The sequence below is a fragment of the Eikenella sp. HMSC071B05 genome, assembly GCF_001811325.1.
GTDB lineage: Bacteria > Pseudomonadota > Gammaproteobacteria > Burkholderiales > Neisseriaceae > Eikenella > Eikenella corrodens.
Genome location: NZ_KV804551.1, coordinates 736,660 through 794,330 on the forward strand (window position 1 = coordinate 736,660; position 57,671 = coordinate 794,330).

The following is a 57,671-nucleotide window of genomic DNA, read 5'->3' on the forward strand; positions in this document are numbered from 1 at the left end:
GACAGCTTTTGTTTTTGCTTGAATGATTCTTAGGCAGCTATCCGTCATCATCAAGAACAGAGCGAGTTTCCCGTGTCTATCGACATTCTTGACAATGCCGGATAGCTGCTCAAACGGGTCTTCAAGCAAAAGCCGAAAGTGTAAACAACGCTGTTGATTTCCACAGATGCGGCTACCTGAAAGCTCAGCGGGTTTCTGCCAAGCTCAAATCTGTTTTGCTGAAATTCAGCGTGTAGTTGCGCTCGTTGCCGAATTGTTGCACGGGAGTGAAGCCGTATTGCTCGAGCAATTGGATAAGCTCGGTGCGGCTGAGTTTATCCGCATCGCCGGCGGCTTCGGAAATGGACAGCAGCCCGTCTGGAGCGAGCAGGCGGTGGAATTCGGTGAGATAGGCCGCTTGGTCGGCCACTTCGCCTAAAACGGTTACCAGCACGATGCGGTGAAACGAGCCGCTGGCAAAGGGAAAGCTGCTGCCGCTGCACAGGTGGTATTCGGCATTGGTAATATGGCGTTTTTCCAGCCGCTGCCGCGCTTTGGCCAGCATTTCGGGCTGAATATCGGCCAACACCAAGCTGCCCTGCGGCACGGCGCGGGCGAGTGCGGGGCTGAAATAGCCCGGCCCGCAGCCCACTTCGAGGATGCGCTGCTGCGGCTGCAACTCGAGCCGGCGCACCAGATCGGCGGGGGAAAGCGCCCAGTTGCGCAGGGGGATGAGCAGGGTGAAGGCGAGCTGGTGGGGAAAGAGTGCGCCTTTAGCAGTGAGGCCGTGCCAGATGGTTTTGAGGGTGCGGAGCATGGTGGAATTTTTCAGATAGCCTTGATGGGGGTTGGGGCTACCTGAAAATAGGGGCAGACAATTTGTTTTCAGGTAACCGTTTGCGTATTCGGGCAGGCGGATTGTAGCAAACCCTTTGCGCGGCGGTTGGCTCAACAAGGGAAAAGTTCTGCCGCGAATACTGCCGTGCCCCTAGGTAATGGCACGGCTTCGGCGATGTAAGGCTTGTTTTTTTATGCCGAACTGGCAATAATGCCGCTCTGCCTGATACATCGGCAAACTGTCCACTTCCCAATTTTCGGCCAATCCGTTGCCATGTGTGATACGGGTTGGCTTCAAAAGTAAAGAGAGTATTCAAGCAAATGGCTTTATTGGTACAGAAATATGGCGGGACTTCAGTAGGAAGCCCCGAGCGCATTAAGAATGTGGCCAAACGCATTGCCCGCGCCCGTGCAGAAGGGCACGACGTGGTGGTAGTGGTGTCCGCCATGAGCGGCGAAACCAACCGCCTGGTGGCGTTGGCGCACGAAATCCAGGAGTTTCCCGACCCACGCGAAATGGATGTGGTGTTGGCCACCGGCGAGCAGGTAACCATCGGCCTTTTGGCCATGGCGCTGATGGATATCGGCATTCCGGCCAAGAGCTACACCGGCTGGCAGGTGTTGGTGCAAACCGATAATTCCCACACCAAAGCCCGCATCGAATACATCGACGACAGCAAAATGCGTGCCGATTTGGCGGCGGGCAAAGTGGTGATTGTGGCCGGTTTCCAAGGTGTGGACGCCGAGGGCAACATCACCACGCTGGGGCGCGGCGGCTCCGATACTTCCGCCGTGGCGCTGGCCGCCGCACTCAAAGCGGACGAATGCCAAATCTACACCGATGTGGACGGCGTTTACACCACCGACCCGCGAGTGGTGCCCGAAGCGCGTCGCATGAACACCGTATCATTTGAAGAAATGCTCGAACTGGCGAGCCTGGGCAGCAAAGTGCTGCAAATCCGCTCGGTAGAATTTGCCGGCAAATACAAAGTGCGCCTGCGCGTATTGAGCAGCCTCACCGATGGCGGCGAAGGCACCCTGATTACTTACGAGGAAGACCCCAACATGGAAAAAGCCATTGTATCCGGTATCGCATTCGACAAAAACCAAGCCCGTATCAACGTGCGTGGCGTGCCCGATAAACCCGGCATCGCCTACCAGATTTTGGGCGCGGTGGCCGATGCCAATATCGATGTGGACATGATTATCCAAAACGCCGGAGAAGAAGGCACCACCGATTTCTCCTTCACCGTATCACGTGGCGACTACCGCCACACAATCGATTTGCTGCAAAGCGTGCAGGAAAGCATCGGTGCGGCCGATATCCACGGCGACGACACCGTATGCAAAGTATCTATCGTCGGCATCGGCATGCGTTCGCACATCGACGTGGCCTCCACCATGTTCCGCACCCTGGCTGAGGAAAACATCAACATTCAGCTGATTTCCACTTCCGAAATCAAAATTTCCGTGCTGATCGATGAAAAATACCTCGAACTCGCCACCCGCGTGTTGCACAAAGCCTTCGGCCTCGACCGTCAATAGTAAGCACCCTGCCCCGCAGCCTCCCCGGCGCGGGGCATTTTTTACCCTGCACATTTTCAGGTAGCCTCAGCCCGCACAGGAACACCACACATGATGAAAAACCGCAACTTCGGCAACATCACCGACCTGCTCGACGAGAAAAACATCAGCCCGGCCAAACGCCGCCGCATCCTCGCCACAGCCGCCGCACTGGATTTAATCGACACAGCCCTCAACAACTCCGGCAGCCAGCATAAGCTCGAAGAGGAAATGGCACGCCTGCCGCAATACACCGCCGCCATCGAAGCCCTGTTGAAGATTGATTAAAAAGTTTTCACTGCCCATACCATTTTCAGGTAGCCTCCCAGAAAGGCTACCTGAAAACACAATTTGAATATGCCAAGAGTTAAGCCAACGTTGCTATAGCAGCCTTTTATTGGGCTGCCCTAGCCCGCATTCCGAGTAAAAAACTTTATCTTTTTGTAAACCAACCATATTCACAAACCACTCTATCCCTGCCGCCCCAAAGGCTACCTGAAAGCTCTTCCACTGTTCCCGTACACTACCTAGTGGTCTACTCAAGTCCAACAAAACCTAAAACAAATCAACAGAAAACAACAAACTTCAAACCAAACCGCAGCCCGACACACCTAGGCTGCCTCTGTCATTTCGCCACAGCCACCCACTACTGTGCATACAAACAAACAGAGTGTCGGCAAATCTCCCCTACCTCAGCCCAAGCCGCCGCCGCATTGCCTAAACCTGCCAATGCGGTAAAATGGCACTTTCCCAACCGTTCCCAAAGCAGGAAAGACTTGCCATGAACATCGAAAAAGACACCGTAGTAACCCTGCATTATGAAATGTTTGATGCCAACAACCAGCTGATCGACAAAACAGAAGAGCCCATCGCTTATCTGCACGGCGGCTACGACGGCATTTTCCCGCGGGTGGAAGAAGCGCTGCACGGCAAAGCCGTGGGCGAAGAAGTGGACGTAACCCTTTCTCCCGACGACGCATTCGGCGAGCAAGACCCGGAATTGGTGCGCATCGAGCCGCTCAATGTATTCCCCGTGGAAGTGGAAGTGGGCATGATGTTCGAAGCCGACGACCCCGAAACCGGCGACACCCTGGTTTACCGCGTAACCGACATCGCCGACGGCAAAGCCGTGGTAGACGGCAACCACCCGCTGGCCGGCATGAAGCTGCGTTTTAAAGGCAAAGTGGCCGAAATCCGCCCTGCCACCGCTGAAGAAATCGCCCACGGTCATGCCCACGGCGAACACGGCCATCACCACTAATTATCATATTCGCCCAAATCAGGCGGGTTGCCATAAAGGCAGCCTGCCTGTTTTCTTTTCGCAGAAACTTCGTTTTCTGTAAGTTCAATAGATGCGGTGCGATAGGTTTTAACTGTCCTCAAGCGAATATGCTTTTGATAGAAAAGGATATTTGCTATGGTAATTTTAACTGTAGTCTCTACCAAAGGTGGCATTGGTAAGACAACTGTAACCGCCAATTTGTCGGCTGTGCTGGCCGATATGGGGTTCAGAGTGTTGATGATCGACACTGATACCCAAGCATCGCTCAGCAAATTCTACCCAATACACTACCGTGCACCAAACGGTGTAGTAGAACTCTTGTTGGGTAAAAACGACGAATCCGTCATTCAATCGACCATCTCCAATACGGTTTATCCCAATCTGGACATTGTCCTGTCCAACAATATCCGTGACGACGTGCAAAACAAGGTGCAGAACCGCCCCGACCGAGCCTTCCTGCTGCGCAGCAAGCTGGTGCACCCCTGCATTGCCGAGAATTACGACGCAGTGTTAATTGACACCAAAGGCTCGGTCGGCGTGATTCAGGATGCAGCCTGCTTTGCTGCCAACCTGCTGCTCTCGCCGATCATGCCGGAAACACTGAGTGCGCGGGAATTCGTTTCAGGCACACAAGAAGCTTTAGATCGGCTGGCGCATGGCGCGGTGATGAACTTGCCGATTCCACCGCTGCGGGCGTTGATTTATGCCCGCGACCGCACTAAAGATGCGCGCATCATTACCGAGGGCATCAAGGCCTATTTCAACCAGAGCTTGGACGGTAAAAAACAGCTACTACCTTTAGAAATCCCCTATGCCAAAGCCTACAAGGAAGCAGCCACGCTGCGAATTCCAGTGCATTGCCACGAATGGAAGCATTCGGGCAAATCGGAATCTGCCCGCCAACAGATGATTCGGTTGGTATACGAACTGTTCCCGCCGATTCAAGAACAGCAGGTGGAATGTCATCTGTTCGGCGAACATCTGGAAAATCTGTTGCCTGAAGAAACAGCAGCCGATACCGGTACGGATAATATGTCAGCAGAGGTGCGATCATGAGTAGCAGCAACCGTTCTGGCACAATAAAACGTACTGGGCCGAAATTGCAGCTGAATGCCGAAACTGCATTCGCCAGCCTGCTAGTCGCTCCTCCAGCGCAAACTGGAATGGACATTGCGCCCAAGGACGATGTGTTTCCTGGGCTGTTTATGAATGTATCAATACACGAAATCGATTTCTTCGATAAAAACCCGCGTATCCACCATGACCCGGAGCAATACGGCCACATCAAACAGTCCATCCGCGAAACCGGTGTGCAGCAGCCGGTACATATTACCCGCCGCCCCGGCGACAGCCGCTTCGTGCTGGCTCAGGGCGGCAACACCCGTCTTAAAATCGTACAGGAACTATTTGCCGAAACCGGCGACGAGCGTTTCGCCGTCATCCCGGCAATCTTTGCCGAATACACCTCGGAAGCTGATATTCAGATTGCCCATCTGATCGAGAACGAACAACGTGCGGAGATGTGCTTTTGGGACAAGGCGCAGGCCTATGTCGCGATACGGGGAATGTTTCAGGCTGAAAGTGAGAAACGGCTCAGTCTGCGTGAGTTGGAACAGCTCTTTCTAACACATGGATTGTCATTATCTTACAAAACATTAGGATTGATGTTCTTTGCTGCTGATCATCTCAATGACCTAGGAATACTGGCGCAGCATCTGTCCAATCCCAAGACCTTTGATATCCGCAAACTTTACAATCAATTCCAAGATGCCCTTAAAACTATTGGCTCACTTCCACAGTTAGATGGTTTCTGGAGCAGCAACCTGAGCGCATGGGCGATCGAGCAGAGTGGTAGAGAGACGCGGGAACTGGATATAGCCTCCCTGAATCGTTATCTGCAACAGCGTTTTGCTGAAACATTTGGCGATATGGCACTGCAACAGATACAGGGGCAACAAGCTGCAAAAACCACTCCCGATTCGGGACTACCTGAAAGCGACAACCATACCATCAAATCTGCTGTCACAGCAGCAGATACCGTCAAACCGGCTGAGACGGTATCCAACGTGCCAACTACACCGGATACTACTACCACCGTTGTGCAGCCGCTCGATGCGGTGGCACAACGGCACGATGCCCGTTCGGCTATAGCAACTGCCGCTACTTCTCTCTATGCCAACCGTGAGACAGCGCTTCAAGCCCTGCATCACGCTGTACGCGGCCTGCTATCAATGGTGGGGCTGGAAGGCTGCTTTCACGGACACCAAGCTTTCCCTTACAGCTTCTATCTCGAATACCCTGATTTTCAAAATATCCCGCAGACCAACCCGCAGGCAGTATTTGCCATCGACCACCTACACGAAGAGGCAGGTAACGTATTCGCCTTTTTGTGCCGTGTTTCCGGTCAAGATATGCTGATGGGCAGTGCCTTTATGGAAGCAAAAAATCCTATCCTTACGCTGCCTAAAACCTCAGCTGTGCGAGCAGCCTATCAGGATGCCGACATCTTGGACGAATACAGCACGATGGGTATCGGCGAACGGGTGTACCTACTAGACAGGGTTTTGGAGTGGCAAACTGCTGATACCCCCTATACCGCGCCTGTAGCGGCCATTTTAACAGCTATGCGCGCTGTTCGTGCTTTTGACACGGGAGGCAGCCATGCTTGAAGCAAAAGCCTACCGACTGAGTTTGGATAACCACTGTCCGCTACATGGCCAAATACTAGCATTGCTGATTTCCACACTAGTCCTGCCTAAAAGCAAAGCTGAACAGGCAACCAACGCCGATATCCTGAACGAATATACCGACACCTTTGACCTGTTGGCACACCTACCACCTGAGCAGCTGCATGCGGTGGCCGGGTTGCTGGATGGTGCGGCGGAAATCCATCTATCACCATCCGCATTGGACAAAGCAGTGCATGAAGTGATTGGTAGTCGCAAACGACACCAATACTACATGCAACGCTGTGAATGGCTGATCCGCCACGGCGGCAGCAACCGCATGATCCTGCTGCTGTGCCCGGTGCTCTGTGCTGATGACGTTCGGCAGATGCGCCAGCGGTTGTGCATTCCAGTCAACAAGGGCAGATTACCGGCATTGCCGCTGGAAACACAGTTATCGGTGGCCGCCGACTGGAAGGCAATGGCTGATGAGCCTGATACCTTCCTACGTTATCAGCGCTTATCCGAACTCTATCCAGACTATACGCTTGGTCAGCTGTACAGCACAGTTGCCGCTATTGAAGGAGGCTGCCCGTGAAACCCGCAACCAGCGAACTAGTCGCCACTCTGCCGCCTGAGTTGTTCGGCAGCGGATACCCGTATTTGGACATCCGCAATACCGCCTACTTAGCTGCATTGTGGGAAGAACCAGTTACCTATGTGGTGCAATTCGCCCAAGCTTTAGATTCAGTGACAGCTGGCTATTTCCTTAGCTGCTATATCGAACGTTACCGTCCGGATGAATGGGTTAGTCTGAACGAAGATATTGTTCGACAGGAAACCGGATTGGGAAGAGGACGTTGGTACAAGGTACGCGATACCTTGCTGAATGCTGGCATCCTGACCAACGAGCGTGATATCGGTGTGTCAATGTACCGGTTGAACGGAGATAAACTGGAAAGCCTGCTACGCCAGCATGCAGATTTATCACTGTGCGCTATTGCAGCTGCACCAGTGTCGCTCAACCGCCTACATCTAAAAACGCTGTTGCATCATGACCTATCTTTCAAAGCCTGCCTGCTCCTCGCAGCAGTACAGGCAGATACACCCCACACCGCATTGGCCGATAGACAGGCTTACAGCCCATGGGTGCCGTTACCGGAGCAAGTGGTTACCGAACGTACTTTTCTGAGCCGTACCGAACAGCGGCGAGCCGCTGAAGACTTGCGCAATATCGGTGTATTGGAAACTAAATATGACGGTTTCCCACGTATACGCCACTGCCGTTACAGTTTGCAGCGGCTGGCGGAACTAAGTGACAGCTATATGCAGTCGCTGACAGTGTGAAAGGTGAATGGGTATGAACATCATGCGCCCCGAACAAGAAGATATTACTGCCGCCTTGCAGCTGGCTCGGGCACTCAGCCTGACAGCGCTGGGCTACCATCCCGGCAAGCTCGACCAATACGGCGAACCGGCATGGCTAGACGACGCTGACAAACCCGGCGTGCTGGACGAATTATGCCGCCTGTATCAGGACTGTAATTTGGAATGGCTGTTGGCGGCTTTATCCGTACTGATTTCCCCCTGTCAGGAAATCGTGGATGACGACAGCGACATTTTGAGATTCCACCCGCGTTTGGAGCAAGCTATGCAGGATAGCCGACGCTTGGACTGGCTGATCCGTGCCAGCAGCGTGGCATTTACCGATAAAGAGGTAGACGATGATGGTGAACCTCTGGCGGAGAAACGCTGCGTGTTAAACGAGGCCTATTGGATTTCCGGCTACGAACCGGCAGGCGAAGGCGGCGACGAACGCGAAGCCATAGACGATGCCATGCGACGCAGTAAAAGGTAATACTGTGAAACTGCCCGCCCCTGCCCAATTCAATCGCGATATCATGCGCTGCAAGCAGGCCTTGCAGGGCGGGCGAACTATTGCCGTTTACAAATCTTTAGTTGACGTAACTGGTTCGATTAAAGCAGCGGTGTTCCTGTCGCAACTAATCTATTGGACACGACACGGTGTATCAGTGATAGAACGAGACGGCTGGCTGTTCAAATCCATTGCCCAAATGGAGGAAGAAACCGGTCTGAACAAGCGCGAACAGGGTACCTGCAAACAGAAACTGCTGGAACGCAACTTAATCGAAACGCGCCGCTTTGGCTTCGGTGCCCGGCTAGAAATGCGGGTAAATTTACCAACCTTAGCCGACGCTCTCTGCCGTGCTAACGGCAGTCCTTCTGACTCGGCTATTGATTTGGCTACCTTCCGGCAACCATCCGATCTATTCTTCCTGCGTTATTTCAAAGAACGCATCGCTTACCATCGAGATTTGGTTACCCTGACCGGCTGTGTCCACTCGGCCATCATGCTTTCCTTTATCATGCAACAGAGCGTGGCCAAAGGGGTGGGTTCGGAGGAACGCTGGTTCGTCAGCTTTGATATCCATGCTTGGCAGCGCCATTTATTGTTGCCCTATAAAACCCAATTGACTGCCCGCAATAAGCTGAAGAACATGCAATTCATTATCGAAAAACATTTCTTCGCCTCACGCCGTATTTTTACCCTTCTCAATGGTAGAGCCATCTGGTCAGCACTAAAACAGAGTGTCTGTGACGAGCGAAACACCACGCCCACACTGGCTTCGTCTGAAATGCAATCAGACCTCTATACCGTTGATTATCACAGAAATGACAAAAGGGATAATACAGGAGTGCATTTTCAGGAATATCCCGCCAATGTTGAGTCTACTTCAGTAGTCACAAAACAAGAGAACAGAAATAACAAAAAGGGAAATTAGGAAACTACAAAGAAGAAAATACGGAAGGTACAAAAGGGGAAATTATTATAGATTGTGATTACCCCCAGTTCCCTATCGGGAACAACTACAACATAACCTCCGACCCAAACAGGCAAGCGGTAGGGTTAGCGGCAGATGTAGGGGGAGTGTCTGCTTCGCAAGATGAAAACCTCGCCACCATTTCAACACAAAACCGCTTCGACGGCCTAGTTTACCCACAGAATTTTGGTAGCAGCCTAAAAACTCAAAGCTGCAAATTGTTCGACAAACTTTTATCTGACGCCACCAGCGAAACCTTGCAGGAGATATTGGACGAGATCGCTGGCCAAACCAAACCCGTAACCAGCCCTCTCGGCCTACTGACCGTACTCTGTCGCAAAGCTGCTGCTGGCGAATTACTCTGCATCTTGGCTCCGTTAGTACGTGAGAAACGAGAAAAACAACAAGCTTGGGAGCAATTCAGGTTGGAGCAGGAACAATCACTGCAAAAGCAGGGTACTGCGACAGCAGGTAATACAGCAGGTAATGATGTAAAACGTACCACTAACACGGAAGATTTACGTCGTTCGGTATTGCGTACAGTTGGAATACGATCTACAGAAAATAGCAGTTAGTGCAGGTGATGGGCTTTAATAGCTCGCCGTAAGGATATTTTGTGCGACAAAAGCCTTTTAAGGGTAAGGGGGAACTGGGCCAACGATAATCCAAGCGAACTGGCATTTGTGACCACTGGTCACAAACTAGAATTGGTGGGATGACAACGCCAATAAAGAAGAGGATCTTTCCCAAAGTCCCTGAGGCAGAAATCATGCTTGTATTAAACCAGGCCGCCCGACAGTTGTGACCACTGGTCACAAACCAGTAGCTTAGAGCACAACTCACTTTTCCAAAACTTAGTAACCGGATCCGAAAATATTAATCTTTATTTTGCGGTCACCAACCGCACAACAGATAGGAGTATTCAGCATGTCCCGCAACAAACAGAAGTTGGTTATCAAACCAAAATCCATTCAAGTGGCCCAAACTTTCGATGCTCCCTTCCCAACATCTGAGCAATCGGTATTCTCAAACGGCTACGACTGGTTGCGGGAGCGCTCTCGCTTGGCGGCTACTGCCAATGGAGATGGCGACGGAACCGATGCTGCCGATTTGGCAATATTGGCAGAACACGAATTGTTGCTGAAGCAGTACATCATGCGTTTACGTATTCATTCAGGGCGGGCACGTTCCCGCTCTCCCTCTTCGATTAATTTGGACGATTACGAGGTTTATTTATCTGAAGACCAGGCTTTCGATGACATGGGTAAGCTGAGCGGCAGCGGCGATACCTTCGAGTTGCAGACCAAACATGCAGTGCGAATGTGGGAAGGACAAAATGACCGTAAAAGCCACCGTTGGCCAGGTATTCGCTACGGTATGGCACTATCCGGCGAACTAGTACGTGCAGCCAAACAGGATAATCCATTTGCTCACGCTGAACTTCTGACTTTTGAGCAGGATTTGGCGGCAGTGGCAACTTACCTAGAAGAAGAAACCGGGAAGATGAGGCAGCAGATTGCTGATTACGCGGCCACCGGCATCCATATTGCTGTCATGGCTAATCGTGACCCACTATTGATCAAGATAGATTCCATGCGTGGGTATGGTTTCAGGTTATTGCAACTTTTGATGTCCTACGATATGTTGGTGCGTTTAGCTCTAACGATGGGCAGCAAAGGTTTGACCAGTAACACTGAAAGCAATCGGATTATTTACGAAGGTGGCCGTAGGATACGTTCCTTGCTACAAGGACTGTATACGGCCGCCATGAAAATGCGGCAAATCCAGGGAGTAACGAGACAAACCCTGCTGGACGATCCGAAAATGTCAGCCAAACTGTCTGCTGCCGTGACTGCTAGAGCATTACCGCCATTACCAGAAGCAGTGCTGTTGTATCGTGTATCACCGGCCTATGCGTTTATTGAGCAAGTCATAACCGATGAGGTAGCGTTGGCTGCATTGAAAACTGCCGCATTCGAATTAGGATTAACTGAAGCAGCTGCCAATGTTCCGGCTGTTGATAAATGATAACTTCGAGGCAGTTATGGGCGATTTGTTTTCTGATGGTAAGGATGCAGAGTGTGGCCAATTGAAGGTTAGGGCACCGACGGCTGTAGCAGTGGAAATTGCTTCCATCGAGGGAGAAGTATATCGACTGGTAAGTGAAGCCAAGCAGTTTGTGCAGTCAGCTCGGCGAATGGGTCTGGTGCGCCGCGTGGCCTATCGCGCCACACCGATAAACCATGCCTCTTTGCCGGCATACCCCAACAAAGACTTTCACGTCCCGAGTATTTGTTGGGCGGAATATATCGGTAAACAACGAAAAGACATCACAGATTGGGCAACTATTGCAGCACAATTAGATGCCGCCAATGCCTCATATGACGAAAGGCTGCTGCATATGCGTGTGCACCTAGCCATGAGGCAGTACCATGATGAAGTAAAACGGATGCTGGAGCAGTTGAAATCAGATTATGCTTTTCTGAATGAGTTGGAGTTTATGTCGGCGTCACAAAATATTCCAGTTTCGGTGGTGGTTGGTACAAAGTGAAAGGAACATAAAGATACACAGGACATTGAGGTTCAGATAGAAATAATTGGATTAGGAAAAGATAGATAAAATATTTATTCTAAGTACGTTTTTTGGCAATTATGGGTTTGTGCAGTATAACAGCAATAACAGAGGTTAAGACTTATCATAATTTGGAGTACATCATGGAAGAAAAAGAAAATCTGAATGGATTATTATCTAAAACCTATGAACTAAGAGATGGTTTGAAGAAAGATTATAGATTTGCATTATTAATGGAGATTATATCGATATTGTCACTTATTTTAGGAATTATTAAGTTAAATAGTGATGAATGGGTATTGCCATTTGTTTTAGTGCTTCTTGGATTTAGTTTATTTTTTGGGTATATGGTTGTGAGAGGTTTCAGGTTATTAAGAAAAACAATGGCTGTTATCAGTGCATTAGAATATAAGATAAAATCAGAAGAAAAATGATGAGAATAATTAAACCATAGCCTAACAAACCATCCGATCCGTGGTTGGTTGCTGTTCAGTATGGTTGCTATCAGTTTTAAAAAATGATAGCATTTCAGCATTCCGTATTCCCGCAAAGGAGTCTGTCATGGCCGCCATTACCATCCGCAACCTGTCTGATGAAACTCACCGTGCCCTGAAAGCTCGGGCGGCTTTGTCCGGGCGCAGCACCGAGGCGGAAATCCGTCTGATTCTGGAGCAGGCTGCCCGTCCCGAGCGGCGGGTTAAATTGGGCTCGCTGCTGACCGGTTTGGGCCGGCAGGCCGGCGGGGTGGATTTGGAAACCGTCCGTGATCCTTCCGTCGCACAACCGGTGTCATTCGAATGATTTTAGTCGATACCAACGTCATTTCCGAGACCCTTCGGCAGCAGCCCGATCCTGCCGTTGTGCGCTGGATGGATGCCCAGTCGATCGAAACGCTTTATCTGTCGGCCGTGACGGTGGCCGAACTGCGCTACGGCATTGCCGTACTGCCGGAAGGCAGGAAGCGGCAAGTGCTGCATAACGGGCTGGAGCAGTCGGTACTACCCCTGTTCGAGGGGCGTATCCTGCCTTTTGATGGCGCAGCAGCGATATCGTATGCCGAATTGATGGCTGCTGCCCGCCGTCGGGGCCGGGGGGTATCGGCAGCCGACGGGTATATTGCCGCTACCGCCCATGCCGCCGGTTTGATGGTGGCAACCCGGGATACCTCGCCGTTTGAAGCAGCCGGTTTGGCGGTAATTAACCCTTGGCTGTTTGATGCTGGGTAAATACCCCACTTGACAGACCTGTCATGCCAGACTACACTCCCCTTACCCCCATCTGCAACAAAACGGGTTGATTGCCAATCTGTTATTCACAATTCGGCCGTTTCCCACGTGGAGACAGGCCGTATGTCTATTTCTATCGTTGTCCGAGGTAATCTCGGACAGTCTTTCGAACTCAAAGAAATCAATCGCAGCGACGGCGAAACCAGTACCGTCCTGAACTTTTCTATTGCTTCCAACCGGTTCAAACGGCAAAAAGTTGACGGTCAGGACCGCTATGTAGCGGCCGGGCCGACTGAGTGGCTGGAGTGCGAGTATTGGAACCGCCGCGCGGCGCATCTGCATAGCCTGCTGGTCAAAGGTATGCCGGTGGTGGTGGAAGGCGAGGAGCTGTCCGAAACCTACGAAAAAGACGGACAAACAATCAAGACTCGCAAAATCCGCGTGGAAAACATATACCTCAATCTCAATTCCGAACGAATCGCATCCATTACCCTGAATCCGTCACGTACATCGGATCAGGCTGCAGCTGCGGACGATAATAACAACCCCCTCTGACCCATTCTGCGGCAGCCTGCAGAATGCGGCTGCCGCTTAGCGAGATGCATACAGCGGTATGAATATTTTCCAATCAAATGAACAGCGCGATGTCGGCTGGCAATATGTATCTTTGACTGCCGGCAATGATGACGACGGCATTTTCTATTGTGAAGCGGACAATGCCATCGGTTCAGCTTGCATGTTTCCCCCTCTAGCCGGCTGGGATGATAAAACCCCGGACGCAGCATCGGTGCTATTGAATGAGCCTTATCCTGGCGGCACCATCATGCAATTCATCCATTTTGGTTCGCCCTATATCCGTCCAGTTACCGAAGCTTATACTCAGGCACGTTTGGGCATATCTGGTGACTCGGCGGTACAAACCGCCCAGTACGGAGTACACGAGCGTGCTGCCTTTATCGAACGTGGCAGCCGCCATCGGTTGGTGCCCACCACGGAAACACGTATTTTGGGAAGTTACTGCCTGTGGACTTTCAAAATTCCACTTAAAACGCAGAATCCGTTTTCAGGTAGTCCGAAAGAAACGGATGCCTTCCGCAAGGAGTGTGATGAGTTTTTGAAGTTGCGCAACCGCGTGCTATCGCAGCTGGCTGTGATGGGTATCGAGGTAAACGTATTATCTACCCCGGCACTGATGGGTGTGTTGCGCCGCTATTTCTCGGTGTATGAAGATTGGGATACCGGTGTGGAAGAGGAAACACCTTTGAACGAACAGTTGTTCCCAGTCGGTTCTCGCATGAACTGGGACAACCGCCGTCACGACTTACTTCATTGCTCTGGTTTTTCTTATTCGCATGAACGGCAATATATCGGTCTGCTGGCTATCGACCGCTATCCAGGCTCGGAGAAGCCTTTCCACTTTTCACGCATGATTGAACTGTTAGGCAATCCGCCAGGGAAAGGACCACAGATTGGTATGCCCTATGCGTTGTGCACTACCATCCATTTTCCGGAACAGCAGACCAAGGCAGCCAAAGTGCGTGCCATGCAGGGTCAAGTGGAGAAATCCGCCAACCAGCTGATGCTGAAATGGTCGCCGAAACTAAAGAAAAAACGCGAAGGCTATCAGCAGCTGGCTCAGTTGATGGTCGAGGGTGGAAACCTAGTGGAAGTCAGCACCAGTCTTTGCTTATTCAATGCGTCAGCCAACGCCATTCGCGGTGCTCAATCCACCTTATCCTCCTATTACAAACGGCTTGGTTTCGTGATGCGGCCGGAGCGCTATATGCCGGAAGTATCTTTCTTCAACCAGCTGCCGCTGAACGCTTCTCCAGAATCCATTAAGAATACCCACCGTTTTAAAACCATGGGCGGCAGCCATGCGGCCCACTTGTTGCCGGTTACCGACGAATGGCAGGGTTTCGGCAACGAGATGCTGCTGACCACCCGCATCGGCCGCCCGTTCCGCTACGCCCTGTTTGACCCGCGCAACCTCAACTACAACTGGGTTTGGACCGGCGGCTCCGGCACCGGTAAAACCTTTGCCGTGCAGCGCCTAATCCAAGACCAGCTGTCAATGGGCACTAAAATTTGGACGCTGGATACCGGTTCATCCTATTTAGCGGCCGCTCAGGCAGCCGGTGCACAAATCATCGACTTCGATTTCCATTCGGAAGTCAGCCTGAACCCGTTTACCAAAATTTCCGACATAGATCGCGAAATCGAACTGATCCTGCCGATTATCGGCAAGATGGCCAAACCGCTGGAAGGTTTGGACGACACCCAGCGCGCGCTGGCCGAGGAAGCGGTCAAGTCGGTGTATGCCAACAAAGGCAACCAGGCCGAGATTACCGACGTGATCCAGTTTTTGAACAACCAGACCGGCCGCATGGCCGACCAGCAGCACCAGTTGGCGATGCTGCTGTCGCCCTTCGGTTCGACCGGCTCGATGGGGCGCTGGTTCCGGGGCGAAAACAATTTCCGCACCGAGGCCGACTGGACCGTCATCGAACTATCCGGCCTGACCACCAACAAGCACCTGTGCGACGTGGTGCTGATGATGCTGTCCACCACCATCGCCCAGGAAATGTTTACCAGCCGCGACGGCCGCCGCCGCATGCTGGTGGTGGAGGAAGGCGGCGACCGGGTGACCGACGAGCCGTTTGCCAAATTCATCGCCCAGCTGAACTCGAAAGTGCGCAAGGAAGACGGCTCGGTCGGCGTGGTGGTGCAGACCTTCGCCCAGATTTACAGCACGCCGCACGGCTCGGCCATCATGGCCTCGGCGCACACCAAATTCCATATGCAGCAGACGCCGGAGGCGATTGCCGAAGCGGTAACGAAAAAATGGATCCAGGTGGATGCCTACACCGAACAGTTGATGCGCGAAGTACAGACGGCCAAAGGTCAGTACAGCGAAATCCTGGTGCGCAGCGGCAGCAGTGCCGGCATCGCCCGCCTGATCGAAACCCCGTTCAACCGCGTGCTGTTCAATACCGAAGGTGATCTGTTTAAAGAGTTGCAACGACGCGTGCGCGGTGGTGAACAAATCACTCATTTGGTCGAAGCCGAAGCCAATAGGCTGTACGGCGACGGCACTTCCTAAAGGTCATAAAAGGACGAATCATGACAGAACAACATCCCCAGGCCGACAGCCCGGTCGCTTCCACACACGCCCCTGCCATCAAAACAGAGGAGGCTTCTCCGTCGCGCCAAACCGGCGGCAATGGCAATACCCTACTGACTGTGTTGGTGGTGCTCGCAGTACTACTGGGCGGCTACAGCTTTTACCGCACCATTTTCCCCAGTCACGCTGCCGGCGGCATCGCCGTAGTCGACTCAGACCGCCTGGCTGCCGCCTACCTGCAGGAGGCATTGGCCAATATCCAATCTGACAGCCCGGAACAGGCACAGCAGAAACTGGCGGCACAGCTGGCCGGTATCCAAACCAAATTAGATGAATTGGCCGCTGACGGTCGGATTGTGGTTCGTAAATCGGCAGTGTTGACCTATCCACCGGAAGCCGACATGACTGAACAGGTGGCGGCTGAGTTAGGTATCAAACTGTCGCCCATACCTGCATCTGCCACCACACCTGCACCCGCACCGACACTTTCTTCTCCTGCCATTACCCCTGTCGGGCATGATGCTCTACCCGCAGCAGCTTCTGAAGGACGGCTGGGTAGCCAATTGGATTAAGGTGGCAGCGTATGCCGAAACAGGCTTTACCGCCACTCAAAATTCGTTTACTGGTTTCTGCTATTGGCATAGCAGTTTTTACTGCTGCTTGGGCGGCACGCCCATTATTGCAGCAACGTGGTGCTTTGTTATTTGAAGCCAAAGTGCAGGGCTGTCTACCTTGGCAACTGTACTGGTATGACAAACAACAGGAAAGACGACCTCTGCAGCGTGGTGACATCATCCTGTTTCCGGCACGCGGTATGGCACCGGTGATCGCCGACGGCCAGCCGATCGGCAAGATGGTGGCCGGACTGCCCGGCGACGAAGTGCGCATTGCTGGCGGCAATGTCTACATCAACGGTCGGCTGATTGCCGATGTACGCTACGGTGCGGCCAAACTGGGCAAACCGCCAACCTTTTGGGACAAGACTTACAGATTGGATCGAGATGAAGTTTTCGTATTCGGCTCCGAACAGCATTCTTGGGACTCGCGCTATTGGGGGCCTTATCCGCTCTCTATGGTGCGCGGCCGTCTGGTGCCTGTATTCTAGCCATGCCGCAGCTGGAGAAGGCAGTCTGCAAAATCTGTTAGAGGCGCAGCACCGGCGTGCGGCACAGTTTTCAGGCAGCCTGAACGGTCTGCCACTGCGCCCCAATGAGATGCTGATGCCATCTGGACAGAACCCTGCCATGCGGCAGCTGGCTGAGGTAAAGACTGTGGTATTCGTTTCCCGCGCTATGCCGGAAACGGATTTGTTGAAGCTGCTGACGCAAGGGGCAGGTCGTAAAGATACGGTTTTTCTATACCGGGGCTGGGGTAGCGGCGGGGCAGACAAAGCTTTCGATTATGCCGAACACCTAGTGCGCAGACTGCCTGAAGCGGCCCGGCGCAATCCGCCCAATATCATGATCATGCCACAGGCATTCCGACAATACCGCATCGGATACGTTCCTGCCATGCTGCACTTGGATGGTGGCAAATGGTATCTGGTGCAGGGTGTACCTGATTTAGCTACTGCCATACGGGCGGTAGAAAGAAAAGAATTCAACCGTCGGCTCGGTCGGCAATGGCGCGTGACTGAGCCGGATCAAGCCGAAGTGATGCGCTCGGCTGCCGCCCGCTTTAATTGGCGATCGCACGCCCGCCAAACCTCGCAGGCACTCAACCGGCAAATGGCAGGCACAATGGATTTACCAACAGCTACCACCATCAGTAACCGTCTGTTTACCCCCTATGTGGCCGCCGACCATGAGATCCGCCATCCTTCTACTGGGGCAGTAGTCTACCCGAAAGGCACACGGTTCAACGTACTGGCGCTAGACCCGGCCGGTCACCGCTCCATATTGGTTATAGATGGCCGTGATGCTCGTCAAGTACGTTATGCACAACGGATTATGCGCGAGCGGCCGCAAACCATCCTGTTTTATACCCGCCTGGGTGGCCTGGCCGATGCCGGCCTGCCAGCTTCGCCGTTGACTCCCCCTCTAGCCGGTCGACTTAACCTTCGTACTGTGCCGACCTACATGCAGCAACAAGGAACCGCTTGGCGGATGGTTTCTGTTCCGCCGTTTGATTAATTGAGGCCACATCATGCAGATCAGATACTTTGTTATAAGCCTGGCTGCCGTACTGTTGGGATTTTCAGGTAGCCTGAACGCCACCGGAACAACCGGATCAAGTGGAGGCACCCCCCAAAACAGTGGCAGTACCCAAAGCGACGATTCAGATAGCGGCAGCTGTTCGAATGCCGGTTATAACGCTTTGATGAATTTCAACTATGATTCAGGTTTCCCTTTGCGGATTATGGGCAATACCACCGTGGCTGGCAGCGATGTGCCACATCCCCCCGGCGCAACCAACCAGTCTACCTGCAAATGCGGGCAGGAACCTTATGCGGTGTACGGCTACACACGCGGTATGTGGCTGCCAACCCGTTTTGTTGAGGTGGTACGCCGCGCCGACTGCTCGCCGGTGTACGGCGCATCAGTCAAACCTATGCTGAGCCAAATGGCACGATTATCCGGCACGCTGAAACCGGTTACGTTACAAACGGCCGGCGAAGGATCGGCAGGCCGTTACGACACCTCATTCCGCCATTTCCACAGTTGGGAGTTCCCATTTAACCCCTATAACTGGAGTCCGCGCTGCTTCCATAAAGGCGGCAATTTGGAAACCTCAATCACACAACCCACTTGGTCGGCTAAAGATCCGGTATTTATGAACCTGTTGTATCCGGAATGGATGGCTATCGGCAACGTGGTCAACAACCCGCTGTTCGACATACCGGCACATACTGCTTCCTGCGTAGCCAATACCACCGGTATCGGCTGGGGGCCGGCCGATGATGCTGCCTACTGGCTGGGTGGTTGTATGGGCAACAATTTGCCGGCAGCCGGCTCGATGTCAGCTGAGAAGAACAGCATCATTGGCACGTCCACCATCCTCAATCGCTCACTCCTGTTGTCCAACCGCACTGGAGGTTTCGCCTCGGTATCCACCGTAGGGGATAAAGCATTGTGCACCCCGGTGCCCGTGCCGTTTCCATCCAAATCCGAATTCAAAGCTACCATGCTGTTCCCTTACCCTGAAGCACAGTCAGCCAACAGCAGTGCCGCAGGCAGTGGCATTGACAACGGTACGCTGTTTGGCCAGCTGAGCGGAGAAGTGGCCAATTTCTTCAATCTAAATAGTAAAGGTGCGCACCGACTCGGTGCCAGTGATTTTTCCTGGGCCATTGGGCGTAGCGATCAGGCTTTAAACAATAACGACTCCGATGCGGTTTACCTGCTGTGGCGCTGGGTGGACTGCTGTGAGTTCAATTAGGAGCAAACAGATGTCCACTAAGTACAGGATGGCAGTTACGGCGGCGATATTGTGCTGCCTGCCCTCCCTATCGTTCGGTACGCCGGCAACCAACCCCAACCAAGTATTCGGCAACAGGGGTTTGGCTGGACAGGCCAATACCAATACTGCCCCCCGTACCCAAGCGGCCCGGCCGGAAAGCCGGCAGCGGATGTGGCAGCGTGATCAGGAGTTCGCTCTTAGCATGTACCGTCGGGTCATCGGCGGCGACAGTGCGGCTGCAACCGATCTGAAAAATGCTGCTAACCAAGGTAACCGCTGGGCAGCATTGCAGTACGGCTACCTAGCACACACCGGCAAACTGCCTGGACTGGGTGGCCGTCCTGACTATGCCACTGCCGCTCGTGCCTACAATCTGGCCTCCAAGCGTATGGATGGCGGACGGCTGGCAGATATTAACGGTAATTATGCAGCCGCCTATAACATGGGGTTGATGTACTACTACGGTCAGGGCGTACCTGCCAACGGTGCGGAAGCATTGCGCTGGTTTCGAGCAGCTGAAAGTGCCTATAAAACTGGTGGCCAACACAAGGCTTTTTGGCCAGCTACTGTCTATATTGCGCAGATCTTGGAGCGGGGCTACGGCGTAGCAAAAAATGAACGTGAGGCATTGGAGTATTGGGAACGTTCAGCACGAGCCAACGAAGCTGAGGGGCTGTACGGCTACGGCATGGCTATCTTGAATGGTCGTGGCGGCGTTCAAAACCCCTACCGCGCTTATCCGTTGCTGGTACAGGCCGCCGACCGCTGGCATGTTGGTGCCATGTTGGCGCTGGCCGACTACCAGGGCAGGGGCGACCGGCTGCGTGAGGCTAACCCGGTGGATGCCGCCAAATGGCTGATGATTGCTGCCGTAGCTGACCGCCGGCATAACCGTCGAGCAGAACGGGCATTGGCAGCACTGCCGTCGCCAAAGCAGCAACAGGTACGTTCACAAGTGCGCAGCTGGCTTGGTACGCACGGTACTGTTCCTAAGGTTTTTGATTGGAGACAGCCGATTAATGACACCATTCCGCAACGTTAAATAGGGAAGGCAATGCGATACCGACTTAAAAATATCCTGATTGCTGTTACGGTGGCCACCTTGGTGACTGTGCCGAGCGTTTATGCTGACAATGCTTATCGGCGCGCCGCGCCACGCGGCTGGCTGTGGTATGAAGAAACACCGGCGCAGCCTAAACCGGTACCTCGACGGCCTCCTGCTCCGCAGCCAGCCGCTCCAGCGAGAGCCGCGCAGCCAGAGTCTACCGGCCCTGAGCCGTTTTCGGCTGCTTGGGTGCGACAGCAACTACCAATTTTGCTGGATCGCGCCATGACCAACCCGACCGAAGAAAATGTGCGTGCCTATAAATATATGGAGCGAGTGGCATTGGATATGTCCACCAACTACGCCAATATGAGCGAACAGGTGGTGCGCACCGATCCGATGTTGGACGAGTCGGTAAGGTTTCCGATTTCATCAATGGCCAGAGCGCAGGCCTTGTCGCAGATCAGCCGTGCCCGTGAAGGCATTATCCGCGATCTGAGAAGTAAAGCCGGCCTATGGCTGTTCTTCGATTCACAATGCCACTTTTGCCACAGCCAGTTTGCGGTTACCCGGATGTTGTCGCAGAAATACGGCCTACCGGTGCGCTATATCAGTACCGACGGCGGTGTGATCCAAGGTATGCCTGCCACACAGCTGTTATATGACCGTGGTGCGTCTCGCGCCCGTTCTTTGGGTATCAAACTGACCCCAGCCGTAGTCTTGGTTGCTCCTCCGGACAAAATGGCGATTGTGGCACACGGCGCGATGTCTCAAGCCGAGTTAGAAGAAAAAATCGTATTGGCGGCCATCGATATGCAGATTGCCAATCCCGAGTTGAGTAACATCGCCAAACTGCAAGACAGGGGTATCCTGACACCGGGTGACATGGCTGATGTACGGCGGCGGATACGTAACCCGAACAACACCGATGAACTGGTTAAGATGTTGAATGAAATGATACAGCGCAGAATGTAACGGGAGGAAATCATGAAAAATTATTTGGGTACTAGAAAATACGTCATACCGACCATGCTGGCCTTATCACTATGGCTTGGTACAAGTGTTACAGCACAAGCTGACGTTTCTGGTGGCATGGATGCTATGTGGAACCAAACAGCTCCCTCCGTGGGTGCAGTCAACGATAATTACGGCGGCACTTTGGGGGGGCTATCGGTCCGCACACCGGTACGCAGTTTCAATGTAATGGCCTTTGATCCGCCGCGCTTCGGAGCGGGTTGCGGCGGCATTGATGCCTATTTCGGCAGTTTTTCCATGATCTCGGAAAAAAACATGCAAAACTTAGTTCGTGCCATTGTGGCTAACGGTACAGGTTATGCCATCAAGATTGCCCTAGATAACCTCTGCCCACCTTGTCAGAACATCATGTCCGGCCTGCAAGATTGGACCACCAAAATCAACAGCCAAGCCAAAAATACCTGCCAACTCGGTACCATGGGAATCGACTACCTACGTGGTAACCGTAAACCGCCAATGGTTTGGAGCAGGTCAATATCCAAACCCCCAGCGCCGCCGGCGTATCGGTCAACCAATACCGCCGTTTCGATGTGGACGGGCGCGGCGTCATCCTCAACAACAGCCACCGCAACATCCAAACCCGGCAGGCCGGCTGGATTCAGGGCAACCCCTTTCTCGCCCGCGGCGAAGCCCGCATCATCGTCAACCAAGTCAACAGCGCCGATCCCTCGCTGTTAAACGGCTATGTTGAAATCGCCGGCCGCCGCGCCGAGATGGTACTGGCCAACCCTGCCGGCATCCAAATCAACGGCGGCGGCTTCATCAACTCCGCCGGCGTCACCCTCACCACCGGCCGCCCCATTATCCACAACGGCGTGTTCGAGCAGATCCAAGTGCGCGGTGGCAGCATCGGCATCACCGGCCAAGGCCTCGACGCCCGCGATACCGACTACACCCGCATCCTCAGCCAAGCCGCCCACATCCAAGCCGGCATCTGGGGGCAGAATCTGCACGTGGTGGCCGGGCAGAACGACATCGCCGCCGACGGACACATTTCAGGTAGCCCCAATACTGCCCCGGCCAACCCGGTTTCTCCCGCCGTCGCCATCGACACCGGTGCTCTGGGCGGCATGTATGCCGGCAAAATCACCCTGATCAGCACCGACCGCGGCAGCAGCATCCAAAACGCCGGGCAGTTGTTCGCCCAAGCCGGCGGCGTCAGCCTCAACGCCGACGGCATTATTCGCAACAGCGGCAGCATCGTCGCCGCCGTGCCGAATCACAACGGCACAGCCGATACGGCCGCCGTCAGCGTGCGCAGCAGCGAGAAACTGGACAACAGCGGCACCCTGTCCGCGCAAGGCCAGACCGGTATCCACACGCCCGAGCTGTACAACAGCGGCAGCATCCTCTCCGCCCACACCGCCAAGCTGCACACCGGCCAAACCCTAGCCAACAGCGGCCGTATCCAAGCCGCCCGGCTCGACATCGACAGCCCGCAGCTAACCAATCACGGCAAAATCCAACAAACCGGATTACAAGGCTTGGCCATCCACAGCCGGCAGGCCGACAACCGAAACCACGGCCTGATCGGCTATACCCCCCAAGACAACAGCGCCAACCCCGGCGGCAGCAACCCCGCCAACCCCGCCCATCCGACCCAGCCTGCCAATCCCACCACGCCCACCAACCCAAGCCATCCCGGTACTGCTGCCGACAGCGGCAGCGTTGCCCAGTCCCAAACTGCCCCCGTTGTTCTGCCCGATGGCCGGATACAGACCGACCGCCTGCTCAACGACGGCGGGCAGATCACCGCCAACGGCGCCGCCGACCTCACCGTTACCCAACAGCTGGACAACCAAGCCGAACTCGCCCTCAACTGCCTGCAGGCCGGCGGACAGAAGCTCAACAACCAACACGGCCAAATCCGCGCCCAACAAGCCGAACTCACCGCCGATCAAACCGACAACCGCCACGGCAGCATCGATGCCGGACGCCTCAGCATCCGCTCCCCCGAACTGGATAACCGCAGCGGCCGCATCCGCAGCAACCACAGCACCGAACTGCAGATTTCAGGTAGCCTCGACAACCGCAGCGGCCAAATCAGCTCCGCCCAAAACGTCTCCATTCACGACAACGGCCAAAACAGCCTGCGCATCGACAACAGCCAAGGCAGTATTCTGGCCGGCAACGACGCCGCCATCCAAGCCAAAGACCTCGCCGGCAGCGGCACCCTGGCCGCCGGGCGCGATATCGCCATCCGCCAGCAGGACAACCTGACCAGCAGCAACGACATCGAAGCCGGCCGCCACCTCAGCCTCACCACCGCCGGCCGCCTCAGCAACCGCCACCGGCTGCTCGGCGCAGAAAGCGTGCAGCTGCAGGCCGCCGACATCGACAACACCGCTGCCGGCAGCATCCTTGCCGGCAACAGCGTCCGCCTCAACGCCGACACCCTCGCCAACCGCGGCCTGATCAACAGCAACGGCCAAACCCACCTCAGCGCCCAGCAGCGCCTCGACAACATCGGCAGCGGCCGCATCTACGGCAACCATGTCGCCCTTGCCACCGCCGAACTGCACAACCGCGAAGAAACCAGCGCCAATCCAATGGTGAAAAATGGCCTGATTAATGGAGGAGCTTCATCAGGATTTTCTGCATTGTCACAATATATAACAACTGGGAGTGTTAATCCGAAAGAAGTCCTGTTTGATGGGACAACTGGTTTCGTCGCCGGTACATCATCTACCAAAGCTTCAATGATTTTTAATAACCCTTATCTTAGGTTTTCCACCAGTAGTGTGACAGAAATTGGTATTTATAGTGGTTCGGCAGCCTTAAAGAATTATGCACAGGGTAAGCCAATTAACAGAAGGAATGTTTTAGGGGCTGCTTATGCAGCAAATGTCGGTGCTGGCTCCACAGAAGTAACTAAGAACCTGATTGATATGCTACCAAGAAATAATCGTTATTTTAATACTTTACATACTACAAAAGATTTATTATCACCATTTGTAGGAGGTGGTGTGTCTACTTTGTTTAATATGTACTATAATAATACATCTGATAAAGTAAATTATAGAAATACAAGAGGTGGAAAAAATGAAAAGTAAGATAATGTATATTATATATAATTTTATATTTAATTTCATATGTGTATACACGGTTATGTTTTTTATAATGATAGTTGCTTCATTAGTAGGATCTTTTACGTTTTTAGTTCCTGAGTATTCTTATAATTTCATAAAAGCTTTCCATGCGATTAGATTTTGGGAAACTCTAAAATTTTCAGCCATAGGCATAATACCAGGAGTGGTTATTTTGACTTTGTATATGCCGACTACTGATAATAAGCAAGAAAAGTAAATCAAGAACAGTGGCTAATTCAATAGTGAAAACGGTCTAATGACAGGCCACTTTACCAGACTCCAATAGGCGTATTTATATCGAATACGACCGTACCAGCTCGAACCGTGGAGCCGGACATGCATCAAGGTTGTTAAGCAATGATCCAGATGCTATTGTAATTTTAAAAACCGCGGACTAAGTTATGAATATAAACAAAGATATTTTTCTTGCAAAAGACGGCCACCCAAGCCTAAAACAGTTTTATTTTATTGGAGCGCCATTTGAAAAAGCATTAGAGTTTTATTTGAAAAGACGTATAGATTTAAGCGATTTTTATCAGAACTTAAGACCAAAGTTATCGTATTTTAATGAGGAATATTCCCTTAGTCAGAAATTAGATTTATTGAGCCCACTTGAGATTACTGGATCCTCTAAATATTTACTATTAGAAACTAAGTCTAATTGGTCATTGCTAATAGGTAACGATAGGGAAGGTACAGACTTTTCCTGTGTAGAATACGAAGCAATGTTATGGAAAGTGAAAGCCTTAACTATATATTTGAAACCGTATTTTAAGAAAGATGAATTTGGTATAGTTACATTTTGCTTGTATGACGGAAGTAAGCCGATTTCTCGTCACGAGTGCGAAGTTAGAATCATACAACTTTATAAAGAAACTAGCCGCATTGAATTTTCCGAATATGGTACGCCATTGCCTTTTGAGCAAACAGAAAAATACAACGAAAGATTGAAAAAAAACCGGCTTACGGTAGAAATGGTAGAGGAATACTGCAAACATCTAGGTATTGCATTGTTCGATTTGGACTTCTATCAATCTAAAGCCGCCTTGATTGAAATATTGAGGAATAAATAGTTTATTATTTATAGATATTGATGTTTATTTTTCTGTTTCATACAACTATTGATATGGTGAGTACAGTATAGAAATAGAAGAGGCTACCTGAAAGATTTTCAGGTAGCCTCCCTTTCTTTCCCCCCCTCCCTCTACCACCTCCTCCCCTCCCCAATTACCCCTGTCTCCCGCAACCACGCCATCTGCCTCGCCTTCACCGGGTCTTTCGCTCATACCTTTCTCTTTCTCCCCCTCCCGTCTTTAATCGGAATCTGCCCCGTCGTCAGGCAGCGTAGTCTTTTGGCGTAGTGCTGTTTCGCCGTCAGATGGTCGGGTTGCTCTTTGGCCAAGTAATAGGCCGACTGCCTCAGCTTCCAGATCATCTCGGCATCCCGGTGGTCGATTACCTCACCGGCACCTGCTACATCAGCTCGGTTAGCGACGGCATCCTCAACATTGGCGGGCGCACCACCACCACCCAAGAAATCGGCATCCACAGCGACGCCGCCACCGCCCATCAGCAAGCCCAGGCACTGCCCGATCTTGAAGCCGTATTGCAGCGGCAGCAGATCGTCTCCAAAGCCACCGCCGACATCGGCAGCGGCGTGCAAACATTCAGAAGCAGAATGGTCGCAGATGCCGCCAAAGAGCGGCAGGAGCACCGCAAACGCTACGAAGCCGACCTACAAGCCCAAAATGACGACAGCTAAGAAGCCTATCTCCAGCTAAACGAAAGCGGTAAGCAGCAGTATCTGCGGCAGAACGACCCCGACTATTATGCTGCCGACCAGCAAGCCGTTGACTGGGGTATCGGCGGCCGCAAGTCCCGGGCACTCAATGCCGCCACCACCCTGATTACCGGCGCGCTCGGCGGACAGGGCGATCTTCAGATATCGGCAACCGGTACGGCCACGGCAGCAATCGCGATCCCGCCGCCCAAGCCATCGCCCACTTCGTGCTGGGCGCCGCCTTGGCCTATGCCAACCACAGCGATCCCCTGCTGGGCGGCGGCAGTGCCGTTGCCGCCGAGAAGAGCGCCCAATGGATGGCAGAACAGTATAACGACGGCGTCAGCTACAACGATCCCGTTACCGGGCAGTTTGATCCCAACAGGCTACCTGAAAACATCAAAGAAGAGATTCGCAGCATTGGCAGCGCCGTAGCTCCCGTGGTGGGTGCGAGCGGAGGAAACGGGTCGTCGTTCAATGCGCAGGTGGCCGGGGTGATTGGGCAGAATGCGGTGGAGAATAATTCACTGCTCGGTGATGATATTCAAAAGTATATTGCCGAAAGAGCTCAAAGAGCCGCACAAGCTGCACGTGAACGATGGCCTAATAAGCCGGCAATCAGCGGCTTCTTTTTAGGGCTTGGGAATGCACTTAATGGAGCCGTCGGGCTTGGTGATGCCTCACTTGAAACTTTAGCAGTAGTTATTCATTGCACGGCTCGTTCGAGTTATTGCCAGACAGGCATGGCTAACAACCAAGCTAAAGGTCAAGCCCTGTTAGATATGGCAGACCGGGTGAGAGACGGCAGATTAAGAGCCTCCTTACGGCAATGGGGACACGATTTGCAGTACGGCACACCAGAGCAACAGCGCCGAGCAATCGAACAATTGGCAGAAGCATCCACAACATTAGGGCTTGGTGCCGCTTTCGGTCCTAAAGGAGGAGGTTCTGGTGCTAAGGCTGCCGCAGGCCGAACGGCAACAACGGCAGTAAGAACAGCAGCTAGCGAAACTGAAGCAGCAGCGGGTATTGCTAGTAGAAGGGCTATACTTGGGAGAACTGCTGTCGGGGAGCAGAAATTTGCTGCCAGTGGCTCTACTATGGTGTCTAGAAATGCTGCCCGAGGGGCAGAGAGAGCAGCCATTAACCAAAGCAAGACTGCGGCTGCCAATGGCGGTAGCCGTATGCCGGCACATAGTCCTGCATGATTTCCAAGTCCACCCATATCGGTAGCACCTTGGCATAGTTGGCAAACAGGATGTCGAGAAACGAATTGATGGTGGTGAGATGGTCGCGGTTGAAGCAGTAGGGCTGGGTGAAGAAGCAATTATTGGCAGTATTGGGTTGCCTGGCAGACAACAATGCACCTGCAGACCAAGCACCTGAAAAACATTTGCAACCTCTTGCCATAACAGAATAGTTGGAGTAATCTTCACACACCGTGTAGAGTTTATTTACGGTATTCTCAAAAATTTCAATCTGCTTGTTCCTTGGGGGCAAGTGTCAATTTGAACTTACAGAAACTTCGTTTTAACTTCGTTGAAGCTGTGCTTTCAGGTAGCCTGCTGTTCTGCATCGTCATTTAATAATCGCAACATCTTCTTTATACAGCAAATAACAAGGTTTTTCCCCACGATGGATTATGATGCCCTACGGGCTGCCTCTCCTGTATCTAAGAATACTCAATTTCGCCATAACAGATTATAAAGCAAAGTATTTCAGCTATTGCCACACCAGCCTCTAAGGCTACCTGAAACCTCTCTGCCACATCCTACTACCATCACCCCGCCACACCCTACCTCAAACGGCATATTTCGCGTATCATTAGCCAGTCTTAATTTTCATTATGATGGGTTAAAACCGGCAAAGAGAAACGCGACCAACTGCGTTGCTCAGATTGCAATCCGCCATACCAACCCAAGAAGCTCAAGAGGAGCCCCAGCATGAGCCTGCCGACCCCCGTTTTGCGCCTGCAAGACAGTGCCCGCCAACAGAATTTTGCAGAAGATTTCCTCCCCTTCCTTGCCAGCTATTATCGCCAGGCCGACTTTGCCGACCTGGCCTGCTATAGCGACACCGAACTCTTATCTGCCGCCGATTCGCACCGCAAGCTCGCTCAAGAGCCCCGTGCCGCGGGCAAAGCAGTGGTACGCGTTTCGCCCACCGGCGACACCGTGCAGCACACGCTGGTGGAAATTGTGGCCGACCACCTCCCCTTCTTGCTTGATTCCCTATTGATGCTGCTCAACCGTGAGCAGCGTGCGCCTTTGGCCGTGCTGCACAGCACATGGCAGGTAAAACGCAATGCAGACGGCAAAGCTGCCACTCTCGACGAAGCCGCCAAAGAAGGCAGCGCGCAGGAAACATTGGTGGCTGTATATCTGGAAGGCGGCGAGGCCGCACAAGACCAAAAACTGGCCGAGCAAATCCGCAACCTCTTAGCCGAACTGGGTACAGTGGTAGAGAGCGAACACAAACTGCGCGGTCAACTCTTGCTGGTTAACCAGATGATTCTGAACGAAGGCCGTAGCCAAGATGCGGAAATCGTCTCCTTCCTCAGCTGGCTGGCCGACCGTCATTTCCTCCTGATGGGCTTCTGCGAATACGATTTGGTCAACCATTCCGGCAGCCCGCGCCTGCAGGCTAAAGCCAATACGGCGCAAGGCATTCTCGCCGGTAACAGCAATCTGATTGCCGATGATTTTGCCGCCCTTTCCGATGCCGACAAGAAACAATGGCTGCGCCACAACCGCCTGCTACTCAACAAATCACAGCAGCGCAGCCGCATCCACCGCCCGGCCTATCTCAACCAAGTCAGCATCCACAAACTCAACGCCAACGGCCAAGTTATCGGCCAATGGTGCTTCATCGGTCTCTACACCGCCACCGCCTACACCGACAGCATTTGGAGCATCCCCGTACTGCGCGGCAAAGCCGAATATGTACTGAAACACTTTGATTTTGCCGATGGCAGCCATCAAGAACACAATCTGCGCCACCTGCTGCAAACCTACCCGCGCGACGAGCTGTTTGAATCCAGCAACGAAGAACTAGCCGAAGCCGCTGACGGCCTGCTTGCACTGGGCCATCGCCCGCGCGTGCGCCTGTTTGCCCGCAGCGATGTATTCAAACGCTACGTTTCCGTGCTGTGCTATCTGCCCAAAGAACAATTCGGCAGCCAACTGTGCCAACGCATTGCAGGCTACCTGAAAACCACTCTGGCCGCCGAAAGCTGCGAATACGCCGTGCAACTGACCGACGACAATCCGCTCGCCTGCGTCCAATTCCTGTGCCGCACCAATGCCGGCAAACTGCCTGCCTTTACCCGCAACGAGCTGGAACAACATGTTGCCAGCCTGGCGGCCAATGCCGGAACCGATAATGCTGCAGAAGCCGCTTCGCAGGCTGCCGTGCCGCAAGCCCAAGCCGAGCAGAAAAAGCAGCCCGCAGCCAAACCCAAAGCCAAGGCCAAAGCTGCCTCTGCCGCCCACGAAGACGACACCGCCTTCTCTGCCGCCTACCGCGAAGCCTTCGGCCCCGATCAGGCCATTACCGATCTCAAACACGCCGAACTTCTCAACGATGACCGTGTGCTGGTTACCGTCTTCACCGAGCAGGAAAACCCGGCCGCGCCCTACGCGCTGCGCCTCTACACCCCGCAAATCAGCCCGCCTTTGTCGCAAACTCTGCCCATCATCGGCAACATGGGGTTCGATGTGCATACTGCCGTACCCTATACCCTGCACACCGAGAACAGCGCTGTCGGCCTGAACCACTTCTCTCTCAAGCCCAATGTGGCTGTCCACGCTCAAACCGATGGCTGCGATGCCTTGGGCAGCGAACTGCCCGCGCTGTTTGCCGAAGTATGGGCAGGCCGTGTGGAAAACGACCGCTTCAACGCCTTGGTACTCTCCGCCGGTATCACCTGGCGCAACAGCGTGCTGCTGCGCGCCATCGCCAAATACCTGAAACAGGCTACCCTGCCGTTCTCGCAAGAACGCATCGAGCAAACCCTCATTCGCCATGGCGCCATCGCCGACAAACTGGTGGAACTGTTTGCTGCCCGCCTGCATCCTGAAGAAGCCGACGATAACCGTGCCCTGATGATCAACAGCGAGCTCACCGGCCTCTTAGCCGACGTACCCTCGTTGGATGAAGAGCGCATCATCAACGCCTTCCGTTCCGTGATTTTGGCGGTGTGCCGCACCAACTTCTGGCAAACCGACAAAGAAGGCGGCCTGAAATCCGAAATCAGCCTGAAAATCAAATCTAAAGACATCCCCTTCCTGCCCAAGCCGCTCCCGCTGTTTGAAATTTGGGTGTACAGCCCGCGCGTGGAAGGCACTCATCTGCGCGGCGGTAAAGTGGCACGTGGCGGCCTGCGCTGGTCCGACCGTTTCGACGACTTCCGTACTGAAGTGCTGGGCTTGGTGAAAGCACAGATGGTGAAAAACGCCGTGATCGTGCCCGGCGGCTCCAAAGGCGGTTTCGTGTGCAAACAACTACCCGATGCCGCTACCGACCGCGAAGGCTACCTGAAAGAAGGCATCGCCTGCTATCGGATATTCATCAACGCCTTGCTCGATCTCACCGACAACCGCACCGCCGAAGGCATCGAGCCGCCGCAGCAGCTGCACCGCCGCGATGGTGATGATCCCTACTTGGTAGTGGCTGCCGACAAAGGCACCGCCTCCTTCTCCGACACCGCCAACGCCCTCTCCGCCGAACACGGCTTCTGGCTGGACGACGCCTTCGCCTCCGGCGGCAGCACCGGCTACGACCACAAAGGCATGGGCATCACTGCGCGTGGTGCGTGGGAATCGGTAAAACGCCATTTCCGCCATTTGGGTAAAGATATCCAAAACGAAGACTTCACCGTAGTCGGCATTGGCGACATGGGCGGCGATGTATTCGGCAACGGTATGCTGCTGTCCGAACACATCCTGCTCAAAGCAGCCTTCAACCACCGCCACATCTTCATCGATCCGAACCCCAGCGCTGCCAAGAGCTTTGAAGAGCGCAAACGCCTGTTCCAAAGCGGCGGCGGTTGGGAAAAATACAGCCGTGCGCAGATTTCACAGGGCGGCGGCGTGTATGAACGCAGTGCCAAGTCCATCGAGATTACGCCCGAAGTGAAAGCCTGGCTCGGTATCGAAGCCGACAGCCTCACCCCCAACGAGCTCATCCGCGAGCTGCTCAAAGCCGATGTGGAACTGATCTACAACGGCGGTATCGGCACCTACATCAAAGCCGCTTCCGAAAGCCATGCCGACGTGCGCGACAAAGCCAACGACGAAGTGCGCGTGAACGGCGGCGAAATGCGCGCTAAAGTGTTGGGCGAAGGCGGCAATCTCGGCGCCACCCAGCTGGGCCGCATCGAATACTGGCAAAGCGGCGGCCGCTGCTGCACCGATGCCATCGACAACTCCGCCGGTGTAGACTGCTCCGACCACGAAGTAAACATCAAAATCTTGCTCGGCGAAGCCGTGCGCGCCGAACGCCTAACGCTGGAAGAGCGCGATGAGTTGCTCCGGGACATGACCGGCGAAGTGGCGCAATTGGTATTGCAAGACAACTATCTGCAAACCCAAGCCCTATCCGTTGCCCAGCTCAACCCGGCAGGCTACCTGAAAACCGCTGCCGCGCTCATCCGCTATCTGGAAGAAAACGCCGGCCTCGACCGCGCCGTGGAATTCCTGCCGGACGAAGCCGAAATCAACCGCCGTGCCGAAACCGGCAAAGGCCTGAGCAACCCGGAAATTGCAGTATTGCTGTCCTACAGCAAAATGCACTGCCAAGACAACCTCTTGGGCAGCGACCTTCCCGACGACCCCAACTTCCTGCCCGCGCTTATCCGCTATTTCCCCGCCCCGCTCCAGCAGCAATACGGCAGCGAAATGCAGCAGCACTACCTGCGGCGCGAAATCATCGCCAACCAACTGGCCAACCGCGTCATCAACCGCATGGGTATGCACTTCATCCAGCGTTGCAGCGAAGAAAACCAAGCTTCCGTGGCCGATGTGGTGCGCGCCTACTGGGTGGCCGACATCCTGCTCGACGGTGAAGAGCGTTTCCGCGCCGTGCAGGCGCTCGACAACCGCCTGCCTGCCGAAGTGCAAATGCGCCTGTGTGCCGACATTGCCGAGCTTATCGGCCATGTAGCCGGCCAGCTGCTGCGCAGCAAACGCCCCTTCGACAACATCGGCAGCCTCATCAGCCACTACCGCGCTCCCACCACCGAGTTCATGCAGCAACTGCCGGAGCGCATCCAGGCCGAAGAGCACCCCAGCATCGCCGAACGCGAAACCTGGCTCGGCAGCTACGATGTGCTCAGCCAGCAGGATGTGGCCATGCTCGCACGCCTGCCCTTCGCCGCCAATGTGTTGGCCGTGGTGGATTTGGCCGCCAAAATCGACAAACCCATCGCCACCGTTGCCAAGGCCTACTTCATGCTCTCCGAAAAACTGAACATGAGCTGGATCTACCGCGCCATCGCCAAACTGCCGAGCGACAACCAATGGCAGTCGCAAGCCGGTTTGGCCATGTATGAAGACGCCACCAACATCCATTTGGCGTTCACGCGCGACTTCCTGCAGGCCGGCAGCAACAGCCGTGCCGCTGCCAAAATTGCCGCTGCCCGCAGCCAGATTGCCGACATGCAGCACTATGAACCGGCCGACTTGTCTATGCTCTCCGCGCTAGTACGCAATCTGTCCAAAATCGTGGCAGCAGACTGAAACTACATAGCATGAGCCACACCATTTTTGCCGAACAGCCGCTGCTCGCCATCGACACCTCCACCCAGTGGTTGTCGTTGGCGCTGCGGCACAACGGCCATACCAGTCTATTCCATCAGGAGACCGGCAACCGGCAGTCTGAACTCATCCTGCCGCAGATTGCCGCCCTGCTGGACGAAGCCGGGCTGACTGTGCGCGAACTGGTCGCCATCGCCTATGCCCAAGGCCCGGGCGCATTTACCGGCCTGCGCATCGGCGCCGGTGTGGCTCAAGGCCTGGCTGCGCCGTTTGGCATTCCGCTCATTCCCGTGCCCTGCCTCGATGCAGTCGCTTCGCTCTGCTCCGGCCAAGCTGCCGTACTGGCTGCCACCGACGCGCGCATGGGCGAAGTGTTCTATGCCTGGTTTAACGCCCAAACCCAACAACGCCTGAGCGACTACCAAGTGGGCAAAGCCGATGAAATCAGGCCACCTGAAAACCTTTCAGGTAGCCTCAACCCTGACGGCATCAGCGGCATCGGCAACGCTTTCGCCCTGCCCGAGCCCCCGCCCTTCCCCGGCCGACCCGATATGCCCACCGCCGAGCACTACTTGGCGCTGGCCGCCTCCGGCCGCTACCCCGCCGTTTCCGCCGCCGAGGCCGAACTGCTCTACGTGCGCAACAAAGTTGCCCTCACCGCAGCCGAACAGGCCGCGCGCAAAGGAGCGGCATGATCGTCCGCCTTGCCCGCCCAGGCGACAGTGCTGCCCTGGCCGCGCTCGATGCGCAATGCAATCCCTCCCCTTGGTCGGAAAAGCAATTCGCCGCCTGCATCGTCCATACCAACGAAACCGTGCTGCTGGCCGAACAAGGCCGCGAGCTGGCCGGGCTCATCGTGTGGCAAACCATCCTCGACGAAGCCGAGCTGCACCTCATCGATACCGCCCCTGCCTACCGCCGCCAAGGCGTGGCCAGCCTGCTGCTTGATCACCTATTCAAACAGGCCGATGCCAAAAAAATCCGCCGCATCTTCCTCGAAGTGCGCCACAGCAACCAAGCTGCCATTGCCCTGTATCAACAACACGGCTTCATCCCCTGCGGCAGCCGCCCCGGCTACTACCCCTGCCCGGACGGCAGCCGCGAAGATGCCCTGCTGATGGAGAAACCATGCTGAGCAGCCGCTATCCCCGCCTGCACGAAGCCCTCGGCCTTGGCCCCATGTGGCTCAAACGCAGCGCCCGCATTGCCGAAAACACCCGTCCCGAATCGCAAAGGCTACCTGAAAACGGGCAAACCGAACTCCGCACTGCTCCCACCGCCGGACAAAGGCTACCTGAAAACAGACAAAGCGAACCCCGCCCAAGCGGACACAACGCGCTTCAACCCAACCCGCACCACTCCATCACCCCCGCAGCCCAACCTAGGCTACCTGAAAGTGAACGAGGTGAACTTCGCCAAATCGAGGCCGGCGGACTTCAGCAACATCCAAACCACAACCTTGCGCCAAACCAACCGGCCGCCCGCACCACGCTGCCCCCGCAAGGCCACCGTGCCGACGTACTGGCCGCCATCGCCACTCCTCAACCTTTCCAGCCTGCTCCCGCGCCAGCCGAAAACGAAAGCGACCCGCTCGCTGCCGTGCAACAGCTGTGGGCGGCATTGCCCCACACCGCCTTCACCAGCCCTGAAGAATTTCAACGGCAGGCCGCCGTCTGTGCCGCCTGTTCCCTGCACAGCCAGCGCAAACAAGCCCTCAGCGGCTACGGCGCCATGCCCGCCCGCCTCATGGTGATCAGCCTCAACCCCGCCCCCAGCGACGACGAAACAGGCCGGCTCATCAGCGGCCGGCACGGCCGGCTGCTTGACAATATGCTCGCTGCTATCGGCTTGGCGCCCGAACAAGTTTTTCGCACCGCCTGGCTGCGCTGCACGCCGCGCATCGCCCTCAAAACCACCCCCGAAGAACAAGTGCGCTGCGCCGCCTTTATCCGCCAAGAATTCGCCTGGGTGCAGCCGCAAGCCGTTCTCCTGCTCGGCAACAGCTTCTACGATCCCGCCCGCCGCTGGCTGCTCGAACAGCTCATCGGCCATACCCCCGCCTTCACCGTCCCCCACCCCGCCATCCTCCTGCGCCAGCCCGAGCTCAAAGCCCAAGCCTGGCACAGCCTCAAACAGCTCAAAGCCGCCTTGGCCAAAGCCTAAGCAAGCCGCACAATATTTTTCAGGTAGCCTTTCCCAGCAGGCTACCTGAAATTTTTTCAATTCAACCCAAACAAACCCTGCCGCACTCACCAATGTTATACCCTACCCCGTTACGTTATACTGAATTATAAATTCATATAAATCAACAAATTACTTGCAACCGACATCTGTTTCCGCTATCATTGCCCCATCTATAAACACACCCTTATGAAAGGAAACAAAATGAGCAACTGCCATACCCATGCCAACCACCAACACGTTCACGGCGAAGGCTGCGGCCATACCGCGATCAAACACGGCGACCACATCGACTACATCCATGACGGCCACCTGCACCACGAGCACAACGGCCACTACGACGAGCACAGCCTCGATGTAAACGCCACCAACCCCGACGGCTGCCACCCCGTGCAAACTTGTGCCGGTCATGTTCACGGCGAAGGCTGCGGCCACGAAGCCGTACCGCACGGCGATCACATCGACTACATCGTAAACGGCCGTCTGCACCACCAACACGGCGACCACTGCGACGACCACGGCCCGGTGGAAATTGTTAAGTAAGTGGAATAATATTTTCAGGTAGCCTTCCCACCACAGAAGGCTACCTGAAAATTTTTCCAGCATAGCAAACACCAAACCATCATACAACAAATCTACCGCCCCCTCACCTTCTTCTCCCTTTCCCTGCTCATTCCCTGGCTGTTGTGGTTCACCGCCGCCTATATCAGCCATCATCAGCCTTCAAAAACTATGCTATACATACAAACCGGTTTAAGCATAATCGGGCTGGTATCGCCAATGTTGCTGGCGCTATGGCTGCTGCGAAGCAATCCCGGCTTGCGTTCCGATGCTGCCAACCGGCTGCTGAAGCTGGGCGGTTTTCCCAAACGCTATCTGCTGTGCACCCTTCTGCTCCTACCATTTACCTTGATATTGGCACAATTTATCTCCCTGCTGTTTGGCACAGCATGGCGTAATTCCACATCTCCGGCAACCCCTCATTTAGCTCAGCTATGGTCTCGCCGTGGTTCCTCCTCATTTCTGCAGCCATCATTGAAGAACTGGCCTGGCACAGCTATGGCACCGATGCATTATTGAGCTGATTCAGTATGTTCACCGCCTCCATGATCTTTACCGTATATTGGGCGCTGTGGCATCTGCCGCTGGCCTTTATTCAGGGCTACTACCACAGCCAAGTAGTAGCTGAAGGCGCACTATATACCGCTAATTTTGTGTTCAGCATGATTGTATTCGTGTTGCTTTCCAACTGGCTGTATTTGAAAAGCGGCCGCAGTATCCTGATTGCCGTGTTGTTCCACCTATCTGCCAACCTCGGCAACGAAATTTTCGCCACCCATCCCGACAGTAAAATCATCCAAACTGGTTTGCTACTTATCTTGATCCTCTGGATTATTACCAAAGACAAAGCCTTATTTTTCAGCAAACCTTAAGCTTAAACCTTGCCCAACAGCCAAAATAATTTTCAGGTAGCCTGCTGTATGAGAGGCTACCTGAAAGTAAGATTTCCACAAAAAGGCGAGTTTCTGCAAAACTAAGATTTTTATTCCCGATATGGCATCGGCCTGTATTGCTGTATCAACTTGATAAATTTAGCCAACCGGCTTGCAACGGGCAATCAGATGCTTTGCAGCACGGCTGCCATATCTTCACGGCTGAAGCCGGCTTCCACTGCAGCTTGGCCTAGCTGTTTGAGAATAACAAGACGGATTTGGCCGGCTTGATTTTTTTTGTCATGCTGCATGTGAGCAAGCCAGGTATCAATCGCAAACTTTGGCGGGGCAACGGGCAATAGTGCGGCTTGCAGCAGGCGGATGATGCGTTCGGTGTCGGCGGTTTTCAGGTAGCCTTTATGCTCGGAAAGTCGCGCAGCAAGCACCATGCCGGCAGCCACAGCTTCGCCGTGCAGCCAGTTACCGTAGCCCATTTGGGTTTCGATGGCATGGCCGAAGGTGTGGCCAAGGTTGAGCAGGGCCCGGATGCCCTGTTCTTTTTCGTCCTGCTCAACGATGTGCGCCTTCATTTGGCAGCAGTGGCGGATGGTATCGGCAAGAGCGGTTTGCTCTTGCTGCATAATGCTGGACATGGTTTGCTCGAGCCGAGCGAGAAAATCAATATCGCCGAGCAAGGCGTATTTGATGACTTCGGCAAGCCCCGCGGAAAATTCACGCGGAGGAAGGGTTTGCAGAGTGGCAGTATCGGCAATGACGGCTCGGGGCTGGTAAAACGCGCCGATCATGTTTTTGCCGAGGGGATGGTTGATACCGGTTTTTCCCCCCACGGATGAATCGACTTGGCTGAGCAGGGTGGTGGGAATTTGAATGAAGGGGATGCCGCGCTGATAGGTGGCGGCAGCAAAGCCGGCAAGATCACCGATTACGCCACCGCCGAGAGCGAGGATCGTGGTGCGCCGATCAGCATGATGCTGCAGCAGGCCAGTGTAGATTTGCTGGAGAGCTTCATTGTTTTTGTATTGTTCGCCGTCGGGCAGGATGATGTCGCAAACGCTGATGCCGAGTTGTTGGCAGGCTGCTTGCACGGGATCAAGGTAAAGCGGGGCAACAGTTTGATTACTGATGATAACGGCTTTACCACTGATATGCGGGCGGATATATTCGGCTAAATTATCGAGCAAGCGAGAGCCAATGTGGATGGGATAGCTGTGGCCGGGGGTATGGACGTGCAGGGTTTGCATTATCGGTTTTCTTGGCTATGTTGATGTTGTTGAATCAGCTGCAATAGCTGCTTGGTAATTTGCGGGCAGGAGTGCTGCGGCGGAATATTAAACACGAGATGGGCTGTTTCGCGGTAAAGCGGATCGCGCTGTTGGTAGAGTGTTTGCAGCTTATCGAGTGGGTTAGCTACCTGAAGCAAAGGACGGTTCTTATCATATTGGATGCGCCGGTATAGGATTTCAGGGGTTGCGTGCAGATAGATCACCGTGCCTCGGGTATGCAAATAATGGCGATTGTCGGGAGACAAGACAGCTCCTCCACCGGTAGCGAGGATAATGGGATGTCGGCGGGTCAGTTCGTCAATAATGGCAGCTTCGCGCTTGCGAAAACCACCCTCCCCTTCCAGCTCGAAAATAGTGGAGATAGAAACACCGGTGCGTTGGCAAATCAGTTGGTCGCTATCAATAAAATCGCGTTGTAACAACGCTGCCAACTGCTTCCCATGAGTGGTTTTGCCCGCACCCATCAATCCGATAAAAAAAATATTGCCTGCCATGGTATCCATGGCAGGCATTGTAACCGAATCAATCGGTAAAGTGTGGCTTAGTAGCGCAGAACGTTACCTTCACTACCCATGATACGCGGGGTGATGAAGATCAGCAATTCGTTTTTGCTGTTATTACGTCTAGTGCCACGGAACAAGTTACCAACAACAGGGATATCACCCAGCAGCGGCACTTTGTATTGGGCATTGGAATTGTCTTCCTCATAAATGCCGCCCAAGATAATGGTACCGCCATCTTCCACCATCGCGCGGGTAACCAGCTCTTTAGTACTGATACACGGAGTACCCAATACACTACAGTTTTCATCCACCGAGTCTTTATTCAGCTTGATGTCCATAATCACATTACCGTCAGGCGTGATTTGTGGAGTAACCGTCAATCCCAATACAGCCTCTTTGAAGCTGGTGCTAGTGGCGCCACTGGAAGAAGCTTCCTGATAAGGAATTTCTCGGCCAGCTTTGATGGTTGCCTCTTTTCGATCTTGAGTCAGCACGCGCGGACTAGAAATAATCTTACCGCGGTTTTGCTCCTGCATTGCGGTCAACTCTAAACCAAGCGCACCAGAAGACAAAGCACGAACAATAGTTAATGATGAAGTTGCAGACGCTGCCGGCAGGTTCACGTTAGGAGCAATAGAGAAAGTATTACCGTTGGCGCCACTGCTACCCAAGCCACTACCGATTCTAGTTGAGCCAGAAGTCTTGTTATAACCAAACTTCACACCTAAAGCACGAGAAAAACCGTCTGTAGCTTCAACAATACGAGCCTCAATCATCACTTGACGTGCAGGAACATCCAACTGTTCAATTAGACGCTCGAATTCTTTAATGACATTCTGGTTATCTTTAATGATCAAGGTATTTGTCGCTGGATCGATAACAGCAGAACCTCGACTACTCAATAAAGAGTTACTGTTATTACCACTATTGGATCCACCATTCTCATTAATATTCAGAATCTTGCGGAATTCATTGACATCTTTGTATTTCAACTGGAACGTACGAGACACTAGAGGACCAAGTTCTTCAATACGCTTAGCATTTTCCAGGGTCTCAACATCAATTTTACGGAACTCTTCCGCCGGAGCAACACGGATAATATTACCGTTACGACGCGATTCTAATCCACGTGACTGCATTACCAAGTCTAAGGCTTGATCCCAAGGCACATCTTTCAATGATAATGTCATTTTGCCAGAAACGCTGTCACTGGCCACAATATTCATATTAGATTCTTTAGCTAAAATCTGCAGAATAGTACGTACATCTACGTCTTGGAAGTCTAAAGAAACACGTTTACCGGTAAAATTACGGTTACGATTACGGTTAATACCATCTTCAGCTACTGTAGATTTAGGAGAAACTGTAATAGTATACCGACCAGCAGATTGGCTAGCTTTATGTTCCCAACCACCCTGATTTTTGATCGTAATCTCTGTATCGTTACCCAAACGACGCAAGCTGATGGTACGAACCGGAGTACTAAAATCGGTTACATCCAGATTGCGCTGTGCAGCAATTGGCAGTTGGTTATTTTTCAGCAAAATAACCAAGTTATTGCCACGCTGTTTAACTTCAGGAGTACCACGATAGCCAGCAGTATTAATTTCAATCACTCCTGAATTATTTGCACCTTTGTGGAAATCAACAGCTACATTTGCAGTATTACTGCCAAGCGCATTCTGACCTGCAGTTGCTCTGGTCTCAGTCACACCAAGAGACTCTTGTTGGATTTGATTACTGGGAGCAGTGGCTCTTACAGCCGAAGAGGATGCCTGTCCCGTTTCATTTAAATAAATCCAAACTTCATTACCTCGTATTTCAGCATTGTACTGCCCAGGTCTATTCAAATTGAGCAAAACACGAGTCTTATTGCTGTCTTGAGCAACTGCAATTTGGCTGAGCAATGAGTCATTGTATTGAAGTACCGGCTGACTCAGGTTAGCACCAGTATTTGGAAAGTCCAAAGCGATACGGGCAGGGGTAGTAGTAATAAAACCACTTGGTTTAAGCATATCCCGATCAAAACGAATCTTGATAACTTTTTGATTATTTGGCAAAGCAGAAACATTAATATCTGTAATATTACCAGCCAGTACGCCTTGCATGGCTAAGCTCATACCTAAAGCGGTTAGATATTGCAGTTTTTTGATTTTCATAGCGTAAATCCCTTGGTAAGTTTAATTAGATTTTGATTGGTTAGAAGCGTCTGAAGTATTTAACTCCAACTCCGCTGTTCGACGTTGCCATGCACCATAGCTGTCTTCAGTTACTTCCGATAAGATCAACTTATCCGGAGTAATAGCTGTAATTTGCCCATAGTTTTGGCCAAGATAATTGCCAACGCGTACTGTGTAGGTATGCCCACCAGCTTCAACGAAGGCAGAAATCTGACCACCTCGTTTAATGGAACCCACATAACGCAAGCTTTCTAAACTAAAGTTCTCCAGAATTTCTTTCGGCCTATCCGGGTTCGGAGCATTAATACCTGACTGCTGATTCACCCGAAGCCGTTTAGGATCAAAAATATTTAACCCATTAATCACGGGATCAATATACTCAGGAGATTTTGAAATAGTAGGTATCTCAGGTTGGCGAACTTTATTTTTTGCTTCTGCCTGGGCATTATCCATCCACTGCTGCAAATTACCCTCTGTCAAAGAGCAGGCTGTCAGCAAAAAAATTGCTGAGCACCATAGTATATTTTTCTTCATTATAAAATCCTTTATAAAGAATCAGTCTTATTATTCAGCTTATTCAGCTTGTGACGCAGCCGAGGCAGCAGCCACCTCACTCTGAGCTAATGCCTTATAAGTATTAGCATTAGCAGTTAAAGTGAGTATGCCATTACTATCTTTTGCATCTGCAGGAGCAAGATTGATCTTATCTAAGGTTACGATACGGGACAGACGACCCACATCACGTATAAATTGTGCAATTTGCTCATAGTTACCTGAAATGGAAATTTCATAAGGTAATTGCTGTACGTTATCAAGATCCACAGGAGGTAGAGGTTTCACACTATTCATGCGCATACTATTTTTAGCCCCAGCCTGATGCAGCTCCTGAATCAAGTTCGGGATTTCTGCATCCGTTGGCAGCTGCTTCAGTAACACATTAAATGCAGTGCGGATTTTTTCTAGCTCATCCTTCAAAACTGGCAGATTGGCTGCTTGATCCGCTTTGCTTTGATACTCCTGCTTCAACTGTTCCTCTTTCTGCTGCAAAGTTTCAAACTCTTCCCATTGCCCTTTAAACACAGCAAAGTAGCCTGCAACCAAAAGGAGAAGAACAATAACGATACCAGCACCAAGCTGAACTAGCTTGTTCTGTTTATATAAGGTATTAAGATCAATTTTTTGTGCCATGATTTCATCCTTCCATTAATTCGCGGGGGAGGAAGTGGCTGTAGCAGATGACGCAGGTGCTACAGGCGTATTGGGTACTGATGCAGAAATATTGCCAGTAGCAGAAGCAGATTCTGACGGCATTACAACAGGGGCAATATTTGCAGAATCACTATTCATCGGTGCAGAGGCAGAAACAGCTACAGTTAATTCAAACTCTTGTACCGACTCTACTTTATTGATGCTATCCAATGAAGGCTGACCAAACACATTGGTACTTGGAATCACGCGCATAAAATCAGCAATTTTGCTATCACTAGTAGCCTTACCAGACAGAGTATAAGTGCTGACATCTTTTGCCTTAATTCCTGTTAGATAGACACCTTCAGGTGCAACAGTATTCAAGGAGTCAATCATCCTAGCTGCTTCAAAACGTTTATTTTCCAGTTCTTCTACTTTTGCTTTCCGAGCCAAGAAGTCCCGTTTTTCAGCCTCCAAGGTTTCCACCTCTTTGATTTGGATATCCAGTTGCGCAATACCATCAGTTAATTGCTGATTGCGAGACTCTTGGTTCAAAATCATGCCGCTAAGTGACACATAAGTCAGCACCAGCAAACCAACCCCAACCAAACCAGAGAACACCATCAGCCTGGTAAACTGAGCTTTTTTCTGTTTATCCTGCTCCTCACGATAGGGAAGCATATTTAGTTGAATTAATGGAATCATTTTACAATCCTCTTACAGCCAATCCAAATGCAACAGTCAGTTGCCCGGATTCTAAATTGAATTTCGAAGTTTCGGCTTGTTTACCACCTTGCGTACTGGCAATAGGCTCCACTTGTTGGGTAGAAATATTGGTTTGAGCGTACACGCTTTTTGCAAGACCGAAAGGCTGCATAAACGGACATCCAGAAATTAAGATGTGCTTAACACTGTCTTGGTAATCACTGCTAACCGTGGTGTAATAGAATTGCAAAACCCTTTGAATTTCTTGAGTAAGCTGGCTATTAAAGTGATCAGCCACAGTACCTTGAAAATCTGCAGGTTTATTACTTTTGAAACGCATACTCCATGCATCATCCTCACTCAATTTATATTGGCGCTGGATGTTATGAGTCAGCTGTTTATTACCAAAATTGGTTTCTTGCTTATATACAATATTGCCATTTTGGAGAATTAAAGCTTTGGTCTGATCTTCATCCACATGGAAGATAGCCAGTTTTTGATGCTCCAAATCGGGAGCAAATTGATCAATCCACACAGAGAACGCGTTTACAACAGCAAAAGTATCCACATCCAGCTGTAACAACGGGATATCAGCATCCGCGAACAAATCTGTGCGCAGATCCACATCATCACGTTTAGCGGCAGCCATGACGATTTCCTGTACATTACCGTTTTGCAGCTCGGCGGTAACTTGGAAATCATAGCTCAGATTATCAGAACCGATGGTTTGGCTGGCTTCCAACTCAACGAACTCATCTATCGGCAAATCAGAGCTACGGGCATCGTAAGTAATCGTTTGTATATTGGTTAAAGCCTGCGGCAGGGCTGCTGTTACATTCTTGCAACTACTACCAAGCTGTTGGTAAGCTTGTTGTAAATATGACACGAGTTGGTCATGATCTTCGATGTTGCCGTTTATAATAACGCCTTTAGGTAGGGGCTGGATGGCGTAATTTTCCAACCGAAGATTACCCGGAACACTGCCGGCAAGATGTACCATATTAATGGCGGTTGGCGTAATATCCACGCCCAAGCAGCCTTTGCTGCCAAAAGACATTTTTGTCTTTTGTTTTGATTTTCTTGGTTTTTTTGATATTCGCATCTTTAAGCCTCCCTTTAAAAGACCGGTTGAATGGTCACAGGTAAATTTATATCAGGTTTTGCGTTTTCTTGCATAAATTAAGGTATAGTTTACTTTAGTCAAAGTACTTATTGATAGAAAAATTTGTAACTATGTTTAGAAAAATATTTAAAACTGTCTTTGGATTACTGTTGGGGCTGGCCTTATTCGGTATCGGACTGCTGGCTATTGCAGTTTTGGTAACTTATCCGAAACTCCCCAGCTTAGAGACGGTAACTAATTATCAACCCAGAATGCCGCTGACTATTTATTCATCAGATGGCAAACTCATCGGCATGTATGGTGAAGAGCGCCGCGCGTTTACTAAAATTGACGAATTTCCGCCTGTGTTGATCAATGCCGTTATTGCTGCAGAAGATAAACGCTTCTACCAACATTGGGGGGTAGACGTTACCGGTGTGGCTCGCGCCCTGATCGGCAACTTCCGTCCCGGCGGCGTATATTCTGGTGCCAGTACCATCACCCAGCAGGTAGCCCGCAACTTTTACCTCACCAACGAACGCAGCTACCGCCGTAAGTTCAATGAGGCATTATTGGCCTACAAAATTGAGCAATCGCTAAGCAAGCAACAGATTTTGGAGCTGTATTTCAACCAAATCTACTTGGGTCAGCGCGCCTACGGCTTTGCTGCCGCTTCGCAGATTTACTTCAATAAGCCAGTGAAAGAGCTGACTTTGGCCGAAGCCACCATCCTGGCCGGCCTGCCTAAAGCGCCCTCTTCTTTCAACCCGATCGTGAACCCCGAACGTGCCCGTTTACGCCAACGTTACATTCTCAACAATATGGTTGAAGAAAAGATGATTACGCCCGCAGAACGCGATCAGGCACTGGCTGAAGAATTGCATTACCGACGCCAACAAGTAGAGATTGACCAAAACTCTCTATATGTGGCCGAAATGGTTCGCCAAGAAATGTACGACCGATACGGCGAAGATGCCTATACGCAAGGCTTCCGCGTGTACACCACCGTTAGCTCCGAAAGCCAGCGCGTGGCCACCCTAGCCCTGCGCCGAGCCCTGAAAGGTTTCGGATTAGGCGCTTATCGTGGTGCAGAAGCATTTATCGATTTGAACACGATAGAAGCAGAGACCCTGGACGAAAACCTAGATCAATATCTGGATACGGTTTACACCGTAGACGGCCTACAACCGGCCGTGGTGTTGCAGGCCAGCCGCTCTTCGATTGAAGCCTATACGCAAGGCGGCAACCGCATCAAAATCAGTGGCAATGCGCTCAATTATGTAGCGCGCACCATCAACAATGGCAAAGACAACGCCATCCGCCCCGGTGCGGTTATCCGCGTACGCAAACTCGATCGCGGTTGGCAAATCAGCCAAATGCCCGAGCTGCAAGGCGCATTTGTGGCATTAGACAGCAAAACCGGCGCCATCCGCGCCTTGGTGGGCGGTTTCGACTTCCATAGTAAGAGCTTCAACCGTGCCACTCAGGCCGAGCGTCAACCGGGTTCTACCTTCAAGCCCTTTGTCTACTCAGCCGCTTTGGCTAAAGGTATGACTGCCGCCACCACCATCAACGATGCCCCGATCGAATTGCCCGGCATGGGCACCGGCGGTCGGCCGTGGCGCCCGAAAAACTCCGATGGCCGCTATTCCGGCTTCATCACCCTGCGTCAGGCATTGACTGCGTCTAAAAACATGGTTTCCATCCGCATTGTGATGGCGCTTGGCATACACGAAGTACATCAATATGTGCAGCGTTTCGGCTTTAATGCCCGTCAGATTCCCGATTCGCTGTCTATGGCTCTGGGCAGCGGTGTGGTTACCCCGTTGCAAATGGCGCAGGCCTATGCCGTGTTTGCCAACGGCGGCTATAAAGTGTCTCCCTATGTGATCGACCGCATTGAAGACAGCCAAGGCCGATTGCGCGCCCAGATGAAGCCCTTGGTGGCCGGAGAAAGTGCGCCACAAGTTATCGATCCGCGCAACGCCTACATCATGTACACCATCATGCAAGACGTAGTACGCCGAGGCACCGGTGCCCGCGCCAGTGCGCTCGGCCGACGCGATATTGCCGGCAAAACCGGTACCACCAATGAAAATAAAGATGCCTGGTTTGCCGGTTTCAATCCCGACTTAGTGGGCGTGGTGTATATCGGTTTCGACAAACCGCGCAGCATGGGTCGTGCCGGCTTCGGCGGCACGATTGCCTTGCCGGTGTGGGTGGAATACATGCGCTATGCGCTCCAAGGCGTGCCGCAAAAAGGCATGCCGATGCCAGCGAAGATTGTCCGCAATGGCAGCGAATACTTCCTGCAAGAGCAGCAGAGCACCAGTCCGCGCCTGGCTATCGACAACCGTGGCGCTACGCCTGATGCGGAAGATATCCAAGCCGCAGGCGGCGATCCGGTGATTCCGGAAGAAACCGCGGTAGAGCCGGTACAGCCGCAAAACGGCGGTGGAGGCGCAGCACCCTCACCAGAGATTGACGCCCTGTTCTAAACCAATCGCTCTGCCTGATTGAAAAGGCTACCTGAAAACCCTATCCGGTATTTTCAGGTAGCCTTTTTCTCTAGTCGAAATATATGCGACATCACCAAGCCAATCACAGTTGCCGCGTGGGCATCAAGTGACTTGTTCTGCGCCACAGGCTACCTGAAAACATAAGGCTTCAACCAAGTTCCAACGAGCTTTGCCCGTTCCCGCAAAGCTAACAATTTATTTTCAGGTAGCCTCTGGCTCAAACAGTATAATCTGCCCGCCAGACACCATCCAAGCAACAACATGACAACAAAACCGCATATTAAAAACTAAACGCCATTAAATAAGCAATAACGTGAGAATATGCCAAAACCTCAGCGCACAAAAATCGCAAACCATATAGTCAAGCCAAGCCCCTGCCCTGTATAATTCCGCCTCCGGCCGCTGCAGATTTGGGCGGCCGTTTTATTTTCCTGCCCCAGGGTGTGGCGGAAGCAATGATTTGTTCCTACAGGGCAGTAAGCCACAGACAGCAAGGCAAGCCAACGCAGTAGGAAGCAATTTAGTGCATTAACCATACCGAAACCCACTCCATACCCACATCACCATGAATCAAAAACCCTCCGTACTCGGCGGCGCCATGATTATCGCCGGCACTGTAATCGGTGCCGGTATGCTCGCCAACCCCACCGCCACTGCCGGCATCTGGTTTGTCGGCTCGCTCATCGTGCTGCTCTACACTTGGTTTTCCATGCTCTCCAGCGGCCTGATGATTCTCGAAGCCACCACCCACTACCCGCCCGGCGCCAACTTCGACACCATCGTCAAAGACCTGCTCGGCCGTGGCTGGAGCATCATCACCGGCCTTTCCGTGGCCTTCGTGCTCTACCTGCTCACCTACGCCTACATCTTCACCGGCGGCAACCTCACCGCCCAAGCCCTTCAAGCCCCGCTTTGGGTGGGGCAGATTGTGTTTGCCCTCGTCTTCGCCGGCTGCGTGTGGTGGTCCACCTTCTGGGTAGACCGCGGCACTACCATCCTCATCGGCGGCATGATTATGACCTTCCTCTGGGCCAACGGCGGCCTGCTCCTTTCCGCCCAGCCCGCCATATTATTCGATACTGCCGGCAGCGAAAACGGCAGCTACTGGATCTATCTCGGCACCGCCCTGCCCGTCTGCCTCGCCTCCTTCGGCTTCCACGGCAACGTGTCCGGCCTGTTCGACTACTTCCGGGGCGACGCCAAAAAAGTGGCACGCTCGCTCTGGCTCGGCACTTTAGTGGCGCTGGTGATCTACGCCCTCTGGCAGTTCGCCGTGCAAGGCAACCTGCCGCGCAGCCAGTTCGGCCCCGTGATTACCGCGCAAGACAACGTGGCCGCCCTGCTCGCCGCCCTCGCCCAAGTGGCGGGCAGCGGGCTGGTGCGCGTGCTCTCCCTGTTTTCCTACATGGCCATCGCCTCCTCCTTCCTCGGCGTAACCCTCGGCCTGCTCGACTACCTCACCGACCTGTTTGGTTTCGGCACCAGCCGCGCCGGCCGCAGCAAAGCTGCCGCCCTCACCTTCCTGCCCCCGCTCGTTGCCTGCCTGCTATTCCCCACTGGCTTCGTGCTCGCCATCAGCTACGTCGGCTTTGCCGCCACCGTGTGGACAGCATTCGTGCCCGCCCTGCTGCTCTACGCCTGCCGCAAAAAATTCGGCGAAGGCAAAGGCTACCGCGTGTACGGCGGGAAATGGCTGATGGCTTGGGTGTTCTTCTTCGGGCTGGCCAACGTAGCCGCTCAAATCCTCAGCCGTGCCAATATCCTGCCCGTATTCAATGGCTGATACCCGCCCAAAATTTCAGGTAGCCTTCGGATAGCGGCTACCTGAAAAATGATGGGGAACAGACTTTCCTCCATCTACAACAAAACGAAAGGCTACCTGAAAATTTTCAGGTAGCCTTTTGCTCTTGGTGCTACTCAACTTTCGTGCACTGCCGCCCCGTCCGATGCCGGCAGCAACTTACGCACCAGCAGCGTCAGCGCAAACGTAGCCGCAATCACCGGCAGCGTGGTGCCCAGCGGCGGCTGCCATTGCAGCATCAGGCGGTAGAACACAAAACCCGCCAGCCACAATACCAAGCTCACCCAATCCACTTCCCCCGAAGCCGGCTTGCGTTTCAGCACAAAATAATCCGCGATCTGCACTGCAATCATCGGCGCAAACACCGAGCCGATAAAATACAGAAACCCTTCAAAGCGGCTCACATCAAACACCAACGCCAGCAGCGTGCCCAGCAGCGTAACCGCCGATGCCACCGCCACTTCACCAAAACGGCTGCTGATGCTGTGAAAGCTCACCCCAGCCGAATACGCATCCAAAAACGTGGTGCTCACCGTGGACAACACCACCACCAAAATTCCGGCCGCGCCCAGCCCGGCATATTGCAGCATCGGCGCGATTTCGCTCTGGCCGGCAAACAGCGCCGCCGCCAGCCCGATGGCATACATCCACGAGCTGGTACAGAAATAAGCCAGTGTAGCCGAAAGCGTGGCCGACCGTGCCTTGGCTGCGCGGCGGGTGTAGTCCGACACCAGCGGCAACCACGACAGCGGCATCACCGCCGCCAGCTCCACCGCCAGCCCGAAACTCATCGCTTCCGCATCTGCCTGCCCGGTAGCCGCCGGCTCGCCCGAGGCTACCTGGACACTCAACCACAGCGTTAACGCAAACAGCGTGCCCATCGACACAAAATTGATTTTGCTGAAATTCCGCATTCCAATACGCAGCCACAGCAAAATCAGCGCGCCGATAATCACGCTCCACCCTATCTGTGCGCCGCTCCAACCCGCCGTGAGCGCCGCCGCAGCCTGCGCCCCGGTAAAAATCATAATCGCCGTCCAGCCCACCAGCTGCACCACGTTGGCCGCCGAAAACAGCAGCGAGCCACGACGGCCGAAGGAAAGCTGTACCGTTTCCATCGCACTGCGCCCCGTTTGCGCCCCAATCAGCCCGGCCAGATAAAACAGCACTCCGCCGATCACATGGCCAATAGCCACTGCCAAAAGGCCCATGCGCCAACCCAACGGCGCAAACAGCATGCCGGTGAGAATTTCCGCCACCGACACCGCCGCCCCAAACCAAATCACCGCCGAAGCGGTAACCGAAAGTTTATCTGCCTGCTGTTCCATCAAACTGTTTCCTCTATATTGTGAAAAACTATTCCACCGAGCCGCGTATCAAATGCGCACAAAAAAGCCCGGCACACCAAGCCGGGGGAGCAGAGCAAAGCAGAGAAGACACCCATCCGTTCCGGATGGGGCAAAGCAACCCGAACAGCACCCGCCGCCCGCATTCCTCTGCCTGATAGTTCCCTACGCCGGTGCTAACCGGATCAGGTACAACGGGTATCCTCTCAGCCGCCCAAAGCAGCACCCCGACTAATTGGGCGCGATTATACCCCGCCGCCCTGTTTTTTCAAGCTGCGGCAGCAAAGGCCGCCGACACGCCAAATGGTTGAATGATTCCAACGGCAAAAATGTTTCCACACCCAGCCGTTGCGGTTCCGCACACCTGCAAATCCGAACGGGAAGCATGATAACGAAACGGAGTAATCGGGGCAGATTGCTGTTTGGCTTTAGAACTGTCGAGAAGCAGCCCATATGTTTTCAGGTAGCCCCTTTCCCCCACAGGCTACCTGAAAAACTTCAGCCAACTCTTACCACATCACCATAGCTCAACTTTGCATCGACAGTTCCCTGCCTGCCAAGAATGCGGCAGCATTCAGCTTAGAGGCTACCTAAAAGCGGATATAGTGAGCTTTCAGGCAGCCTTTTGCATACGCCTAACGCCGGCCGCAAGGATGCTGGCGCGCCCTGCCCGGCCGCGTATCGCACAGCGACATACCGCGCAGGCGGCGTGCAGCATCGGTCAGCTCCGCCCGGCTCGGCAAGTGGCGGAAAGCGTATTGCGCCACATAAAGCGCACGTTCGCCCCGCATCGCTTTTATCCAAGTATATTCCGGCCTGCCGCTTTGCGGATTGTGCTCGCAGCTCATTTGCCACAAAGCGAAGGGGTAGCCGTTTTCCTGCCCTTCGCTCAGATTGATTGTGTTGCCGCCCGGGCAGGCGCTCCGCCAGCCGTCCGACACCGCGCGGCGGAACTCGCTTACCGAGCGGGTGTTGCCGGCGAAGGTTTGTAGGGTAACCATCCGCTCCCAATTCTGCACCGTTTGCCCTCTCGGCACCAGTTCCACAATCGTCTGCCCGCCCTGAGAAGCCCGATAACCGATTTCAAAACCTGCCGGCGGCGCGCTGAAATAAACGATTTCTTCGCCGCGCGGGGCAGGTTTGGCCAGAGCCACCACGGGCAACAGCACCAATATGGTCGGCCATATGTTTAGTTTCATGTTTTCGTCCTTTTATTGGAGTGGGGATAGATCCAACCAGATGGCTGCGGGCAGCACACTGCTGCAAAGATTTGCCCACCCGTTGCCAAAAAGGCTACCTGAAACCTTATTCCCGTTTTCAGGTAGCATTTCTTCATGCCATCAACCGTGAAACTCTTCCACCCAGCCGCCTTCAAAGAAGCCTTGCAAAATCGCCTGTGCGGCCACTTGGTCAAGCACGGGCTTTTGTTTGCGGCCGCGCAGGCCGGTTTGGTTGAGGAGTTCGGCGGCGTAGAGCGAGGTGAGCCGCTCGTCTGCCCAATACACGGGCAAGCCGAAGCGGCCGTTGAGGCGGTGGCCGAACTTGCGGGCCAGACGGGTCATTTCGTGTTCGCCGCCGTCGGTGGAAAGCGGCAGCCCCACCACGAACTGCACCGGCCGCCATTCGGCCACCAGGGCGGCAATGGCGGCGAATTTTTTGTCGTTGCCCTCGCCGCTGATGGTGGCCAGCGGGTGGGCAATGCCCACTTCGGCATCGCCCTGCGCCACGCCGATGCGGGTTTCGCCAAAATCGAAGGCCAGCGTGGTGCCGTGTGGGATATTAAGCATGGCCGCCGGTTCGGATGAGTTGTTCGGGTGCAATATTAAGCAGCGACATGGCAGCGTGGTAGCGCTGCTCGTGCGGCATGCCGAATATGATGTGTTCGCTGGCCGGCACGGTGAGCCAGCTGTTTTCCGCCAGCTCGCGCTCGAGCTGGCCGGCGCTCCAACCGGTGTAGCCCATAAACAGCATGGCCTGCTTCACGCTTTGTTCGTCGTGCAGGTGGGGAAGGATGTCGCCGGAGGAGGTAAGCGCAAGGTTGTCGCCCACGACGATGCTGCTCATCCAGTTGCCCGCCGGACTGTGCAACACAAACCCGCGATCCACCTGTACCGGGCCGCCCAAGAAGATATAGTCGTCAAACAAATGCTGCGGCTCGGCGTGCTGCTGGGCAGACAGAATCTGCCGCAACGGCAGCGGCGAGGGCTTGTTGATAATCACGCCCATGCAGCCTTCGGCGGAATAGGAGCAAACATACACCACGCTCTCGGCAAAGAAATTATCCTGCATATCAGGCATGGCGATGAGGAAATGGTTGGTTAAATCCATAATCGGTTTCGGCGTGTGTGGAAATGATTTGATTATATAGCGGTTATGCCCGATTTAATACCGTGCTGTTTTATCTGGGCTGGCAACTTTCAGGTAGCCTCAAAACTGCCCGCTAGCATTCCTCCGCATCCGATATATCTTCAAACCCCACCACATCATCCCCCAAATAATTCACCAAAATCCCATACGGCTCCGCAATCGGAAACACACTTTCCCGATAAACAATGCTCCAACTCTCCGCCCCGCTGCCAAACGCGAATTCAGGGCAAGCAACGCAATCCCGATAATCCGCCAACCGCGCCCCTGCCGCCATGCCCAACCAATCGGGGCGGCTTTTGGCAATGCGCTCAAAAAACAATTCAGTCTGCCGCTTGATGTGGGCAAACTTCGACACCTTGTCTTGAATAAAATTAAAATCCACCCGCTCAACATCAGCCGATTCAAGCGCCACCGACACCGGCATCTGCAAAAATTTCCCCACCAAGAAAACGCTGCCTGTGGTTTCTTCCCGTACTCTTGCCCATTCGCCCAAAGGCGTTGCCAGCATATCCATGCTATTCCTTTTCGTAAAACCATCAGCCATTTCACGTTGCATTCTACCAAACCACCTCAGGCTACCTGAAAGTAAACCAAACGAGCTGCTACGTAGCACAATATCCACCCCATCCTGCCCACCCACATGATTAAATTTCTCTAAAGCTTATATTTTCAGGTAGCCCTCCCCACCCTACCCCCGCATTCAATTCCCACCCAATCCGCTATATAATGCCGTCATCCCAATTTCCATCTGAAACGCACACCATGAGCAAGCTCACCAAACCCATCGTTCTTCTCATTCTCGACGGCTTCGGCCACCGCCTCGAAGGCGACGACAACTCCGTCCTCCTCGCCAACACCCCCAATCTCGACCGCCTCAAAGCCCAATACGCCTACGGCACGATCGATGCCTCCGAACGCATGGTGGGCCTGCCCTCCGGCCAGTTCGGCAATTCCGAAGTGGGGCATTTGAATATCGGCGCCGGCCGAGTGGTGGCGCAAGACATCACCCGCATCGATATGGCCATCGAAAACGGCTCGCTCACGCAAAACCCCGCCCTCACCGCCGCCTGGCGAAGCCCCACGAAAACCGTGCACTTGCTCGGCTGCTTCTCCGACGGCGGCGTGCACAGCCACATCAACCACTTCTTCGCCGTGGCCGACGCCGCCCTGGCCGCCGGCATGCAGAAAATCGTGTTCCACCCCTTCCTAGACGGCCGCGACACCCCGCCGCAAAGTGCGGAAGGCTACCTGAAAACCCTGCAAAGCTATTGCGAGCAACACCCGCAAGTGAAAGTGGGCTGCGTGGTCGGTCGCTTCTTCGCCATGGACCGCGACAACCGCTGGGAGCGCGTTGAGCAGGCCTACAACGCCTTGTTCGGCCAAGCCCCGTTCCGCGCCGATACCCCGCTGCAAGCTCTGGCCGCCGCCTATGAACGCGGCGAACACGACGAATTCGTGCAGCCCACCGTCATCGACCCCGCAGCCGCCCTGCACGATGGCGATGCGGTTGTCTTCATGAACTTCCGCGCCGACCGTGCCCGCGAACTCACCCAAGCCCTGCTGTTCGACGATTTCCAAGGCTTCCCGCGCCAACAGCGCTTCCGCCCCGGCTATTTCACCTCGCTCACCAGCTACGGCAGCCAATACCGCTTCCCGGTGCTGTTTGCCCAAGAAAGCATCCGCAACGGCTTGGGCGAATACCTGTCCGCCCAAGGCATCAGCCAGCTGCGCATTGCCGAAACCGAGAAATATCCGCACGTTACCTACTTCCTCAGCGGCGGCCGCGAAGAGCCCTATCCCGGCGAAGAGCGCATCCTCGTGCCCTCGCCCAAAGTCGCCACCTACGATTTGCAGCCCGAAATGAGTGCGCCGCAAGTGTGCCAGCACATCCTCGACAGCCTCGCCGCCAAGCGTTTCGACGTGATTCTGTGCAACTTCGCCAACGGCGACATGGTCGGCCACAGCGGTGTGCTGGCCGCCACCATCAAAGCGGTGGAAACGCTCGACGACTGCGTGGGCAAAATCGTGGCCGCCGCCCAAGCAGCCGGCGGCGAAGTGCTGATTACCGCCGACCACGGCAACTGCGAGCAGATGTTCGACCCCGCCAACGGCCAGCCGCACACCCAACACACCACCAACCCCGTGCCCTTCCTGTATGTCGGCCGCCCCGCCCGCATCAAGGCCGGCGGCGCGCTGAAAGATATCGCGCCCACCCTCCTCACCATGCTCGGCCTGCCCAAGCCGCAGGAAATGAGCGGCGAGAGCCTGATTGAGTTTGTTTGACCGCCCAGCCGCAGGCTACCTGAAATTTTCAGGTAGCCTCCACCCGCCATGAGCTTCCTCACCATCCTCGCCCTCGCCTTCGGCATGTCTATGGACGCCTTTGCCGCCGCCATCGCCCAAGGCGCCGCCATCGGCACACCCACCCGCCGGGGCACGCTGCGCACCGCCGCCGTGTTTGGCAGCGTGGAAACTCTTACCCCGCTCATCGGCTGGGCAATCGGCTCCATGGCGCAACGCTACATCGCCGATTGGGACCACTGGGTCGCCTTCACTCTGCTGCTCCTGCTCGGTCTGCGCATGATTTACGGTGCACTACAGCCGGAACAGCCCGTCGGGGAACAATCTGCAGAGGCACAGCCAGAAAGCGGCCAATCCGGCCGCCGCCCGCCTTCACCGCTCATGCTCGTCGCCATCGCCTTCGCCACCAGCATCAACTCCATGATCGTCGGCGTCGGCCTGGCCTTCCTCGAAGTCAACATCCTGCTCACCGCCCTTGCCATCGGCCTGGCCACCACCATCATGGCCGCCATCGGCCTGCGCTTGGGCAGCTTCCTGGGCAGCGCCATCGGCAAACGCGCCGAAATCCTCGGCGGCCTCGTCCTCATCGGCATTGGCACGCTCATCCTTGCCGAACACCTCCATTTCCTCTAAATCCTTTTCAGGTAGCCTCTCCTTTTTTCAGGTAGCCTCATGAAGCACAGCAAAATCCTCATTCTCCTCGCCCTCCTCTGCAGCGTCCTGCCCGCCGCCGCTGCGCCCAAAGACGACCTGCGCCAAGTGCAGCGCGCCATCGGCGAGAGCAACCGCAAGCTCCAACAACAGCAAAGCGAACAACGCCAGCTGCAAAGCAACATCCGCCAAACCCAAAGCGAACTCGACACCGTGCGCCGCGAGCTCGACCGCCTCACCCGCAGCCGCCAAACCGCCTGGCGCGAGCTGCAAGCCATGCAGGCCAAGCTCGACAGCCTGCAAACCCGCATCCAAAACACCCAAGCCCAAGCCGCCCGCCTGCTCAACAGCCGCTACCGCAACCAGCAGCCCAACGCCATCACCCTGTTTCTGCAAAACGCCGACCCCCAGCAGAAAGGCCGCCACCTCGAATACCTGCGCCACCTCAACCAAGCCAACGCCCAGGCCCTTAGCCAGCTGCAACACAACCGCCAAGAGCTCAAACAGCAGCAAGACAGCATCAACGAGCAGTTGAAGCGGCTCGACGCCCTCAAACGCCAACAGCAAACCACCGCCGCCCGCCTTGGCCGACAGCAGCAACAGCAGCAACGCCAACAGCAAAGCCTCGAGCAAGACATCAGCCGCGAAACCGCCAAGCTGCAAACCCTGCGCCAAAACGAAAGCCGCCTCAACGGCCTCATCGCCAGTCTCAGCCGCCGCTCCGCCCAACGGCAGGAAGCCGAACGCCAGCGCCGTGCCCAAGCCCTGCGCCAACGCCGCCAGCAGCAAGCCCAACAAGCCCAAAACGGCAACCTACCCGCCCCACGTCCTCACAGTCTACCTGAAAGCGAACACAGCGAAGCCCGTCAACACGACACCCCAACACCAGAAAACCCCAACCGCAACACCCTCACCGCCGAAGACCTCGCCCTCGAAGCCCCCGATGTCCAAGAGCCGCAAAGCCAAGGCTTCAGCCGCATGCAAGGCCGCCTGCAACGCCCCGCCAGCGGCAGCATCAGCGGCCGCTTCGGCCAAGCCCGCCCCGGAGGCGGCACCTGGAAAGGCCTCTTTATCAGCACCCCGCCCACCGCCGTGCGCAGCATCGCCGAAGGCGAAGTCGCCTACGCCGCCCCCCTGCAAGGCTACGGCAACACCGTTATCGTCGACCACGGCAGCGGCTACCTCAGCATCTACACCGGCCTCTCCCAAATCAGCGCCGGCGCCGGCAGCCGCGTATCCGCCCGCCAAACCATCGGCCGCAGCGGCAGCCTCCCCGACGGCGAAAACGGCCTCTACTTTGAAATCCGCTACCGCAACCAAGCCATGAACCCCGCTTCATGGGTAAACTAGCCAAACCGGTAAGCAAAAATTTCAGGTAGCCTTTAATTCGCGTCAAAGGCTACCTGAAAATATAGCGCCAACACCCGCCGTATTTTCCAGCCAGCCTTGCCATCCATCTCCCCCAACAACCCATCCCTACCCCGTTTAACATTTATTTTCCCCCACCCCCTTGCTGGAACAAGCAAATTTGCCTAAAGTTCAGCCTTTCGAGCCACACGGCAGGCTACCTGAAAAAATACAGCTACCGCCCCAGCCGATGATCCGGGCTCAAATTAACAAAACCCGAAAGACAAACACCCATTATGTCCAACAACACCTTCAAAAAAATCGCCCTCTACACCCTGGGCACCTTCAGCGGCATCGCCGTGAGCCTGAGCATGCAGAGCTTTGCCGAAACCCGCAGCCAGCAGCCCCTGCCGGTGGATTCACTGCGCACCATGGCCGAAGTGTACAGCCAGGTGAAAGCCAACTACTATCAAGACAAAACCGACGACGAAATCCTCGAAGGCGCGCTCAAAGGCATGGTTTCCAACCTCGACCCGCACTCCGAGTATATGAACCTCAAAGACTACGCCGACATGCAGGAATCCACCAAAGGCGAATTCGGCGGCTTGGGCATGGAAGTGGGCAGTGAAGACGGCTTCGTTAAAGTGGTCTCCCCGATTGAAGACACCCCCGCCGAACGCGCCGGCATCCAAAGCGGCGACTACATCATCAAAATCGATGATGCCTCCACCCGCGGCATGAGCGTAAACGATGCCGTGAAGCGTATGCGCGGCGAGCCCGGCACCAAAATCACCCTCACCCTCACCCGCAAAGACGCGCCCCAGCCCATCGTGGTTACCCTCACCCGTGCCGTGATTAAAGTGCGCAGCGTGCGCCACGACATCATCGAGCCCGGCTACGGCTACCTGCGCATCAGCCAATTCCAAGAGCGCACCGTGCCCGCCATGACCGAGGCACTGCAAGCCATGCACCAAACCAACGGCGGCCCGCTCAAAGGCCTGATCATCGACCTGCGCGACGACCCCGGCGGCCTGCTCAACGGCGCCGTGGGCGTATCTGCCGCCTTCCTGCAAAACGGGCAGCTCGTGGTGAGCACCAAAGGCCGCGACGGCAAAGAAAACATGAACCTCAAAGCCCAGCCCGCCGACTACCAAATCGGCAGCAGCAAAGATCCTCTTGCCGGCCTGCCTGCCGAATTTAAAACCATCCCCATCACCGTGCTGATCAACTCCGGTTCCGCCTCCGCCTCCGAAATCGTGGCCGGCGCCCTGCAAGACCACAAACGCGCCGTGATTGTGGGCACGCAAAGCTTCGGCAAAGGCTCCGTACAATCCGTGATGCCCCTTTCCAACGGCGGTGCGCTGAAAATCACCACCCAGCTCTACTACACCCCAAGCGGCCGTTCCATCCAAGCCCAAGGCATCGTGCCCGACGTGGAAGTGGCCGATAAAACCCGCCGTTATGAAAGCCGCGAAGCCGACCTCTCCGGCCACCTGAGCAACCCCAACGGCGGCAACGAAGTGCGCGGCCGCGCGCTGAACAACCACA

54 protein-coding genes, 1 pseudogene and 1 riboswitch (1 of these 56 running past the window's edge) are annotated in these 57,671 nt (G+C 54.1%); of the genes and pseudogenes, 40 read left to right on the forward strand and 15 right to left on the reverse strand.

Features of this window, described 5'->3' with window-relative positions; translation table 11 throughout:
* Positions 1-184 precede the first annotated feature (184 nt).
* Entirely contained in the window at positions 185-796 is a 612-nt protein-coding gene (locus HMPREF2796_RS09735; RefSeq protein ID WP_070633513.1) for a class I SAM-dependent methyltransferase, read from the reverse strand.
* Between the two features lie 341 nt (positions 797-1,137).
* Here HMPREF2796_RS09735 and HMPREF2796_RS09740 point away from each other — a divergent pair, with 341 nt between their 5' ends.
* The 27 genes and pseudogenes from HMPREF2796_RS09740 to HMPREF2796_RS09870 all read left to right on the forward strand — a co-directional run bounded on the left by HMPREF2796_RS09740 (position 1,138) and on the right by HMPREF2796_RS09870 (position 26,422).
* Positions 1,138-2,361, forward strand: coding sequence for an aspartate kinase (locus HMPREF2796_RS09740; RefSeq protein WP_070633227.1), 1,224 nt, complete (start codon positions 1,138-1,140; stop codon positions 2,359-2,361).
* Positions 2,362-2,451: 90 nt separating this feature from the next.
* Entirely contained in the window at positions 2,452-2,667 is a 216-nt protein-coding gene (locus HMPREF2796_RS09745; RefSeq protein WP_003823211.1) for a hypothetical protein, read from the forward strand.
* A 493-nt stretch (positions 2,668-3,160) separates the two neighbouring features.
* Positions 3,161-3,640, forward strand: coding sequence for an FKBP-type peptidyl-prolyl cis-trans isomerase (locus tag HMPREF2796_RS09750; protein ID WP_070633229.1), 480 nt, complete (start codon positions 3,161-3,163; stop codon positions 3,638-3,640).
* Positions 3,641-3,796: 156 nt separating this feature from the next.
* Entirely contained in the window at positions 3,797-4,717 is a 921-nt protein-coding gene (locus HMPREF2796_RS09755; RefSeq protein ID WP_218042256.1) for a ParA family protein, read from the forward strand.
* Positions 4,714-6,330, forward strand: coding sequence for a ParB N-terminal domain-containing protein (locus HMPREF2796_RS09760; RefSeq protein ID WP_141749194.1), 1,617 nt, complete (start codon positions 4,714-4,716; stop codon positions 6,328-6,330). Before HMPREF2796_RS09755 ends, HMPREF2796_RS09760 begins: the two co-directional genes overlap by 4 nt.
* Positions 6,323-6,925, forward strand: a complete 603-nt coding sequence (locus tag HMPREF2796_RS09765) for a DUF2857 family protein (RefSeq protein ID WP_070633231.1) — start codon at positions 6,323-6,325, stop codon at positions 6,923-6,925. The genes HMPREF2796_RS09760 and HMPREF2796_RS09765 overlap by 8 nt, the downstream gene beginning before the upstream one ends.
* Positions 6,922-7,674 (forward strand): hypothetical protein, encoded by a 753-nt coding sequence (locus HMPREF2796_RS09770; RefSeq protein ID WP_070633234.1) that lies wholly within the window; start codon positions 6,922-6,924, stop codon positions 7,672-7,674. The genes HMPREF2796_RS09765 and HMPREF2796_RS09770 overlap by 4 nt, the downstream gene beginning before the upstream one ends.
* Before the next feature lie 13 nt (positions 7,675-7,687).
* On the forward strand, positions 7,688-8,185 hold the full coding sequence (locus tag HMPREF2796_RS09775) for a hypothetical protein (RefSeq protein WP_070633236.1): 498 nt from the start codon (positions 7,688-7,690) through the stop codon (positions 8,183-8,185).
* A gap of 4 nt (positions 8,186-8,189) precedes the next feature.
* Positions 8,190-9,131 (forward strand): hypothetical protein, encoded by a 942-nt coding sequence (locus HMPREF2796_RS09780; protein ID WP_070633238.1) that lies wholly within the window; start codon positions 8,190-8,192, stop codon positions 9,129-9,131.
* 146 nt (positions 9,132-9,277) lie between these two features.
* Positions 9,278-9,745, forward strand: coding sequence for a hypothetical protein (locus HMPREF2796_RS09785; protein WP_070633240.1), 468 nt, complete (start codon positions 9,278-9,280; stop codon positions 9,743-9,745).
* Positions 9,746-10,097: 352 nt separating this feature from the next.
* Positions 10,098-11,198, forward strand: coding sequence for an AcaB family transcriptional regulator (locus HMPREF2796_RS09790; RefSeq protein ID WP_070633242.1), 1,101 nt, complete (start codon positions 10,098-10,100; stop codon positions 11,196-11,198).
* Positions 11,176-11,721 (forward strand): hypothetical protein, encoded by a 546-nt coding sequence (locus tag HMPREF2796_RS09795; RefSeq protein WP_070633243.1) that lies wholly within the window; start codon positions 11,176-11,178, stop codon positions 11,719-11,721. The genes HMPREF2796_RS09790 and HMPREF2796_RS09795 overlap by 23 nt, the downstream gene beginning before the upstream one ends.
* 164 nt (positions 11,722-11,885) lie before the next feature.
* Positions 11,886-12,176 (forward strand): hypothetical protein, encoded by a 291-nt coding sequence (locus HMPREF2796_RS09800; protein WP_141749195.1) that lies wholly within the window; start codon positions 11,886-11,888, stop codon positions 12,174-12,176.
* A gap of 127 nt (positions 12,177-12,303) precedes the next feature.
* Positions 12,304-12,543: a FitA-like ribbon-helix-helix domain-containing protein gene (locus HMPREF2796_RS09805; RefSeq protein ID WP_049258600.1), complete on the forward strand. Its 240-nt coding sequence runs from the start codon at positions 12,304-12,306 to the stop codon at positions 12,541-12,543.
* A complete protein-coding gene (locus tag HMPREF2796_RS09810) occupies positions 12,540-12,968 on the forward strand; it encodes a type II toxin-antitoxin system VapC family toxin (RefSeq protein ID WP_049258601.1) in 429 nt (142 codons plus the stop codon). The genes HMPREF2796_RS09805 and HMPREF2796_RS09810 overlap by 4 nt, the downstream gene beginning before the upstream one ends.
* Positions 12,969-13,091: 123 nt before the next feature.
* The gene (locus tag HMPREF2796_RS09815) at positions 13,092-13,523 is read left to right on the forward strand and encodes a single-stranded DNA-binding protein (protein WP_049258602.1); all 432 of its coding nucleotides are present in this window, start codon (positions 13,092-13,094) and stop codon (positions 13,521-13,523) included.
* 58 nt (positions 13,524-13,581) lie between these two features.
* Positions 13,582-16,071: a TraC family protein gene (locus HMPREF2796_RS09820; RefSeq protein ID WP_070633248.1), complete on the forward strand. Its 2,490-nt coding sequence runs from the start codon at positions 13,582-13,584 to the stop codon at positions 16,069-16,071.
* Between the two features lie 20 nt (positions 16,072-16,091).
* On the forward strand, positions 16,092-16,664 hold the full coding sequence (locus tag HMPREF2796_RS09825) for a TrbI F-type domain-containing protein (protein WP_049258604.1): 573 nt from the start codon (positions 16,092-16,094) through the stop codon (positions 16,662-16,664).
* Between the two features lie 11 nt (positions 16,665-16,675).
* Positions 16,676-17,197, forward strand: a complete 522-nt coding sequence (locus tag HMPREF2796_RS10875) for a S26 family signal peptidase (RefSeq protein WP_049258605.1) — start codon at positions 16,676-16,678, stop codon at positions 17,195-17,197.
* Positions 17,198-17,312: 115 nt separating this feature from the next.
* Positions 17,313-18,224, forward strand: a complete 912-nt coding sequence (locus HMPREF2796_RS09835; protein ID WP_168162824.1) for a TrbC family F-type conjugative pilus assembly protein — start codon at positions 17,313-17,315, stop codon at positions 18,222-18,224.
* Between the two features lie 13 nt (positions 18,225-18,237).
* Positions 18,238-19,470, forward strand: coding sequence for a TraU family protein (locus HMPREF2796_RS09840; RefSeq protein WP_083308697.1), 1,233 nt, complete (start codon positions 18,238-18,240; stop codon positions 19,468-19,470).
* Positions 19,471-19,480: 10 nt separating this feature from the next.
* Positions 19,481-20,533, forward strand: a complete 1,053-nt coding sequence (locus HMPREF2796_RS09845) for a tetratricopeptide repeat protein (protein WP_070633255.1) — start codon at positions 19,481-19,483, stop codon at positions 20,531-20,533.
* Between the two features lie 12 nt (positions 20,534-20,545).
* Positions 20,546-21,511 (forward strand): conjugal transfer protein TraF, encoded by a 966-nt coding sequence (traF, locus tag HMPREF2796_RS09850; RefSeq protein WP_070633257.1) that lies wholly within the window; start codon positions 20,546-20,548, stop codon positions 21,509-21,511.
* Positions 21,512-21,637: 126 nt separating this feature from the next.
* Positions 21,638-21,979: pseudogene (locus HMPREF2796_RS11710) on the forward strand (conjugal transfer protein TraH); the annotation flags it as partial.
* Between the two features lie 53 nt (positions 21,980-22,032).
* A complete protein-coding gene (locus HMPREF2796_RS09855) occupies positions 22,033-24,624 on the forward strand; it encodes a filamentous hemagglutinin N-terminal domain-containing protein (protein ID WP_070633258.1) in 2,592 nt (863 codons plus the stop codon).
* Between the two features lie 437 nt (positions 24,625-25,061).
* The gene (locus HMPREF2796_RS09865; protein WP_070633262.1) at positions 25,062-25,733 is read left to right on the forward strand and encodes a hypothetical protein; all 672 of its coding nucleotides are present in this window, start codon (positions 25,062-25,064) and stop codon (positions 25,731-25,733) included.
* A gap of 374 nt (positions 25,734-26,107) precedes the next feature.
* Complete coding sequence (locus tag HMPREF2796_RS09870) at positions 26,108-26,422, forward strand: hypothetical protein (RefSeq protein WP_070633264.1); 315 nt, start codon at positions 26,108-26,110, stop codon at positions 26,420-26,422.
* Positions 26,423-26,598: 176 nt separating this feature from the next.
* Here the strand turns inward: HMPREF2796_RS09870 and HMPREF2796_RS11415 are convergent, their stop codons facing one another.
* Positions 26,599-26,754, reverse strand: coding sequence for a hypothetical protein (locus tag HMPREF2796_RS11415; RefSeq protein ID WP_168162825.1), 156 nt, complete (start codon positions 26,752-26,754; stop codon positions 26,599-26,601).
* Between the two features lie 3 nt (positions 26,755-26,757).
* Between HMPREF2796_RS11415 and HMPREF2796_RS10885 the strand changes: the two genes are divergently transcribed.
* The gene (locus tag HMPREF2796_RS10885; RefSeq protein ID WP_083308700.1) at positions 26,758-27,648 is read left to right on the forward strand and encodes a VENN motif pre-toxin domain-containing protein; all 891 of its coding nucleotides are present in this window, start codon (positions 26,758-26,760) and stop codon (positions 27,646-27,648) included.
* Here HMPREF2796_RS10885 and HMPREF2796_RS11175 read toward each other — a convergent pair.
* The gene (locus tag HMPREF2796_RS11175) at positions 27,584-27,799 is read right to left on the reverse strand and encodes a hypothetical protein (RefSeq protein WP_141749196.1); all 216 of its coding nucleotides are present in this window, start codon (positions 27,797-27,799) and stop codon (positions 27,584-27,586) included. The two genes, HMPREF2796_RS10885 and HMPREF2796_RS11175, sit on opposite strands and share 65 nt — an antisense overlap.
* A 584-nt stretch (positions 27,800-28,383) precedes the next feature.
* Here HMPREF2796_RS11175 and HMPREF2796_RS09880 point away from each other — a divergent pair.
* The 6 genes from HMPREF2796_RS09880 to HMPREF2796_RS11720 all read left to right on the forward strand — a co-directional run bounded on the left by HMPREF2796_RS09880 (position 28,384) and on the right by HMPREF2796_RS11720 (position 36,809).
* A complete protein-coding gene (locus tag HMPREF2796_RS09880; protein WP_070633267.1) occupies positions 28,384-33,177 on the forward strand; it encodes an NAD-glutamate dehydrogenase in 4,794 nt (1,597 codons plus the stop codon).
* 11 nt (positions 33,178-33,188) lie between these two features.
* Complete coding sequence (gene tsaB, locus HMPREF2796_RS09885) at positions 33,189-33,890, forward strand: tRNA (adenosine(37)-N6)-threonylcarbamoyltransferase complex dimerization subunit type 1 TsaB (RefSeq protein WP_141749197.1); 702 nt, start codon at positions 33,189-33,191, stop codon at positions 33,888-33,890.
* The gene (rimI, locus tag HMPREF2796_RS09890) at positions 33,887-34,330 is read left to right on the forward strand and encodes a ribosomal protein S18-alanine N-acetyltransferase (RefSeq protein WP_070633269.1); all 444 of its coding nucleotides are present in this window, start codon (positions 33,887-33,889) and stop codon (positions 34,328-34,330) included. Before tsaB ends, rimI begins: the two co-directional genes overlap by 4 nt.
* Positions 34,324-35,358: a uracil-DNA glycosylase gene (locus HMPREF2796_RS11715; RefSeq protein ID WP_070633271.1), complete on the forward strand. Its 1,035-nt coding sequence runs from the start codon at positions 34,324-34,326 to the stop codon at positions 35,356-35,358. The genes rimI and HMPREF2796_RS11715 overlap by 7 nt, the downstream gene beginning before the upstream one ends.
* Positions 35,359-35,580: 222 nt before the next feature.
* Positions 35,581-35,919: a hypothetical protein gene (locus HMPREF2796_RS09900; RefSeq protein ID WP_023886832.1), complete on the forward strand. Its 339-nt coding sequence runs from the start codon at positions 35,581-35,583 to the stop codon at positions 35,917-35,919.
* Positions 35,920-36,467: 548 nt separating this feature from the next.
* Positions 36,468-36,809, forward strand: coding sequence for a hypothetical protein (locus tag HMPREF2796_RS11720; protein WP_246826849.1), 342 nt, complete (start codon positions 36,468-36,470; stop codon positions 36,807-36,809).
* 185 nt (positions 36,810-36,994) lie between these two features.
* Here the strand turns inward: HMPREF2796_RS11720 and aroB are convergent, their stop codons facing one another.
* From aroB to pilM, 7 genes are read right to left on the reverse strand one after another with little or no spacing between them, the layout of a single operon-like run.
* Positions 36,995-38,071, reverse strand: a complete 1,077-nt coding sequence (gene aroB / locus HMPREF2796_RS09910; RefSeq protein WP_070633273.1) for a 3-dehydroquinate synthase — start codon at positions 38,069-38,071, stop codon at positions 36,995-36,997.
* Positions 38,071-38,625, reverse strand: a complete 555-nt coding sequence (locus tag HMPREF2796_RS09915; protein WP_070633275.1) for a shikimate kinase — start codon at positions 38,623-38,625, stop codon at positions 38,071-38,073. The genes aroB and HMPREF2796_RS09915 overlap by 1 nt, the downstream gene beginning before the upstream one ends.
* A 29-nt stretch (positions 38,626-38,654) precedes the next feature.
* Positions 38,655-40,775: a type IV pilus secretin PilQ gene (gene pilQ, locus HMPREF2796_RS09920; RefSeq protein WP_210385360.1), complete on the reverse strand. Its 2,121-nt coding sequence runs from the start codon at positions 40,773-40,775 to the stop codon at positions 38,655-38,657.
* A gap of 21 nt (positions 40,776-40,796) precedes the next feature.
* Entirely contained in the window at positions 40,797-41,330 is a 534-nt protein-coding gene (locus tag HMPREF2796_RS09925) for a pilus assembly protein PilP (RefSeq protein WP_070633277.1), read from the reverse strand.
* A gap of 39 nt (positions 41,331-41,369) precedes the next feature.
* A complete protein-coding gene (locus tag HMPREF2796_RS09930; protein WP_023886838.1) occupies positions 41,370-41,984 on the reverse strand; it encodes a type IV pilus inner membrane component PilO in 615 nt (204 codons plus the stop codon).
* A 15-nt stretch (positions 41,985-41,999) separates the two neighbouring features.
* A complete protein-coding gene (locus HMPREF2796_RS09935) occupies positions 42,000-42,689 on the reverse strand; it encodes a PilN domain-containing protein (protein ID WP_023886839.1) in 690 nt (229 codons plus the stop codon).
* A 1-nt stretch (position 42,690) separates the two neighbouring features.
* Positions 42,691-43,791 (reverse strand): type IV pilus biogenesis protein PilM, encoded by a 1,101-nt coding sequence (gene pilM / locus HMPREF2796_RS09940; RefSeq protein WP_070633279.1) that lies wholly within the window; start codon positions 43,789-43,791, stop codon positions 42,691-42,693.
* 131 nt (positions 43,792-43,922) lie between these two features.
* Between pilM and HMPREF2796_RS09945 the strand changes: the two genes are divergently transcribed.
* Both HMPREF2796_RS09945 and HMPREF2796_RS09950 read left to right on the forward strand, forming a co-directional pair.
* A complete protein-coding gene (locus HMPREF2796_RS09945) occupies positions 43,923-46,289 on the forward strand; it encodes a penicillin-binding protein 1A (RefSeq protein ID WP_070633281.1) in 2,367 nt (788 codons plus the stop codon).
* A gap of 586 nt (positions 46,290-46,875) precedes the next feature.
* Positions 46,876-48,093 (forward strand): aromatic amino acid transporter, encoded by a 1,218-nt coding sequence (locus HMPREF2796_RS09950; protein ID WP_070633284.1) that lies wholly within the window; start codon positions 46,876-46,878, stop codon positions 48,091-48,093.
* 134 nt (positions 48,094-48,227) lie between these two features.
* On the opposite strand, the gene cytX is transcribed toward HMPREF2796_RS09950, so the two are convergent.
* From cytX to HMPREF2796_RS09975, 5 genes are all read right to left on the reverse strand, one after another.
* Complete coding sequence (gene cytX / locus HMPREF2796_RS09955; protein WP_070633286.1) at positions 48,228-49,439, reverse strand: putative hydroxymethylpyrimidine transporter CytX; 1,212 nt, start codon at positions 49,437-49,439, stop codon at positions 48,228-48,230.
* Positions 49,440-49,602: 163 nt separating this feature from the next.
* A riboswitch (TPP riboswitch) is annotated at positions 49,603-49,697 on the reverse strand.
* 395 nt (positions 49,698-50,092) lie between these two features.
* Positions 50,093-50,656: a hypothetical protein gene (locus tag HMPREF2796_RS09960; RefSeq protein WP_070633288.1), complete on the reverse strand. Its 564-nt coding sequence runs from the start codon at positions 50,654-50,656 to the stop codon at positions 50,093-50,095.
* 141 nt (positions 50,657-50,797) lie between these two features.
* Positions 50,798-51,244 (reverse strand): Holliday junction resolvase RuvX, encoded by a 447-nt coding sequence (gene ruvX / locus HMPREF2796_RS09965; protein ID WP_070633290.1) that lies wholly within the window; start codon positions 51,242-51,244, stop codon positions 50,798-50,800.
* Positions 51,237-51,785: a YqgE/AlgH family protein gene (locus HMPREF2796_RS09970; protein WP_070633292.1), complete on the reverse strand. Its 549-nt coding sequence runs from the start codon at positions 51,783-51,785 to the stop codon at positions 51,237-51,239. Before HMPREF2796_RS09970 ends, ruvX begins: the two co-directional genes overlap by 8 nt.
* 112 nt (positions 51,786-51,897) lie before the next feature.
* A complete protein-coding gene (locus HMPREF2796_RS09975; protein WP_141749198.1) occupies positions 51,898-52,380 on the reverse strand; it encodes a hypothetical protein in 483 nt (160 codons plus the stop codon).
* A gap of 170 nt (positions 52,381-52,550) precedes the next feature.
* On the opposite strand from HMPREF2796_RS09975, the gene gpmI reads away from it, so the two are divergent.
* The 4 genes from gpmI to HMPREF2796_RS09995 form a co-directional block, all read left to right on the forward strand.
* The gene (gene gpmI / locus HMPREF2796_RS09980; RefSeq protein ID WP_371327466.1) at positions 52,551-54,107 is read left to right on the forward strand and encodes a 2,3-bisphosphoglycerate-independent phosphoglycerate mutase; all 1,557 of its coding nucleotides are present in this window, start codon (positions 52,551-52,553) and stop codon (positions 54,105-54,107) included.
* Positions 54,108-54,155: 48 nt separating this feature from the next.
* A complete protein-coding gene (locus HMPREF2796_RS09985; protein WP_070633299.1) occupies positions 54,156-54,758 on the forward strand; it encodes a manganese efflux pump MntP in 603 nt (200 codons plus the stop codon).
* 39 nt (positions 54,759-54,797) lie between these two features.
* A complete protein-coding gene (locus tag HMPREF2796_RS09990; RefSeq protein WP_070633301.1) occupies positions 54,798-56,126 on the forward strand; it encodes a murein hydrolase activator EnvC family protein in 1,329 nt (442 codons plus the stop codon).
* 293 nt (positions 56,127-56,419) lie between these two features.
* Positions 56,420-57,671: the 5' portion of a S41 family peptidase gene (locus HMPREF2796_RS09995; RefSeq protein ID WP_070633303.1), read on the forward strand. It continues 194 nt past the right edge of the window; 1,252 of the gene's 1,446 nt are visible here — the first part of the coding sequence; its start codon is at positions 56,420-56,422; its stop codon lies off the right edge, out of view.

Bases quoted from the DNA above. Each gene is read 5' to 3' on its own strand.
- HMPREF2796_RS09935 (WP_023886839.1), bottom strand. From the start codon at position 42,689: ATGATTCCATTAATTCAACTAAATATGCTTCCCTATCGTGAGGAGCAG.
- HMPREF2796_RS09925 (WP_070633277.1), bottom strand. From the start codon at position 41,330: ATGAAGAAAAATATACTATGGTGCTCAGCAATTTTTTTGCTGACAGCC.
- HMPREF2796_RS09930 (WP_023886838.1), bottom strand. From the start codon at position 41,984: ATGGCACAAAAAATTGATCTTAATACCTTATATAAACAGAACAAGCTA.
- pilM (WP_070633279.1), bottom strand. From the start codon at position 43,791: ATGCGAATATCAAAAAAACCAAGAAAATCAAAACAAAAGACAAAAATG.
- ruvX (WP_070633290.1), bottom strand. From the start codon at position 51,244: ATGCTTAATATCCCACACGGCACCACGCTGGCCTTCGATTTTGGCGAA.
- HMPREF2796_RS09845 (WP_070633255.1), top strand. From the start codon at position 19,481: ATGTCCACTAAGTACAGGATGGCAGTTACGGCGGCGATATTGTGCTGC.
- HMPREF2796_RS09950 (WP_070633284.1), top strand. From the start codon at position 46,876: ATGAATCAAAAACCCTCCGTACTCGGCGGCGCCATGATTATCGCCGGC.
- HMPREF2796_RS09970 (WP_070633292.1), bottom strand. From the start codon at position 51,785: ATGGATTTAACCAACCATTTCCTCATCGCCATGCCTGATATGCAGGAT.
- HMPREF2796_RS11715 (WP_070633271.1), top strand. From the start codon at position 34,324: ATGCTGAGCAGCCGCTATCCCCGCCTGCACGAAGCCCTCGGCCTTGGC.
- HMPREF2796_RS09945 (WP_070633281.1), top strand. From the start codon at position 43,923: ATGTTTAGAAAAATATTTAAAACTGTCTTTGGATTACTGTTGGGGCTG.
- HMPREF2796_RS11720 (WP_246826849.1), top strand. From the start codon at position 36,468: ATGTTCACCGCCTCCATGATCTTTACCGTATATTGGGCGCTGTGGCAT.
- HMPREF2796_RS09900 (WP_023886832.1), top strand. From the start codon at position 35,581: ATGAGCAACTGCCATACCCATGCCAACCACCAACACGTTCACGGCGAA.
- tsaB (WP_141749197.1), top strand. From the start codon at position 33,189: ATGAGCCACACCATTTTTGCCGAACAGCCGCTGCTCGCCATCGACACC.
- rimI (WP_070633269.1), top strand. From the start codon at position 33,887: ATGATCGTCCGCCTTGCCCGCCCAGGCGACAGTGCTGCCCTGGCCGCG.
- HMPREF2796_RS09775 (WP_070633236.1), top strand. From the start codon at position 7,688: ATGAACATCATGCGCCCCGAACAAGAAGATATTACTGCCGCCTTGCAG.
- HMPREF2796_RS09790 (WP_070633242.1), top strand. From the start codon at position 10,098: ATGTCCCGCAACAAACAGAAGTTGGTTATCAAACCAAAATCCATTCAA.
- HMPREF2796_RS09735 (WP_070633513.1), bottom strand. From the start codon at position 796: ATGCTCCGCACCCTCAAAACCATCTGGCACGGCCTCACTGCTAAAGGC.
- HMPREF2796_RS09760 (WP_141749194.1), top strand. From the start codon at position 4,714: ATGAGTAGCAGCAACCGTTCTGGCACAATAAAACGTACTGGGCCGAAA.
- HMPREF2796_RS09840 (WP_083308697.1), top strand. From the start codon at position 18,238: ATGCAGATCAGATACTTTGTTATAAGCCTGGCTGCCGTACTGTTGGGA.
- traF (WP_070633257.1), top strand. From the start codon at position 20,546: ATGCGATACCGACTTAAAAATATCCTGATTGCTGTTACGGTGGCCACC.
- HMPREF2796_RS09990 (WP_070633301.1), top strand. From the start codon at position 54,798: ATGAAGCACAGCAAAATCCTCATTCTCCTCGCCCTCCTCTGCAGCGTC.
- pilQ (WP_210385360.1), bottom strand. From the start codon at position 40,775: ATGAAAATCAAAAAACTGCAATATCTAACCGCTTTAGGTATGAGCTTA.
- HMPREF2796_RS09835 (WP_168162824.1), top strand. From the start codon at position 17,313: ATGCCATCTGGACAGAACCCTGCCATGCGGCAGCTGGCTGAGGTAAAG.
- HMPREF2796_RS09805 (WP_049258600.1), top strand. From the start codon at position 12,304: ATGGCCGCCATTACCATCCGCAACCTGTCTGATGAAACTCACCGTGCC.
- gpmI (WP_371327466.1), top strand. From the start codon at position 52,551: ATGCCGTCATCCCAATTTCCATCTGAAACGCACACCATGAGCAAGCTC.
- HMPREF2796_RS09745 (WP_003823211.1), top strand. From the start codon at position 2,452: ATGATGAAAAACCGCAACTTCGGCAACATCACCGACCTGCTCGACGAG.
- HMPREF2796_RS09755 (WP_218042256.1), top strand. From the start codon at position 3,797: ATGGTAATTTTAACTGTAGTCTCTACCAAAGGTGGCATTGGTAAGACA.
- HMPREF2796_RS09880 (WP_070633267.1), top strand. From the start codon at position 28,384: ATGAGCCTGCCGACCCCCGTTTTGCGCCTGCAAGACAGTGCCCGCCAA.
- HMPREF2796_RS09810 (WP_049258601.1), top strand. From the start codon at position 12,540: ATGATTTTAGTCGATACCAACGTCATTTCCGAGACCCTTCGGCAGCAG.
- HMPREF2796_RS10875 (WP_049258605.1), top strand. From the start codon at position 16,676: ATGCCGAAACAGGCTTTACCGCCACTCAAAATTCGTTTACTGGTTTCT.
- HMPREF2796_RS09740 (WP_070633227.1), top strand. From the start codon at position 1,138: ATGGCTTTATTGGTACAGAAATATGGCGGGACTTCAGTAGGAAGCCCC.
- HMPREF2796_RS09765 (WP_070633231.1), top strand. From the start codon at position 6,323: ATGCTTGAAGCAAAAGCCTACCGACTGAGTTTGGATAACCACTGTCCG.
- HMPREF2796_RS09800 (WP_141749195.1), top strand. From the start codon at position 11,886: ATGGAAGAAAAAGAAAATCTGAATGGATTATTATCTAAAACCTATGAA.
- HMPREF2796_RS09825 (WP_049258604.1), top strand. From the start codon at position 16,092: ATGACAGAACAACATCCCCAGGCCGACAGCCCGGTCGCTTCCACACAC.
- HMPREF2796_RS09865 (WP_070633262.1), top strand. From the start codon at position 25,062: ATGAATATAAACAAAGATATTTTTCTTGCAAAAGACGGCCACCCAAGC.
- HMPREF2796_RS10885 (WP_083308700.1), top strand. From the start codon at position 26,758: ATGGCAGAACAGTATAACGACGGCGTCAGCTACAACGATCCCGTTACC.
- HMPREF2796_RS09960 (WP_070633288.1), bottom strand. From the start codon at position 50,656: ATGAAACTAAACATATGGCCGACCATATTGGTGCTGTTGCCCGTGGTG.
- HMPREF2796_RS09985 (WP_070633299.1), top strand. From the start codon at position 54,156: ATGAGCTTCCTCACCATCCTCGCCCTCGCCTTCGGCATGTCTATGGAC.
- HMPREF2796_RS09915 (WP_070633275.1), bottom strand. From the start codon at position 38,625: ATGCCTGCCATGGATACCATGGCAGGCAATATTTTTTTTATCGGATTG.
- HMPREF2796_RS09975 (WP_141749198.1), bottom strand. From the start codon at position 52,380: ATGCAACGTGAAATGGCTGATGGTTTTACGAAAAGGAATAGCATGGAT.
- cytX (WP_070633286.1), bottom strand. From the start codon at position 49,439: ATGGAACAGCAGGCAGATAAACTTTCGGTTACCGCTTCGGCGGTGATT.
- HMPREF2796_RS09815 (WP_049258602.1), top strand. From the start codon at position 13,092: ATGTCTATTTCTATCGTTGTCCGAGGTAATCTCGGACAGTCTTTCGAA.
- HMPREF2796_RS09820 (WP_070633248.1), top strand. From the start codon at position 13,582: ATGAATATTTTCCAATCAAATGAACAGCGCGATGTCGGCTGGCAATAT.
- aroB (WP_070633273.1), bottom strand. From the start codon at position 38,071: ATGCAAACCCTGCACGTCCATACCCCCGGCCACAGCTATCCCATCCAC.
- HMPREF2796_RS09750 (WP_070633229.1), top strand. From the start codon at position 3,161: ATGAACATCGAAAAAGACACCGTAGTAACCCTGCATTATGAAATGTTT.
- HMPREF2796_RS09795 (WP_070633243.1), top strand. From the start codon at position 11,176: ATGTTCCGGCTGTTGATAAATGATAACTTCGAGGCAGTTATGGGCGAT.